The 57,671-nt window shown below is 48.3% G+C and carries 48 protein-coding genes (2 of these 48 running past the window's edge); 34 read left to right on the top strand and 14 right to left on the bottom strand.

Annotation, left to right across the window (positions count from 1 at the left end):
- Nucleotides 1-6,102 carry the 3' portion of a CHAT domain-containing protein gene (locus tag G3M70_00990; GenBank protein ID QPJ60538.1) on the top strand. The gene continues 1,968 nt to the left of window position 1, outside the view, so 6,102 of the gene's 8,070 nt are visible here — the last part of the coding sequence; the start codon falls outside the window, past its left edge; it ends in the stop codon at nucleotides 6,100-6,102.
- Between the two features lie 24 nt (nucleotides 6,103-6,126).
- The gene (locus G3M70_00985; GenBank protein QPJ60537.1) at nucleotides 6,127-6,648 is read left to right on the top strand and encodes a septal ring lytic transglycosylase RlpA family protein; all 522 of its coding nucleotides are present in this window, start codon (nucleotides 6,127-6,129) and stop codon (nucleotides 6,646-6,648) included.
- Nucleotides 6,649-6,745: 97 nt separating this feature from the next.
- Here the strand turns inward: G3M70_00985 and G3M70_00980 are convergent, their stop codons facing one another.
- A complete protein-coding gene (locus G3M70_00980) occupies nucleotides 6,746-7,417 on the bottom strand; it encodes a hypothetical protein (GenBank protein ID QPJ60536.1) in 672 nt (223 codons plus the stop codon).
- A gap of 4 nt (nucleotides 7,418-7,421) precedes the next feature.
- On the bottom strand, nucleotides 7,422-8,516 hold the full coding sequence (locus tag G3M70_00975; GenBank protein ID QPJ60535.1) for an aminotransferase class V-fold PLP-dependent enzyme: 1,095 nt from the start codon (nucleotides 8,514-8,516) through the stop codon (nucleotides 7,422-7,424).
- 200 nt (nucleotides 8,517-8,716) lie between these two features.
- Between G3M70_00975 and G3M70_00970 the strand changes: the two genes are divergently transcribed.
- The 17 genes from G3M70_00970 (at nucleotide 8,717) to sfsA (ending at nucleotide 27,207) form a co-directional block, all read left to right on the top strand.
- On the top strand, nucleotides 8,717-9,472 hold the full coding sequence (locus G3M70_00970) for a DUF4159 domain-containing protein (protein ID QPJ63663.1): 756 nt from the start codon (nucleotides 8,717-8,719) through the stop codon (nucleotides 9,470-9,472).
- On the top strand, nucleotides 9,469-11,766 hold the full coding sequence (locus G3M70_00965) for a hypothetical protein (protein ID QPJ60534.1): 2,298 nt from the start codon (nucleotides 9,469-9,471) through the stop codon (nucleotides 11,764-11,766). Before G3M70_00970 ends, G3M70_00965 begins: the two co-directional genes overlap by 4 nt.
- 133 nt (nucleotides 11,767-11,899) lie before the next feature.
- Nucleotides 11,900-13,246, top strand: coding sequence for a hypothetical protein (locus G3M70_00960; GenBank protein QPJ60533.1), 1,347 nt, complete (start codon nucleotides 11,900-11,902; stop codon nucleotides 13,244-13,246).
- 364 nt (nucleotides 13,247-13,610) lie between these two features.
- Nucleotides 13,611-13,964 carry an NADH-quinone oxidoreductase subunit A gene (locus G3M70_00955; protein ID QPJ60532.1) on the top strand — a complete coding sequence of 118 codons (354 nt, stop codon included), beginning with the start codon at nucleotides 13,611-13,613 and terminating at the stop codon, nucleotides 13,962-13,964.
- Entirely contained in the window at nucleotides 13,955-14,539 is a 585-nt protein-coding gene (locus G3M70_00950) for an NADH-quinone oxidoreductase subunit B (GenBank protein QPJ60531.1), read from the top strand. The genes G3M70_00955 and G3M70_00950 overlap by 10 nt, the downstream gene beginning before the upstream one ends.
- A gap of 12 nt (nucleotides 14,540-14,551) precedes the next feature.
- The gene (locus G3M70_00945; GenBank protein ID QPJ60530.1) at nucleotides 14,552-15,091 is read left to right on the top strand and encodes an NADH-quinone oxidoreductase subunit C; all 540 of its coding nucleotides are present in this window, start codon (nucleotides 14,552-14,554) and stop codon (nucleotides 15,089-15,091) included.
- Nucleotides 15,091-16,293 (top strand): NADH dehydrogenase (quinone) subunit D, encoded by a 1,203-nt coding sequence (nuoD, locus tag G3M70_00940; GenBank protein ID QPJ60529.1) that lies wholly within the window; start codon nucleotides 15,091-15,093, stop codon nucleotides 16,291-16,293. Before G3M70_00945 ends, nuoD begins: the two co-directional genes overlap by 1 nt.
- Nucleotides 16,293-16,763 carry an NADH-quinone oxidoreductase subunit NuoE gene (gene nuoE / locus G3M70_00935; protein QPJ60528.1) on the top strand — a complete coding sequence of 157 codons (471 nt, stop codon included), beginning with the start codon at nucleotides 16,293-16,295 and terminating at the stop codon, nucleotides 16,761-16,763. Before nuoD ends, nuoE begins: the two co-directional genes overlap by 1 nt.
- A 7-nt stretch (nucleotides 16,764-16,770) precedes the next feature.
- The gene (gene nuoF, locus G3M70_00930) at nucleotides 16,771-18,024 is read left to right on the top strand and encodes an NADH-quinone oxidoreductase subunit NuoF (GenBank protein ID QPJ60527.1); all 1,254 of its coding nucleotides are present in this window, start codon (nucleotides 16,771-16,773) and stop codon (nucleotides 18,022-18,024) included.
- Nucleotides 18,025-18,029: 5 nt separating this feature from the next.
- On the top strand, nucleotides 18,030-20,498 hold the full coding sequence (locus G3M70_00925) for a molybdopterin-dependent oxidoreductase (protein ID QPJ60526.1): 2,469 nt from the start codon (nucleotides 18,030-18,032) through the stop codon (nucleotides 20,496-20,498).
- An 85-nt stretch (nucleotides 20,499-20,583) separates the two neighbouring features.
- Nucleotides 20,584-21,603, top strand: a complete 1,020-nt coding sequence (gene nuoH / locus G3M70_00920; protein QPJ60525.1) for an NADH-quinone oxidoreductase subunit NuoH — start codon at nucleotides 20,584-20,586, stop codon at nucleotides 21,601-21,603.
- A 24-nt stretch (nucleotides 21,604-21,627) separates the two neighbouring features.
- Nucleotides 21,628-22,107, top strand: coding sequence for an NADH-quinone oxidoreductase subunit I (locus tag G3M70_00915; protein QPJ63662.1), 480 nt, complete (start codon nucleotides 21,628-21,630; stop codon nucleotides 22,105-22,107).
- Nucleotides 22,108-22,210: 103 nt separating this feature from the next.
- Nucleotides 22,211-22,759 carry an NADH-quinone oxidoreductase subunit J gene (locus G3M70_00910; protein ID QPJ63661.1) on the top strand — a complete coding sequence of 183 codons (549 nt, stop codon included), beginning with the start codon at nucleotides 22,211-22,213 and terminating at the stop codon, nucleotides 22,757-22,759.
- Nucleotide 22,760: 1 nt separating this feature from the next.
- Entirely contained in the window at nucleotides 22,761-23,060 is a 300-nt protein-coding gene (nuoK, locus tag G3M70_00905) for an NADH-quinone oxidoreductase subunit NuoK (protein QPJ60524.1), read from the top strand.
- 3 nt (nucleotides 23,061-23,063) lie between these two features.
- Complete coding sequence (nuoL, locus tag G3M70_00900) at nucleotides 23,064-24,935, top strand: NADH-quinone oxidoreductase subunit L (GenBank protein QPJ60523.1); 1,872 nt, start codon at nucleotides 23,064-23,066, stop codon at nucleotides 24,933-24,935.
- A gap of 19 nt (nucleotides 24,936-24,954) precedes the next feature.
- On the top strand, nucleotides 24,955-26,475 hold the full coding sequence (locus G3M70_00895) for an NADH-quinone oxidoreductase subunit M (protein ID QPJ60522.1): 1,521 nt from the start codon (nucleotides 24,955-24,957) through the stop codon (nucleotides 26,473-26,475).
- Between the two features lie 42 nt (nucleotides 26,476-26,517).
- The gene (gene sfsA / locus G3M70_00890) at nucleotides 26,518-27,207 is read left to right on the top strand and encodes a DNA/RNA nuclease SfsA (protein ID QPJ60521.1); all 690 of its coding nucleotides are present in this window, start codon (nucleotides 26,518-26,520) and stop codon (nucleotides 27,205-27,207) included.
- 7 nt (nucleotides 27,208-27,214) lie between these two features.
- Here sfsA and G3M70_00885 read toward each other — a convergent pair whose 3' ends face one another.
- Entirely contained in the window at nucleotides 27,215-27,697 is a 483-nt protein-coding gene (locus tag G3M70_00885) for a hypothetical protein (protein ID QPJ60520.1), read from the bottom strand.
- Between the two features lie 351 nt (nucleotides 27,698-28,048).
- On the opposite strand from G3M70_00885, the gene G3M70_00880 reads away from it, so the two are divergent.
- From G3M70_00880 to G3M70_00870, 3 genes are read left to right on the top strand one after another with little or no spacing between them, the layout of a single operon-like run.
- Nucleotides 28,049-28,762 (top strand): class I SAM-dependent methyltransferase, encoded by a 714-nt coding sequence (locus G3M70_00880; GenBank protein QPJ63660.1) that lies wholly within the window; start codon nucleotides 28,049-28,051, stop codon nucleotides 28,760-28,762.
- A gap of 22 nt (nucleotides 28,763-28,784) precedes the next feature.
- On the top strand, nucleotides 28,785-29,183 hold the full coding sequence (locus G3M70_00875; GenBank protein ID QPJ60519.1) for a hypothetical protein: 399 nt from the start codon (nucleotides 28,785-28,787) through the stop codon (nucleotides 29,181-29,183).
- Between the two features lie 60 nt (nucleotides 29,184-29,243).
- Complete coding sequence (locus tag G3M70_00870) at nucleotides 29,244-30,506, top strand: tetratricopeptide repeat protein (protein QPJ60518.1); 1,263 nt, start codon at nucleotides 29,244-29,246, stop codon at nucleotides 30,504-30,506.
- Between the two features lie 68 nt (nucleotides 30,507-30,574).
- On the opposite strand, the gene G3M70_00865 is transcribed toward G3M70_00870, so the two are convergent.
- Nucleotides 30,575-32,611: a multicopper oxidase domain-containing protein gene (locus G3M70_00865; protein ID QPJ60517.1), complete on the bottom strand. Its 2,037-nt coding sequence runs from the start codon at nucleotides 32,609-32,611 to the stop codon at nucleotides 30,575-30,577.
- Nucleotides 32,612-32,634: 23 nt separating this feature from the next.
- Between G3M70_00865 and G3M70_00860 the strand changes: the two genes are divergently transcribed.
- Nucleotides 32,635-33,207, top strand: coding sequence for a hypothetical protein (locus G3M70_00860; protein QPJ60516.1), 573 nt, complete (start codon nucleotides 32,635-32,637; stop codon nucleotides 33,205-33,207).
- Here G3M70_00860 and tgt read toward each other — a convergent pair.
- The 3 genes from tgt to G3M70_00845 are packed head-to-tail and all read right to left on the bottom strand — an operon-like array spanning nucleotide 33,149 to nucleotide 37,238.
- Complete coding sequence (gene tgt / locus G3M70_00855) at nucleotides 33,149-34,255, bottom strand: tRNA guanosine(34) transglycosylase Tgt (protein ID QPJ60515.1); 1,107 nt, start codon at nucleotides 34,253-34,255, stop codon at nucleotides 33,149-33,151. The genes G3M70_00860 and tgt overlap by 59 nt on opposite strands.
- A gap of 5 nt (nucleotides 34,256-34,260) precedes the next feature.
- Nucleotides 34,261-36,009, bottom strand: coding sequence for a hypothetical protein (locus tag G3M70_00850; GenBank protein ID QPJ60514.1), 1,749 nt, complete (start codon nucleotides 36,007-36,009; stop codon nucleotides 34,261-34,263).
- Between the two features lie 14 nt (nucleotides 36,010-36,023).
- Nucleotides 36,024-37,238, bottom strand: a complete 1,215-nt coding sequence (locus G3M70_00845; GenBank protein ID QPJ60513.1) for an acetylornithine transaminase — start codon at nucleotides 37,236-37,238, stop codon at nucleotides 36,024-36,026.
- 70 nt (nucleotides 37,239-37,308) lie between these two features.
- Between G3M70_00845 and G3M70_00840 the strand changes: the two genes are divergently transcribed.
- On the top strand, nucleotides 37,309-38,076 hold the full coding sequence (locus G3M70_00840; GenBank protein QPJ60512.1) for a ComF family protein: 768 nt from the start codon (nucleotides 37,309-37,311) through the stop codon (nucleotides 38,074-38,076).
- Nucleotides 38,077-38,094: 18 nt separating this feature from the next.
- Here G3M70_00840 and G3M70_00835 read toward each other — a convergent pair whose 3' ends face one another.
- Nucleotides 38,095-39,420 (bottom strand): sodium:proton antiporter, encoded by a 1,326-nt coding sequence (locus G3M70_00835; GenBank protein ID QPJ60511.1) that lies wholly within the window; start codon nucleotides 39,418-39,420, stop codon nucleotides 38,095-38,097.
- 462 nt (nucleotides 39,421-39,882) lie between these two features.
- Here G3M70_00835 and G3M70_00830 point away from each other — a divergent pair, with 462 nt between their 5' ends.
- Genes G3M70_00830 through G3M70_00810 form a run of 5 tightly spaced genes read left to right on the top strand, consistent with a single transcriptional unit; the run spans nucleotide 39,883 to nucleotide 44,982 of the window.
- Entirely contained in the window at nucleotides 39,883-40,773 is an 891-nt protein-coding gene (locus G3M70_00830; GenBank protein QPJ60510.1) for a polyprenyl synthetase family protein, read from the top strand.
- Nucleotides 40,774-40,786: 13 nt separating this feature from the next.
- Nucleotides 40,787-42,793 (top strand): 1-deoxy-D-xylulose-5-phosphate synthase, encoded by a 2,007-nt coding sequence (gene dxs / locus G3M70_00825; protein QPJ60509.1) that lies wholly within the window; start codon nucleotides 40,787-40,789, stop codon nucleotides 42,791-42,793.
- An 11-nt stretch (nucleotides 42,794-42,804) separates the two neighbouring features.
- Nucleotides 42,805-43,392, top strand: coding sequence for an imidazoleglycerol-phosphate dehydratase HisB (gene hisB, locus G3M70_00820; GenBank protein ID QPJ60508.1), 588 nt, complete (start codon nucleotides 42,805-42,807; stop codon nucleotides 43,390-43,392).
- Nucleotides 43,393-44,019 carry an imidazole glycerol phosphate synthase subunit HisH gene (gene hisH, locus G3M70_00815; GenBank protein ID QPJ60507.1) on the top strand — a complete coding sequence of 209 codons (627 nt, stop codon included), beginning with the start codon at nucleotides 43,393-43,395 and terminating at the stop codon, nucleotides 44,017-44,019.
- A 27-nt stretch (nucleotides 44,020-44,046) separates the two neighbouring features.
- Complete coding sequence (locus G3M70_00810) at nucleotides 44,047-44,982, top strand: DMT family transporter (GenBank protein ID QPJ60506.1); 936 nt, start codon at nucleotides 44,047-44,049, stop codon at nucleotides 44,980-44,982.
- On the opposite strand, the gene smpB is transcribed toward G3M70_00810, so the two are convergent.
- The 5 genes from smpB to mtaB all read right to left on the bottom strand — a co-directional run bounded on the left by smpB (nucleotide 44,979) and on the right by mtaB (nucleotide 49,977).
- Entirely contained in the window at nucleotides 44,979-45,437 is a 459-nt protein-coding gene (smpB, locus tag G3M70_00805; GenBank protein QPJ60505.1) for an SsrA-binding protein SmpB, read from the bottom strand. The two genes, G3M70_00810 and smpB, sit on opposite strands and share 4 nt — an antisense overlap.
- Nucleotides 45,438-45,544: 107 nt before the next feature.
- On the bottom strand, nucleotides 45,545-46,555 hold the full coding sequence (locus G3M70_00800) for a cytochrome d ubiquinol oxidase subunit II (GenBank protein QPJ60504.1): 1,011 nt from the start codon (nucleotides 46,553-46,555) through the stop codon (nucleotides 45,545-45,547).
- Nucleotides 46,552-47,877, bottom strand: coding sequence for a cytochrome ubiquinol oxidase subunit I (locus G3M70_00795; protein ID QPJ60503.1), 1,326 nt, complete (start codon nucleotides 47,875-47,877; stop codon nucleotides 46,552-46,554). The genes G3M70_00800 and G3M70_00795 overlap by 4 nt, the downstream gene beginning before the upstream one ends.
- A gap of 7 nt (nucleotides 47,878-47,884) precedes the next feature.
- Nucleotides 47,885-48,667 carry an SAM-dependent chlorinase/fluorinase gene (locus tag G3M70_00790; GenBank protein QPJ60502.1) on the bottom strand — a complete coding sequence of 261 codons (783 nt, stop codon included), beginning with the start codon at nucleotides 48,665-48,667 and terminating at the stop codon, nucleotides 47,885-47,887.
- Nucleotides 48,655-49,977: a tRNA (N(6)-L-threonylcarbamoyladenosine(37)-C(2))-methylthiotransferase MtaB gene (mtaB, locus tag G3M70_00785; protein ID QPJ60501.1), complete on the bottom strand. Its 1,323-nt coding sequence runs from the start codon at nucleotides 49,975-49,977 to the stop codon at nucleotides 48,655-48,657. The genes G3M70_00790 and mtaB overlap by 13 nt, the downstream gene beginning before the upstream one ends.
- Nucleotides 49,978-50,254: 277 nt before the next feature.
- Between mtaB and G3M70_00780 the strand changes: the two genes are divergently transcribed.
- The 5 genes from G3M70_00780 (at nucleotide 50,255) to thiD (ending at nucleotide 55,838) form a co-directional block, all read left to right on the top strand.
- On the top strand, nucleotides 50,255-50,521 hold the full coding sequence (locus tag G3M70_00780; protein QPJ60500.1) for a Fis family transcriptional regulator: 267 nt from the start codon (nucleotides 50,255-50,257) through the stop codon (nucleotides 50,519-50,521).
- On the top strand, nucleotides 50,503-51,246 hold the full coding sequence (locus tag G3M70_00775; protein QPJ60499.1) for an NTP transferase domain-containing protein: 744 nt from the start codon (nucleotides 50,503-50,505) through the stop codon (nucleotides 51,244-51,246). The genes G3M70_00780 and G3M70_00775 overlap by 19 nt, the downstream gene beginning before the upstream one ends.
- A 35-nt stretch (nucleotides 51,247-51,281) precedes the next feature.
- Nucleotides 51,282-52,484: an NTP transferase domain-containing protein gene (locus G3M70_00770; protein ID QPJ60498.1), complete on the top strand. Its 1,203-nt coding sequence runs from the start codon at nucleotides 51,282-51,284 to the stop codon at nucleotides 52,482-52,484.
- A 17-nt stretch (nucleotides 52,485-52,501) separates the two neighbouring features.
- Complete coding sequence (gene glmS, locus G3M70_00765; GenBank protein ID QPJ60497.1) at nucleotides 52,502-54,319, top strand: glutamine--fructose-6-phosphate transaminase (isomerizing); 1,818 nt, start codon at nucleotides 52,502-52,504, stop codon at nucleotides 54,317-54,319.
- A gap of 130 nt (nucleotides 54,320-54,449) precedes the next feature.
- Nucleotides 54,450-55,838, top strand: a complete 1,389-nt coding sequence (thiD, locus tag G3M70_00760) for a bifunctional hydroxymethylpyrimidine kinase/phosphomethylpyrimidine kinase (protein ID QPJ60496.1) — start codon at nucleotides 54,450-54,452, stop codon at nucleotides 55,836-55,838.
- 1 nt (nucleotide 55,839) lies between these two features.
- On the opposite strand, the gene G3M70_00755 is transcribed toward thiD, so the two are convergent.
- A protein-coding gene (locus G3M70_00755; protein QPJ60495.1) for a hypothetical protein crosses the window boundary here: on the bottom strand, nucleotides 55,840-57,671 show its 3' portion. It continues 103 nt past the right edge of the window; the window shows 1,832 of its 1,935 coding nt (coding positions 104-1,935); its start codon lies off the right edge, out of view; its stop codon occupies nucleotides 55,840-55,842.

Below are 57,671 nucleotides of genomic sequence, written 5' to 3'. Positions count from 1 at the left end.
TTCATCCATAAGTCGGTCGAAAAAGGTGAATGGGAATTGCGTGTTGGCGAAATGAAACTGGCACGCAAGTCTTTTCTCAAGCTGATAGATTTTGAGCCCACAACGGTGGAGGCGCATCGCGGTTATGTCCAGGCCGAAGCTTCTTTGAAACGAATCCAGCACGCAATCGATTTTTATAATAAACGTATTGCGGTGGAGAATCCTGCGGCTGAAGATCAGTACGCTTTGGGATTAGCTCACACTTATCTTTCTCCACCTGATTTGGATACCGCTGAACAGTGGATTCGTAAAGCAATGCGGTTGAATTCCAATAATGTTTATTATCATCAGACCCTTGGTTGGGTATTCGAACAGAAGGAGCGCGCCAAACCAGACTCCGGATATCTGGAACGAACGGTCCAGGAGTATCAGGATGCGCTGGTGTTGAATGACCCGATCAGTCAACCTCGAAACGAAGCTAATCTGCTCCTGAACCTCGGCCACGGGAACTATCTGCTCTCCAACTATTTTTCAGCCTACCTGGTGTATGACCAGCGTTTAAACAGCGGTCATGATTTCCTCAACGCCGAGCGTGAAGCGATCTACTACCAGAGATTCGCGGAGAGTGCTTTCAAATCGGAACACACCGAGCATTCAGTAAAGTTGTACAAAAAAGCTCTGGAATTGGTCACCAAACTCGATAAACCCAAACGCATGGCGGAGCTCAATGACAGGATTGCGCTGGCGTATCAGGTACTGGGCTCACATGCCGAGGCGGTGGAACATTTTTCGCGTGCCTTGGCCCTGAATCAAAAAACCGGCAACACGGTTTCTATGTCGCGTACCCTGCGCAACATCGCCAACAATCTCTATGCCCTCAATGCGACAAACCCGGGACGCGATTCGAATTCTTTGAACAAGGCTTTGGGTCATTACTTCAAGGCAATCGATCAACTGGAAGAGAACGGAGTTGTTCAGCGGGGCAAAGTTAAAAAAAGTTCCGGTGGTGGCCTCGTGGATGTCAGTTTTGAAGCAGGTATTGACGAAAGTGCTTCACAGGCAGCGTTGGGATTTGACAAGAAGGGGGAACAGAAACTTATTTTCCATTATGTAGGAAAAATTTTCGGGGATTTTGGCGACTATCAGAAGGCAATCGACTATTTTGAAAAGAAACTGTCGCTAATCCCGAAAGAACTCGATCCAAAAAAACATATTCCGCTTCTTTTGGAAAAAGCCCTGCTGCTCAATCAGATTGGCCACTATCATTTCAAAGCGGGTCATATTGAAGCCAGTAAACCCTTTTTCAAGGAATCCTTTGACATCAGCCGTTTGATCAACAACCGTCAGGGAATTGGAGTCAACGCATCTAACCTGGGTCGATCCTTGATTTTGCAAACCCGTACCGAACCCTTCGCCAAAATAAATAATGAAATCGGGGAGATCACCGGGATTCTGGAAAGCGCCGAGCGTGCTCTGGATAAAGAGGTTGAATCACTGGCAAATCCGGAGTACCGCGTATATATCAAAAACGACCTCGGTATTTTGTATCATTACCAGGCTTTTCATCAGTCCGACATACCGGCAGGCAAGGCCAAGGATCCATTGCAGGCAGTCAAGGCTTCTTTGCAGAGTCTGGATGCAGTAGCGAGCAGTAATTCAAAATCGGCAATGTATTTTAAAAAAGCCATTGATGCGGCCGGGGCTTTGCCTGATTCAAAAAAATCGAATCTGCTGGCAGCGCTAAATAAGAACCTGGAACTGGCGCAGTACATTTCCGGAAAAGATAAGGCTGAAAAAGAAACCGGGACCCCCGAAGATTCAGGAGCACTGGTGTTTTCTGAATGGCAGCTCCGGTTTATGGAATCGCTGGAATCCTCGGGAGATGCCCGGTTCGCTCTTTTAAAAGAGGCCGATGCAGCGTTGTCCCAGCTTCCGTTTGGTGTGTCCCGTGGACCTGCTCACCTTTCCATGATTGAGGATTTATACCATCAACTGGCGGCATCTCACTTTGATCGGCGTGAATACAATGAAGCGTTGAATGCTTCAGAGTCGCTTGTGCAAAAAACCATGCAGGCGCGCCTGGGAGAACTTCCTCTGAATTTTAAAGGAGAGACCCGACAGGCGTTGTTCGAAGAGGTTCAGGGGTTTGCCCACGACTATAAAAAGCTGCGTGAGGATACAAACCTGGATGCTGAGGCCTTGCAGGCCGAGACGGAAGGCCTTCTCTCCGGGTACATCGATTTCGTTGAAGGGGTGATTGCTGAAGAAGATCCCGGATTGCGGGCTCTGGTGTTATCCGAAGTACCGGAGGTCGACTCCATTCAGGGGATGCTTCGGCCGGGCACTGTATTGGTCAAGTACGACTGGGTAGGTGATGGAATATTATTGTGGTGGCTTGATGGCAAAATGGTGAAGGGCAGCAAGATTAAGGTTGATGCAAACTTAAAGTCTGCACTTGAAAGGATCGGGAGAAAAAAAGAGGTTCCTGGAAAAAAGGATATTTTACTATTGTCCAAAGTGCTCCTCACTCCTGTTGCCTCAGCATTGAAAGATGCGAATTCACTTGTCCTGGTGGCTGGTGGACCTCTTGAGTTCCTCCCCTGGGCGGCCCTTCCTCTGGAGGGAGAGCCTCTCATCCAAAAGGTTAAACTATCTTATCAAACATCTTTGGGGCAGTTTGCGCTTTCGGAAACCACGAAGAACCTTTATAACTCGCGTCTGCTTGCTGTGGAGATGGATGGCTTTGATGGCATTCGTGAACGTTTTGTTTCTGCTGAAAACCTGCTGAAAGACGATGGCAGCGTTGAGCAATATTCCAAACGATTTCGCCATTTTGGCGTGGTGGCAATCGACAGCCCTGCATATCTTGCAGGACTGGATCTGGATCAGTCCTATATCAGCCTGACGCGGCGCGTTCGCCATTTTGAACGTTTGCAGTTTGAACAATTGTTAAGTCAATCGGTGGAATCGAATTTTATAGCATTGAATGAAATTGATTTCCGTTTTTCACCTGAAACTTCAGTTTCCCCAACCGCTCCTCTGATTCATTCGCTGACCTACGCTGGTTATCCCGGGGTATTGCTGCACCAGGGGGTTGTGGACCCAAAACGTCACGCGGCTTTTCTTGCAGCGTTTTTTGAAACGTTCAGGAAAGGTAATCCAGCAGAATCCCTGCGTCAGGCACAACTTGCTTTGGCCAAATCCTCTCCAGGTTCCGCGGACTGGGCGACCTACCGTTATTACGGGTTTCCGGGAATGAGTGAAAAGGAAAAGAATGAGTTTGCCGAAGGGCGGTATAAACAAAACGTGGATGCCGGTGTAGGCGCATTCAAGGATAAAAACTGGCTGGCAGCAATCAGCCGGTTTGAAAAAGCCCTGGTGTTGATCGACTTTCTGGAAGACCAGAGCCAGGCCGGACAACTCAATAAATTGCTGGCGCAGGCGGCTTATAACCTGGGAGACTATAAAAAAGGTGTCCACTACCAGAAACAGGTTCTCGCGCTTGCTGAAAAAGCGGAAGATCCGGAACAGGTAGCCGAAGCCCACTTTTTTCTGGGAATCCTGTATTCCCGTGATGAAGATTTTGCGCCTTCTGTTGAAAACCTGACCAAAGCCCTCAAGTTTTATGAGGAGTATGAAATTCTCGACAAGCTGGCGGAAAGTTACAGCACGCTTGGGATCGTAGAAGAGAATGCCTTGGATTATGACGATGCCCTGAAGGCGTTCAGCGCATCCATCCGCCTGAATGAAGAGATGGGGGAAGACCTCAATCGTGGCCGGGAATTGCGTCGCATAGGCCGCATCTACCTGTTACGTTTGAATAATTACCCGAAAGCAGAAGAATTTTTTACAGCCGCCAATACCCTGTTTCAGGAACTGGACGTGCCCGAGCAGACAGCGGAGTCCTGGTTGGAAATGGGACAGGTCGCGGAGAAGCAGAGCCGGTTCGATGATGCCACGGCGCTATATGTTAAAGCACAAACATTGGCCCAGGAAAAAGACCTGCCTCTCCAACTTTCCAAATCCTACCTTTACCAGGGCAATACGCAGTGGTTTCAGGGGAATTACCAAAACGCCTTCCGTTTACAAAAACAGGCTTTGGAGGTTGCCGAAAAAATAAACAACCGCCATCAGCAGATCTGGGTTTACAACACGTTGGGCCTGATCTACTGGACCCTCAACGATTCGACACGCGCCCTGTCGAATCTCGACAAGAGCCGGGAAATGGCGGAAGACCTGAAAGCTTATCTTGACGTCGCATCGGCCTATAACAATATGGGGCTGGTCTACCGCAAGGATAAAAAATATGAAAAGTCGATTGAGTTGTTTAACGAGGCGTTGAAACGTGACGAGAAATTAAAATCGAAGTGGGGTCAGGGTTATACGCATCGAAACCTTGGCATCAGTTATCTGCGTCTTAAAAAACTGGATGAAGCAGAAGGCCACATCCAGAAGGCCATCGCCTTGAGTAGCGAGATCGGAAATAACACCAACCTGATAAAAGCCAAACTGGAGCTTGGCAATCTGGCCCGCGAGCGCAAACAGTGTCAGAACGCCATTGGTACTTATAAGGAAACCGCACAGCTTGCCAAACGCTACAATATCAAGGAAGTTTTATGGCGGGCGTTGAGAGGGCAGGGGGCTTGCCTGAAGGAAGCTGGAAAGCAAGCTGAGGCCATTGCTGCTTACAAACAGGGCGTGGATGTGGTCGACAGCATGCGCGCCTCCATCAAGGTTGAAGAATTTCAGAACGGCTTCCTCACAGACAAACAGGATATCTATAAGGAACTCATCCTGCTGCTGCTGGATGCCGGGCAAACCCAGGCTTCATTTGAATATGCGGAAAGAGCCAAAGCGCGCAGTTTTATTGATCTCCTTGGAAACCAGAAGATGAGTCTCAAGGATGATGTCGGGCAGAAGATGTACGATTCCCTTACTGGGCAGAAACAGGTGATCCGTCAGGCAGAAGAGGAATTGGCCAATACCGAAGGGGAGGAAGAAGTCAAAAAAGCACAGACTAAACTTGTGGCTGCCCGGACACGGTATCAGGACCTTTTAATTGAGGTGAAAGAGAAGAGTCCGCAAATTTCAAACTTCGTTACTGTGGAGTCGATCACACTGGAGAAATTGACTTCCATGTTGGCTCCAGATGTGTCCCTGGTCGAGTACCTGGTCACCGAACGTGAATTGGTCGCATGGGTGATCACTACCAAAGGCATCAAGGTGGTGCGTACTCCAATCAAAGAAATAGAACTGGTTGAAGCCATCACGGATTACCGCAATCGTATGCAAAATGTGGCTCCGCTGGAAGAACAGTCCAAAAGTTTATACAAGCTTGTTGTTACCCCGGTGCTGCCCTATCTTGCTGGAACCAGGGTGGTAGGAATCGTTCCGCATTCCCACCTCCACTATCTTTCTTTCTCGTCCTTGTATGATGGGGAGTCGTATTTAATCGAAAAACATCCATTGTTCTTTTCGCCCAGTGCGTCCGTTTTGGAATACACGTTCAAGCGCAAACAGAAACATGAAGGTCCAATCAAAGTATTGGCTATGGGCAATCCTGATCTCGGTACGCTTAACTACGATCTGCCACTGGCAGAGCTGGAAGCCAATGCAATTCGTTGGGACTTTCCTGAGGTGACCATCCTTACCCGTGAAAAAGCCAGTGAAAGCTGGTTGCAAAAAAATATCTCGGATTACCAGATCATCCACATCGCTTCCCACGGAGAGTTTGATCCGGTCAATCCTTTGTTTTCTTCGCTCAAGCTGGCGCGGGATGATGAGGCTGATGGAAACTTTGAAGTCAACGAGGTATTCTCATTGGATATCAAGGCGGACCTCGTTACTCTCAGTGCCTGCCAGACCGGTCTTGGAGAAATCACCGGCGGTGATGAACTGGTCGGGCTCAACCGGGCTTTTATCTATGCCGGAACTCATGCTATTGTGTCGTCACTCTGGCGAGTCAGTGATATTTCGACCGCTGTTCTCATCAAACATTTTTACAGGAATTATATTAAAGAGAACAAAGGGGAAAGTTTAAGGAAGGCGCAATTGCAGGTGAAACGGTTGTATCCGCACCCCTCTTACTGGGCCGGATTTATTTTGACCGGAGATTACCGCTAATTTTTTTTATCAGGCGACCGGATCATGAATGAACGGATCATCAATTCGATTGGGGTTGGGCTCTGGCTCGTGTTTGGTGGCTTACTGTTTATTTTCTGGTTGAGCCCTTCTCCGGAATTAGAACCCTTGCGTGATGCCAGACCCAAGCCTGGTCCCTGGAACGGGAACTACAAGGTCAAAGGGGTCCGGTATTCACCCATGCAGGTTGAAAACGCAGAAGGCTACAGCGCGGAAGGCTGGGCCAGTTGGTATGGAGAAGAAACGTATCGTAGACCGGGCGGAAACACCACAGCCATGGGCGAATCGTTTCACCCGAGCCGGTTGTCCGCAGCACATAGAACCCTGCCGTTACCCACCAACGTTCGTGTCACAAACCTTGAAAACGGTCGTTCCTTGAACGTCAGAGTGAATGACCGCGGCCCATTCCCGAGCGACAGAAACCCGTCATCGGGTAAACGGCTGATCGACCTCAGCGCCGCCGCTGCAAAAAAGCTGGGGTTCTACAGGAATGGTCTCGCCTGGGTCAAAGTCGAAGTGATCGACTGACCACCTCCCGATAGTGGTAGTTGACTGCACTATTGACATGAAGGAATAAGTTTCCAAAGCGCATCGCTGAAGGCTTTTGTTAGCCAGGCGCCAACACCTATTTGTCGCTCTCGAATTCGGGGAAAACCTGCCCTGCTTCCAGTAACACCCATCTTTCCGATGTGTCGCCCAGAACCAGATCCATGTGATCGTGCGGTCGGACCCATTTGACGATTTCGCCCGGCAGTCCGATGCGAACGGTGTCTTCGTGATGGAGGCCTTTTAAAGTAACGAATTTTTCGTCTATATTGACCACCTGAAATACATCGGCCATGGTGTGGGTGATGGCTGGAGGGTCTTCGAGGATGCGTCCGCTTTCTTCATCCAGATAATGGCTCAGTTCAAGACAGCGTTTTTGTGCTTCAAGGAGTTCCCTGACTTTAAGCGAGAAATCGAGTTCAGCCCATCCGTGTGGAATATTTTTTTTGTCCAGCCAATTGATAAACGAATAGACATCAAATAAGACCTGGTTGGTTTCTTCAGGAGTGGAAACAGAATTAAACGGGAGAAAGCCAACTACAAAACGTGACAGGTGGTTGGGTTCCAGCTTGTCCGGAGAGGCGTTGACACTGGGCATTCCCGGAATTTCATCACGGGCAAGATCGGTTTCTAGCAGGCAGACGTGGAACAACCCAAGGCTTTTGCCAAGTTCCGGGTGCGGTAATTCTTCTGCCGGTGCCGGATGAACCTCGGCCGCGTATTCGCGCATCAGGTCGAATAATTCCTTCATCTTTTTAGGCCTTTCCTATGGTGTGAACACATTCCCGTAATACCACCAGCAGTCGCTCGAACTCTTCCTGTCGGATATCGCCCATGTTGGCGATACGAAAAATGGTGTCGCTTAAATTGCCTTGCCCGGCGTAAATAACAAACCCCTTTTCTCTTAGATAGTCGTGCAAAGGTTCGTAAGTCATCCCATCGGGAAGTTTGAGAGCTGTGATCGTGTTAGATAGCAGCTCTACAGGCAAAAGTAGATCAAGTCCTATTTCCTGATAACCCTGCCTTAAAAAATTCGCGGCTTTGTTGTAGCGCGTAATCCGTCCCTCGACGGTTTCTTCGATTAATTCATCCAGTGCCTGGTCGAGGGCATAGTGGACCTGGATTGCCGGAGTGAACAGGGTGTCGCCTTTGTCCTGCGCCTTGAGGTTTTGAAACAGATTGCAATAAAGAGAGCGAGCTGGCACCCGTTCCAGTCGGTCCCAGTCTGAAATTTTTGAGAGCACAAAAGAGACGCCGGGATAACCCTGAATGCATTTGTTTGCGGTGCCAATCACGATATCTGCGGGGGTATTGGAAAAATTAAAAGTTTCACCGCCAATGCTGCTGATGGCATCGATCAATAACCGTTTATCGTATTTCTGGCACAGCCCGTATACCGCGTCCAGCGGATTCATCAATCCGGTGGTCGTTTCATGATGCACCATGCCGACTACCTCAATGTCAGGATGGGCGGCCAGCTTTTTTTCAATTTCATCCAGGTCGGGCGGTGTTCCCCAGGGTGTATTGAGTGCAATCGTGTTGTGGCCGTACGCATCGGCCATTTTGCTGATGCGTTCGCCGTAAACACCGTTCTCAATCACCAGTAGGGTTTTGCCTTCACTGAGACAGGACGACACTCCCATTTCGAGCGCGGCTGTTCCCGACCCTGAGATCAGCGCAGCACGGTATTGTCCCTCGATATCGAAAGCGATGAGGAGTTTGCGACGAATATCCTGGATGAGGTCGGCGATCTCCTGTTCCCGGTGGCACATATCCCCGCGATGCAGGGAGTCTCGAACGGTGTCCGTGACATTGACGGGGCCAGGATTGAGAAGTACGATTCGGTTCATATGTAATAAAAACAAAGCAGTTAAGACATTGATGTTGCGGGTCAGTCTAACCCAGGCTTGGGAACGGAGCAAAACTTTTTAGCAGGCAGGCGGTGACAGGCAAGATTTGTTATCATGTAGTAAGGGGAGTGAACACTGTGATACAGAAAACAACAGAAAATAGAAATCTATTCCTATACCGGCCAGGTCACCAACCGGCGATAGCCTGTTGCCTTCTGCTAGCTTTTATAGCAGTTCTGCTGACATCAATTCCGGTGTTTGCGATCGGTGATTCCTCGAAACTGGCAATCCCGCAAATCCAGTATCGCGGGGGCGATTTTAAACCCCGGCCCAAGGCCCTCGAAAGTCTTCTGGCGCAGGTGGCAAAGCGTACGTCCGTAGAAGTTCGGCGTGACTCCCTGGAGTTTAAGCTCGACGATCCTCGACTGTTTCATCATCCTTTCCTATATATGGGGGGGACAGGTGGGTTCGAACCATTTAAAAAAGGTGAAATCAAAGCCCTGCGGGATTATCTCAACTACGGTGGATTTCTACTGATCGACGATAATTCTACGACCCCAAATTCAGGTTTTGACGGTTCGGTAAGGAAAATGATTAACGACCTGTTTCCTCACACGCCGTTTCAGAAAATTGGGCAGGACCATTCCATTTTCCGGTCCTTTTATTTGATCAATGAGGTGGCAGGTCGGGTTCAGGTTAATCCTTATCTTGAAGGCATTACAGTAAAAGGCAAAACAGTAATCGTCTATTCGCGAAATGATCTTGCCGGAGCCTGGTCCAAGAATAAACTGGGCCATTATAATTTTGACATGATCGGCAGTGGGCCTAAGCAAAGGACACAGAGTATTCGCCTCGGGGTCAATATCATCATGTATTCCCTTACCCTGGATTATAAAAAAGACCTCGTGCACCTTCCAACAATTCTGGAAAGGTTGAGGAGGTATAATTCCCGGTGAACCTCCCTTCCTGGCTGGGTACAGGAGAATACAATGCCTGGGAATTGCACTGGGGTGGCGATGGTGCACTTTGGGCTATCCTTATTCTCGCAGCTCTGATACCTCTGACTCTCTGGTTTTTCTGGTTCAGCCTGACCAATATTCCATCCCGACCCAAAAAATATTTTTTGTTTGGCCTGCGCATTGCCGCATTGCTTCTATTACTCATCGTGACCCTGCAGCCTCAACTGGAGTTAAAGCACGTTTTGCCAATGCGCAATACGGTTGCGGTATTAATTGATGACAGTAAAAGCCTGGGAGTGAAAACTTTTCCTCAAGGGGAGCCTCGGCTGGAACTGGTCAAGGAAGCGCTCAAGGGAAGCGCGGGTTTCTTTGAAGAACTGAAAGAAACGCATCAGGTTGATTTTTATTTTTTCTCGGACAGGCTCAGTCCGGTTTCTTTAGATGAATCGTTTTCCCGTTATAAAGCGCGTGGACTGAACACGGATTTCACAAACGTTCTCAATGAGCTGCATAAAAAATACAATGGCAAATCTCTTCAAGGTGTCATCCTATTATCTGATGGCGCAGACCTGTCTCAGATAGAGGGCGAAATTTCATCCGGGTTGACTGAGCTCGCGGGCAGGCTGGATGGGCCTGTTTTTACTTTTATGGCAGGGAGTGAAGAGGGGTTGAAGGACCTTGGAATTCCAAAGCTGGAAGCCAGCGATTTTGGTTTCGTTCACCAGCCTTTGAGACTGACCGCCACCATTACAGCCAGCAACATGGGCACTCGCAGTGTTCCGGTGGTGTTGAAAGAAGGCGACAAAATCCATGCTTCGCGTATTCTCAACATTAAGCCCGAACAGGAACGGTATCAGGTTGAGCTTGAGTTTACACCGGGAAATACCGGCAAACGCTTTTATACCTTGTCCATGCCGGTGTTTGCGGGGGAGGCCGTAGAGGTTAACAACCAGACCCATTTTCAAGTCAATGTCGTGCGGGACCGGATTCGTGTATTGCATTTAAATGGTCGGCCTTCTTGGGACTCCCGGTTTTTAAGGGAGGTGCTCGCTAACAATCCGAAAGTGGACTTGCTGTCGTTTTTCATTTTAAGAACGTTGACAGATGATGTGATGGCGACAACCCAGGAACTCAGTCTGATTCCATTTCCTTCCAATCTGTTGTTCACTGACTATCTCGATTCATTTGATCTTGTGATCTTTCATAATTTCCGCTTTAAACCGTTTATCGATCGAAAATACCTGGGTAATATTAAAAAGTTTGTGGAGCACGGGGGGGCTTTCCTGATGATAGGCGGTGACCTTTCATTTCAATCGGGTGAGTACATGAGAACTCCGGTTGAGGAGATCTTGCCGATCAAAATGGATCGCAACGCAAAGTGGTTTTCCGACGACGATTTCAAAGCGAAAATTGTTCCGGAGCTTTTACGTCATCCCATTCTCAGCCTGGAAAAGGATGAAACACGCAACAGGGAAATCTGGGAGTCCATGCCAGCCATCGGCGGGCGCAATGCAGGCCTGGTTCCGGTTGAAGGCGCTCAAGTGCTTGCTGCGCAGTCTTTAAAATCTGACACCCCCTCACCTGTTCTGGCAACACGACGCTTTGGGGAAGGTCGCAGTATGGTGATTGCGACCGACACCTTGTGGAACTGGAATTTTCTGCGGGTCGGGCAGGGGGGCAGCGGCCGTTACTATCAGAAGTTCTGGGAAAATGTGATCGCCTGGATGACGCGGGACCCGCAAACCAACCCGTTACAACTTGAAACAAGTAAAGAGCATTATTGGGAAGAAGAAAAAGTTCTGGTGCATTTCCAGGCGTTGGGCCAGGACTACAACCCACTTGATGAAAAAAAAGCAACCATTTCCATAAGGTCTATTTCGGAAAATAAAGAACTGATTAAACGCGAATTGAAGACCGACGAGTTAGGCGAGGGCCGATTTGAGTTCGAACCTCCCGAAGAGGGATTTTATGTGGCCGAGGTTGCTCTGAAAAATGGTGAGGAAGTAACCCGGGAAGAAGCCCGGTTTACTGTTTTCAGTCCCACAACTGAGTTTGAAAGGCCGCAGGTCAATCCGGTTTTGCTCAAAACATTGGCAGAGGTTTCCGGGGGAAAGCATCGTGAACTGAAGCCGGGCAGCTTTATTGAGGGGCTCACTTTTCCCAACCCGGATTATGAAGTTAAAACCAGTAGCCGCATGTTTTCCCTTTGGGATAGCTGGTGGTCGTACGGGTTGTTGCTGACTCTGCTGGTGACCGAATGGTGGGTTCGAAGGAAATCTGGCTTGAGTTGATTTTTTCAAAATAGATAAAAACATCATAAAGTGATGATTTTCTTATAGGTATCTCATAGTATCGTCTTGTTTGTTTTGATTGTTTCCGGTACCCTACAGGACCAAATTGAATTAACATTAAAGTATTGAAAATATGACTCAACCTGTTGGTGTGCAGCCCAAAAAAGGCCCGGCCCTTAGGACCTGGATTCGCGACCGTGTGGTATTTCTTGCGCTCATTATCTTCGGCGTGGGGATGGCGGGATACATTAGCGCAGACTTGTTGCTGGAAAAAGAAAGTATCTGGCTACACCCGGTAAAGGAATTTTCCCTGCTGATTTCCATGATCGGTGTGGTGTCTCTTGGTTACGAATTGTTTTTGCGTGAGCTGACTTTTAATGAATATAAGGAGGCTCTGCAGGAGATCGTTAACCCGGATGCGGTGCGTCTGGGAATTCGTGGTATTTACAAGAATCGATCGGAGTTGGCACACGCTCACAATTTTGAAGATTTGTTTCGTCATGTGAAAAAGGAAATTTTTATTGGTGGGTCTTCACTGCTTTCCATCTCTACTGGTAGCCGTGACCTTATACGGGAAAAGGTTCTGGCCGGTATCAGGGTCCGTTTGCTGGTTATGGACCCGGATTCAGAAGTGGTGGAGATCATTACTCGGCAGATTGGGGGTAAGGCCACATTCCTGAATGAAATCAAAACGTCGTTGCTTCTTTTTCAGAAACTTGAGGAGGAACTGGATGAAATAAAAGCTCCCGGTAAAGGGACGTTGGAAGTACATACTTATAAAACCATTCCGTCCCATTCGTTTATTTCTGTGGATGCCCACGACCCCGGGGGAATCATCATAGCTGACATTGGGCCCTATCTGGGCAAAAGCCATCAGCGTCCCAGTATGATGCTGGTGCGAAAACGGGGAGCCCTGTTTGACCAGTACGAGAACCTGGCCAATGCCATGTGGGAGGAAAGTCATCCGGTGATTACACAGCTCACCATTGGAACGACCAAGAAAACTAAAGCCTCTGTGTTTGCCAGTGGCATTGGAACGGAGGTTTTTGATAATCAGGCCAGCGAATGGATTCCTGCGGTTCTTTGTCAGCTCAATTCAAAATGGCGTGGAATCAAGGGTGCCCAGTGGGTTGCGTTCCGCGATAAGGTCACCTTGGAAGAAGCGAAAACCGGTGGCCGCTATCGTTTTCGGTTCAACTTTAACCTGCCAAACGGGAAAGCTACAGAGGTCAATCGTGCAGACCTGTTTGTAAGAGCAGACGACACCTGCCATATTTCGATCAATGGAAAATCCCTTCCTCAAGAGTTTGGTGGGGCAGATTTTGCCGACCCCTTCCTTTTGCATCTTGGACCGCATCTTAAAGAAGGGGAAAACTCAATCGAGTTTGAAGTCATTAACTATGCCCGACCCAATGCCCAGGTTCCTGAAGATAATCCGCTGGGTTTGATCTATCGCATGCACCTGGAATATCCTGGATAGACATTTCTTTCCCTGAATAGTGGCTCCTTCCCCTGTAATTTCAGTACAGAGACTTGAAATTGTTGGTCCTTTAGACCCTGTATCACGATTCCCTCATACCCGTTAATTCCAAAGGGAAATCCCACCCCCCGCCTCAAAATTTTTGGTCTAAACCAAGCTAAAATCAGGAATTGACAGGGGTTGAGGGGCCGCATATAATCGCCAATTCGATCACTGGATCGTGGTCAATTTGCCTTTAATGGTAAAATGAATTGATTTCCTGTGACTTGTTGTTTTTCAGGCATCAAGGGCAGGGAGTTGGCGATCCATCCGGCAACCCGGAAGGCGTTTAAACGTTTTCCTTCTCATTAGTAGGGACCGGCTCTTGAGTGAATACTTATTCATAGGCGTTTTTGCGCTTGTTGCCCTCGGTGTTATCGGCGGGATGTTGGTGTTATCCACCATCCTGGGGCCGCGCAAACCCACCGCCCAGAAAATGATTCCATACGAATGCGGCATGCTGCCCTCCGAGGAGGCGAAAGGCCGGTTTCCGGTTCGTTTTGCCACCATCGCGATGCTGTTCATCATCTTCGATATTGAAGTGGTGTTCATGTATCCCTGGGCGGTTGCTCTCGACCAGTTGCAATTGTTCGGCCTGGTTGAAATGCTGCTTTTTATTATCATTCTGGCCATCGCTTACGTCTACGTTTGGGGACGGGGAGGATTGGAATGGGATTGATAGAACATGCCGCACAGGTTTTCGATGAAAAAATCGATGATTTGAAAATGAATGTGCAGGACGAATTATCTGCCTTAAACGCCCAGTATGCAGGGGCGATGTACGATTCGATTTTAACCACCAAGCTCGGCAAGGTCGTTGGATGGGCTCAGAAAAATGCCCTTTGGCCTGCCACATTTGGTCTGGCCTGCTGTGCTATCGAAATGATGGCCATGGCAAACAGTCGCTGGGATGCGGCACGCTTTGGAGCGGAGGTTTTTCGCGCTTCTCCGAGGCAGGCGGATTTGATGATTGTCTCGGGACGTGTGTCACAGAAGATGGCACCGGTTCTGAAATTGATCTACGACCAGATGCCTGAGCCTAAATGGGTCATGGCAATGGGGGCCTGTTCCTCGTGCGGTGGCATATTCAATAACTACGCCATTGTCCAGGGAGTTGACCGCGTGGTGCCGGTAGATGTTTACGTGCCCGGGTGCCCTCCAGGTCCGGAGGCGTTGATCTACGGGATCATCAAGCTCCAGGAAAAAATAATGAACGAGGCCGGAACACCTCGCGCCCGAAAAAAAGTGGCTTGAGCTTAGACACGAATGACGCATCAGGAATTAATTGAAAAAGCCAAAGCAGACCTTGGGGATGCTCTGACTTCTGCGGAAGTCGTTCTCGGCGATGCCGTGCTCCATACGAGTCCGGAGCAGTTTCGTCGCGTTGCAGAATACCTGAAAAATGATCCTGCCATGGACTGCAATAACGTATCCCACATTACCGGTGTGGATTACCTTGAGCAGGATCGGGAACCCCGTTTTGAAGCGGTCTACGAAATTCATTCCCTCACCAAAAACCATACGGTTAGAGTGCGTGTCGGTCTGGATGAAGACGAGCCATCTGTTCCCAGTGTGACGGATCTTTGGAGTGGGGCGGATTTTGCCGAGCGTGAAATGTTCGATATGTATGGCTTTGATGTGCCGGGCCACCCCAATCTAAAGCGTCTGATCATGCCGGACGACTGGGAAGGGAATCCCATGCTTAAAGATTATCCTCTTGTCTGGGAAGACATTGCGTTTTCTCATAATGCCGATCACAAGTCCGAGTTGGTTCAGACCAAAGCGGAATACGAGACGGAGGATTAATGTCGATCACTGAACAGGGCCTCCTGGAACGCGATAAAGATACGATGACCCTGAACATGGGTCCGCAACACCCCAGTACGCACGGGGTGTTCCGCGTTGTGCTGGAGATGGATGGGGAAATCGTAAGGTCGGCTGAACCCGATATCGGTTTTCTTCACACGGGAATCGAGAAGACTGGCGAGAACAAGCGCTACGTGCACTGTATCCCGATGACAGACCGGCTCGATTATCTGAATCCACCTCAAAACAATCTTGCATTTTCGCTCACGGTTGAAAAGCTGTTGGAGTTGGATGAGTTGCCTCCCCGCGCTGATTACCTGCGGGTCATTATGTGTGAGCTTGGGCGAATTGGCTCGCACCTTGTCTGGCTTGGTACCCATGCGCTGGATATTGGAGCGATGACGGTATTCCTGTACTGCTGGCGCGAACGCGAAGAAATTCTTGATCTTAATGAGATGATCTCCGGTGTCCGGATGATGACGAGTTATATCCGGCCAGGTGGAGTGGCGTTCGATAGTTTTCCCGAGTGGCTTGCCAAGGTCCGAAAGTTCGTTAACGAATTTCCGGAAAAGGTTGATGAATACGAAAGCCTCCTGACCAATAACCCGATCTGGCTCGATCGAACAAAAGGCGTCGGGGTGATGACAGCTGAGGAAGCGATGAACTGGTCGATGAGTGGTCCTGTTCTGCGTGCTTCGGGAGTGAATTTCGATTGGCGTAAAAATCGCCCTTACAGCCGCTATGACGAATTCGATTTCAAGGTGCCAACCGGCGACAATGGCGACGTCTACGATCGGTACAAGGTTCGCGTCGAGGAAATGCGTCAGAGTCGCGAGATTGTTGTGCAGGCACTCGACAACCTGCCGACTGGGCACTACAAACTTCCTGACAACAAGGTGTCCCTGCCAGACCGCAAAAAACTGCATTCCAGTATGGAAGCACTGATTCACCATTTCAAACTGGTTTCAGATGGAATCAAGGTGCCGGCGGGTGAGACGTATGTGCCGACTGAAGGTGCCCGTGGAGAAGTCGGGTTTTACATCGTTTCCGACGGATCCAACATGCCGCTCCGGATGAAACTCAGGGCACCGTCTTTTATGGGGATACCCGGTATGTGCAAAATGATGGAAGGGGCCTATATTGCCGATGTGGTTGCCATCATCGGAAGTATCGACATCGTTATGGGAGAGGTGGACCGCTGATGTTTGTTTTCTCCGAGGAATCAGAAAAGGAAATCGAGAGAAACCTGGCCAAATACCCCTTCAAGAAATCCGCGTTATTGCCTTTGTTGCATGTGGCGCAGGATCAGGAGGGTTATGTTACCCCTGAGGCTATGGAGGAAATTGGGAAACGGCTCGATGTTTCTCCTGCCTACGTTGAATCGGTTGCTACTTTTTACACCATGTTCCACACCCGGCCAGTGGGGAAGTACGTCATTCTGTTTTGCCACAACATAAGCTGCAAGTTGTTGGGAGCTGACGACCTTCTGGATTACACGGCTAAGAAGCTGGGTATTGAGGTTGGAGGTACAACAACGGATAAAAAATTCACCCTGCTCAGGGAAGAGTGTCTGGCTGCCTGTTGCGGCGGACCCATGATGCGGGTCAATGAAGATTTTCACGAGTTTTTGACCAAAGATAAAATCGATAAAATCCTGGCATCGCTGCCGTGAGACAAATATGAAAATACTGACTAAAGAAATCGACACCCCGGGCCTGACCGGTATAGAGGTTTACGAAAAAACTCTGGACGGATACCAGTCTCTAAAAAAAGCATTTGAAAAAAAGCCGGAAGAGATTGTGGAAATGGTCAAAGCGTCAGGGCTGCGGGGTCGTGGTGGGGCAGGATTTCCTACCGGACTCAAGTGGAGTTTTCTGGCGAAGGATGTGTTCCCCCGATATCTGGCCTGCAATGCGGATGAAAGTGAACCGGGCACCTGTAAAGACCGCGAATTGATGGAGAAAAACCCACACCTTCTTATCGAAGGCATGATTCTCTGTTCCTATGCCTGTCGCATTAACACAGCTTACTGCTATCTGCGGGGAGAGTTTCGGCACATTCAACGGGTTTTTGACAAAGCCATCGAAGAGGCTTACGCCAAAGGGTATCTGGGTAAAAATATTTTAGGTTCAGGGTTCGATCTGGAGATGTATTCGCATCTCGGTGCAGGAGCCTATATATGTGGTGAGGAATCGGCTCTATTGTCTTCACTTGAAGGCTGTCGTGGAGAGCCGCGGCTAAAGCCTCCGTTCCCGGCAGTTGAAGGTTTGTACAGTAAGCCGACTATTGTCAATAACGTCGAAACTCTTTGTGTTGTTCCCTTTATAGTCAATGAAGGCGCAGAAGCTTATGCCGCAATTGGAACCGAAAAAAGTAAAGGCACGAAACTGATCAGTGTGTCCGGTCATGTAAACAAGCCGGGAAACTATGAAGTTCCCATGGGAACGCCGACCTCGGTCATCATCAACGAACACGCCGGTGGCATCCGAAATGGAAATAAATTGAAAGCATTTATTCCAGGTGGATCTTCTGTGCCCATGTTGCCTGCAGACAAGGTCGATGTGCCCTACGATTACGAATCAATTGCGGAAGCGGGCTCCATGCTCGGTTCCGGAGCACTCATCGTAATGGACGATACCACCAACGTGGTCGCCGAGACATTGCGATTGGCTTATTTTTACATGCACGAGTCTTGTGGCAAGTGCACGCCCTGTCGAGAAGGAACGCGGTGGATGTACCAACTGCTAAGCCAGATCGAGCAGGGGAATGGAAAGCCGGATCAGGTTGAGTTGCTGGATGACATTTGTGACAACATGAGTTTCAAATGTTTCTGTCCGCTGGGCGATGCCGCAGTGGGTCCTGTGGCCAGCAGCATCAAATATTTCCGTGAAGACTACGAAGAACTCATTGCCGATGCCAAGGCGGGAGTTTAAAAAATATGAGTACTGAAACTGAAGTGAAAACTGTCACGCTGACCATTGACGGCCAGTCCGTTACAGTTCCCAAGGGAACAGTGGTGGTGGATGCGGCAAAAAAGGTCGACATTGAAATACCGGTTTTTTGTTACCACGAAAAGCTCGGTCCATTCGGTTGCTGCCGCATGTGTCTTGTCGAAGTAGAGAAAATGCCCAAGATGATGACGGCCTGCACTCTGGAAGTGGGCGAGGGCATGGTGGTCAAAACCACAACGGAGAAGGTTGATAAAGCACAGAAGGGTGTGCTGGAATTCACTTTGCTCAACCATCCACTCGATTGTCCCGTGTGTGACAAGGGTGGCGAATGTCCCCTGCAGGACAACACGTTCAAGTTTGGTCCGCCGGAAACACGCATGGAGTACGACCGGTTCAACCGGGATAAGGCGACGCCGCTCAGTCCGGTCATCACTATCGACCGCGAACGCTGTATCGCCTGTCAACGCTGTACCCGCTACAGCGACATTATCGAAAAAGACCAGGCGCTGGTGATGCTCAACCGCGGATTCCGTAACACAGTTTCCACTTTTAATGACCGACCATACGATACGCGTTTTTCCGGCAACGTGATCGACATCTGTCCGGTGGGCGCTTTAACCAATACTGACTTTCGTTTCTCTGCACGGTCCTGGGATCTTAAAAATTCCGAAACCACCTGCGGTCATTGCGCGTGTAACTGCAATATGATCATAGGCACGCGGGTCAACGAAATGCGGCGTGTGACCAGTCAGCAGGATGCCAATAATGCCGTTGATGACGGCTGGATTTGTGACAAGGGTCGCTGGGGTTATGAGTTCACCCGTAGCAAGAACCGGATTGCAGAAGCCAGGAAAAGTGGCCAGTCGGATGCTCCCAAAGTGTTTGAGGCGGCGGATGAAATTGCGGAGTCTCTAAAAAAGATTGTAGAGGAGCACGGACCTCAGTCGGTGGGCTACATAGGTTCGCCTTATGCGCTCAACGAAGAGCTGTACCTGTACCAAAAATTGTTCCGACAGGGGCTCGGTACCAATAATATCGACCACAAAACCCATGCCGATACACCCGGACTGCCGGTGAAGCATGCAGATCTGCTCGACATTGAAACCGCTGGTCTGGTTTTGCTGGTGGCCAGTGATCCAACGGAAGAGCTTCCAATCCTTGAACTTCGGATCAAAAAAGCAGTGACGCGACTCGATGTTCCGTTGGCAATTGTCAACGATCAGAAAACGGTACTGGATCGATTCGCAACGACGCGAGTTCAATACAACGTGGGTTCCGATCCACAAGTGCTTCATGCACTGGGCCAGGCAGTTCAGGGGCAGGGTGGGAGTGATGTCGAAGGCTCAACCGGAGTCAGTTCGGATCAGCTTTCCGGTCTTGCTGAAAAAATAAAAGGAGCTGGCAAAGTAGTAGTGGTCTACAACCCTGCTGCATTGAGTAGCAATGGTGCTGCTGTGATGAAGGGTTTGCTTGCGACACTCGATGCGCAGGATGGAGTCGATTGTCTTGCTATGCCGGCATCACCCGCTACCAACGCTCTGGGTGCCATGGATATGGGTGTGTTGCCTGGTTTTTATCCGGGTGGACTCCCCTTAAGTGATGCGGCCACTATTAAAGAGCGGTTCGGTGAAGAGACTCCTCTGGAACCGGGACTCTCGGCGCAGGAGATGCTGGATCGCGCGGAATCGGGGCAGCTCAAAGCGCTTGTGATTCACCGTTGTAATCCGGTGATCAATTTTCCAGGTGGTGCCAGGGTGAAAGCGGCATTAAAGAAACTCGATCTGCTCGTGGTTCACGACATGATGAATACGGAAACCACTGAGCTGGCGGATTATGTACTGCCATCCAATGGGCCGGGTTCTGATGAAGGGACAACGACCAACATCGGGGGCCGGGTTCAATTGCGTGCGAAAAGTCTGCCTCGTGAAACTCCGCAGGATGTGCGCATCCTCAACCGCATGTTAAGGGCATTGGGCCAGGAGACAGATTACAAAGATGCGGCTGCCGTTCTGAAAGAAATTTCTGAAAAGGTACCCGCCTATGCCGGACTTGCCCGCAAGACTTTGCGCAAAACAGGTAAGGTGCGGGAGGGTATTGCCGATAGTGGGGGGCAAGCAACGGAACCGGCAACAATGGGTGCAACTGAAGACAATCTGGTGCTGCGTGTAGCGAACTATTTGTTCCGCCATGACAAGATTCTCGATGCAGAGTCATCCCTGGCCCATCATTTTCTTGCTTCTACTGTCCACATGCATCCGGATGATGCAGGAAAGCTGGGTTTTAAAGAAGGCGACCACGCCAATGTCTCTTCCAATGGGGTTGCGGTTGAGGTGCGGGTCGCAGTGTCTGGCAAATGTAATCCGGGGGCTGTGGTCATGCCCTGGGTTTCTGATGAGCAAAACCTTCAAAGCCTGGTCAATCCCGAGGGGCCGACCCTGGTGACTGTAAGCAGGTAGAAAGAATATTTAATGGCATGCGCCATCCTAGTCAGGATGGCGAGTTGTCTTGCTAAAAACCGTTGTATTACGAAAGCTTTGTTGAATGTTTGATTGGTTGGATCCTTACTGGTTCCTGATTATTGGAGTGGTCAAGGCAGCGGTTGTCGCGGTGGCCGTGATGTCTTGTGTGCCTCTGCTTGTCTGGTTGGAAAGACGTTTGCTTGGTCGGTTTCAGGTCAGGCTGGGTCCCAACCGCGTTGGGCCACTGGGTCTTGGTCAGTTGATCGCGGATTCTCTGAAACTGTTGTTCAAGGAATCAATCATTCAAAGTTCAGCCGATAAGTTTTTGTTTCATCTTGCTCCATCGATTGTGGTGTTCACCTCGATTGTGACCTTTTCCGTAATTCCTTTTGGGGAGGCTATTACGATTGGGGACCAGCAAATCGGGTTGTGGGGATCGAACACGAACATTGGAATTTTACTGTTTCTCGCCATGTCGTCGATGGGCACATACGGCATCGTGATGGCGGGGCTTTCCTCCAACAATAAATATTCGTTGATAGGTGGGCTGCGGTCATCCGCGCAGATGATCAGTTACGAATTGACTCTTGGTCTGGCAGCGCTCAGCGTTGTGATCATGACCGGGTCGCTTAACCTGGCTGAAATTGTCAGCCAGCAGGGCAATATTGAAGGCTGGAACATCTGGTATCAGCCTTTGACGTTTCTGTTGTTTTTTGTTGCCGGACTGGCGGAAACCAATCGGGCTCCCTTTGATTTACCCGAAGCGGAGCAGGAACTGGTCGCCGGGTTTTTTACTGAATATTCCGGCATGAAGTTTTCCATGTTTTTCATGGGCGAATACATCAACATGATCACCATGAGCGGATTGATCGCTGTGTTGTTTCTCGGCGGCTGGCACGCTCCGGTGGCGTTTCTGGATGTACCGATTATCTGGTTTGTCGGCAAGGTTTTTATCCTGCTTTGTGTATTCATCTGGATCAGGGCGACTTTTCCGCGCATTCGGTACGATCGCCTGATGACCTTCGGCTGGAAATTCATGCTGCCGTTGGCGCTGGCGAACATGCTTGTTTATGGAACTCTCAAGGCCATGGGCCTTATTTGAGGTGACAATATGATTAACGCCGTGATGAGTGGTGCCAAGAATCTGTTAAAGGGACTGGGCGTTACTTTCCGGAATATGGTGTCCAAGCCGGTCACCATTTGTTATCCGGAAGTGAAACGGGAAATGCCTACGCGTTATCGGGGTCGGCATTTTTTAAACCGCGACGAAAACGGGTTGGAACGCTGTATTGGGTGCAGCCTGTGTTCGGTGAATTGTCCGGTTGGCTGCATTCACGTTGTGGCTGCTGAAAACGATCCGAAAAACCCGACCTCCGCCGGAGAGCGTTATGCAGAGACTTACGAGATCAATCTGCTGCGTTGCATCTATTGCGGATATTGCGAGGAAGCCTGCCCGGTAGATGCGGTGGTTCTGCGCGAGCATTATGAACTGGCCGACTACGATCGAGGAAATTACATAGCAGAGAAGGATGATCTTCTGGTGTATCCGGAACCGAACCGGTTCCGTGTAAACTTTCTCGGCAACACGGAAGTGATGAAGTCCTGACTAAATGAAAACAACGGTGTGCTGTTAAAAAACTTTTTGGAGTGTTGGGCAATTAATGTTCGATTTATTTGAAAAATACTGGAACGCTGAGTGGGAACCTGGGATGGTTTTTGATCTGTTCAACCAGGGATTGACCCTCGGTGTGGGCATGACGGCGATCCTGGCTGCACTTGGAGTGGTGATGTGTTCTTCACCAATATACAGTGCCCTTTATCTGATCGGACACATGGTATGTCTTGCGCTTCTTTTTCTGCTTTATAACGCAGAGTTCATCGCTGCAGTGCAAGTGGTGGTTTATGCCGGAGCCGTGATGATCCTGTTCCTCTTTATCATCGCTTTGCTTGGCGCAAAAAAAGAAGACTTGAAACTGACCGATATCACCTTTGAAAAATTTCTTGCAGGGTCTTTTGTTGGAACCTTGTTTTGTGAATTGTTGATGACCCTGGCGGTTGGAGAGACCAGGCCGGTTCTGGGTGAAATGACCCCTGAAAAACTGGAACAGATTGGCAGTGCCAAGGCTATCGGCCTGACCCTGTTTTCAAAGCATTTGATTCCCTTCGAGCTGGCGTCGATTCTTCTGTTGGTCGCGACGGTGGGGGTTATCTGCCTTGCCAAATTTCAAGTAAAACCGATTCGTCGGAACACGAGGTAACATGGGCACAACGTTTATCCTGTTCGTGAGCGCTTCCATATTCTCCATCGGGGCGGTGGGCTTTCTTATCCGAAAGAACCCGCTCGTGATGTTCATGTGTGTTGAGTTGATGTTGAATGCTGTCAATCTGGTTTTGGTGGCGTATTCGAAATTTTTACAAGCCATGGACGGCCAGGTTTTTGCACTCATTATCATGACGGTCGCTGCGGCCGAAGTGGTGGTAGGGCTTGCGATCATCCTGACCATATTCCGGACCCGGCACGAACTCAACGTCGATCAGATCGACGTGTTGAAAGGATAATCTTTGTTCTCCCTCGCCTGGCTCATTCTAATCCTTCCCATGCTCGGGTTTATTTTCCTGTCCTGGTACGGGGATCGCTTGCCCAAAACCCTGGCAGGTCTTATCGGTTGCGCCACGGTTGGGGCGTCCTTCCTGGTAACGCTTTTAATGCTGGCGGGATTACTGGTTAAGAACCCGGCAGAACGAGTTGGCAACCTGCAGGTGGCCTATAACTGGCTTCATATGGAATCGTTCAAGCTGGATCTGGCCATTCTGGTGGACCCCCTTTCCGTGTTCATGTTGATTATCATTACGGGTGTCGGGTTTCTGATCCATGTGTATTCCATGGGCTATATGAAGGATGACCCGGAGTATGCGCGGTTCTTCTCATACCTGAATCTTTTTATTTTTTCGATGGCCCTGTTGGTACTGGCGGCGGATTTCTTTTTCCTGATTGTTGGCTGGGCAATGGTGGGACTGGCTTCCTACCTGTTGATCGGTTTCTGGACTCATAAAACAAGCGCTGTCCTTGCAGCCCGTAAGGCGTTCGTCATGAACGTGATCGGTGATGTGGGTATGGTGATCGCTGCCTTCATAATTTTCGAGAATTTTGGCAGCATTTCGTACCTGGAAGTTTTTGCCGCAGCTCCATCAAAATTCATGGAAAACGATGTGACCATTCTTTTGATCACATTTTTCCTGCTGGTCGGAGCTTTTGCCAAGTCGGCTCAGATTCCTCTGCATACCTGGCTGCCGGACGCGATGGAAGGTCCGACCCCTGTCAGTGCACTGATTCATGCGGCTACCATGGTTACCGCGGGAGTTTACCTCGTTGCCCGCTGTAATGTCCTTTACATGCTGGCACCTTATACCCTGTTTCTGATTGCGTCGGTTGGTGTTATCACCGCCCTGTTTGCCGGGGCCATGGGGATGGTGCAATACGACATTAAACGGGTCATCGCCTATTCCACGATGAGTCAGCTGGGTTATATGTTTCTCGCAGTGGGTGTCGGCGTATTTTCCGTTGGCATGTTCCACCTCATGACGCATGCATTTTTCAAAGCGTGCCTGTTTCTTGGAGCGGGAAGCGTGATCCATTCCATGCACGAAGAGCAGGACATCCGCAAAATGGGCGGCCTGGCACAACCCATGCCGATGACATTTGCGACATTCCTGATTGCCTCGCTGGCGCTCTCGGCTTTTCCGCTGACGGCAGGTTTCTATAGTAAAGATGCCATCATCATGCATTCCTACTTTTCCGACTATGGCAATTTTGTTTTCTGGGGACTTGCCATCCTGGGTGCAGGGATGACGGGCTTTTACACGTTTCGACTTTTCTTTTATACGTTCCTTGGCAAATCACGCACGCCCGATGCACATCCACATGAATCCCCAATGGTGATGGTGGGGCCTCTGATTATCCTAGCCGGTCTTTCACTTGTTGCGGGACCCATGGCAGGCTGGGTGGACGGGTTTCTGGCACCGGTGTTCGGTGGGGATGTGCCACACGCACCTCATGATGGCTTGATGGAAGCGGCTGCCATAACAATTTCCTTGCTTGGGATTGTTTCGGCTGTTGGTCTTTACCAGACGGGCAAAAATAATCTCGAATTCGCCAAGACGATGGGAGCACCCCTTTACGATCTGATGTACAACAAATTTTATGTGGACGAGTTGTATGACCTGCTCCTGGCCAAGCCGATGCGTGTGATCGGAAAATTTCTGGAACAGCGTGCTGAACGCGAAGGCATCGACATGGCAGTGGATATGGTTGGGGATCAGGTCCGCGAAGGTAGTCAGCAAATCAGTTTTCTGCAGTCGGGTAAGGTTCGCTGGTATGCCTTCAATACAGTTGCCGGGCTCATTCTGGTGCTGATTTTTGTGATTTTCCTATAACAGGAGCTCAAACAGTTTCATGTTGTCTCTGATAGTATTCATTCCATTGATCGCAGGTCTTGTGCTTATTTTTATGCGCGGTTTGGAGCACGATAAGGTCGTCCGTATAGCTTACGGTTCTGCGGGCACCGCTTTTGTGCTCTCGTTGATAGCGTTAGTGGGATACGACTTTCATCACGGCGACATGCAGTATGTAGCGTCCATTGTCTGGGTGCCCATGCTCGGCATCACCTACACGGTTGGTGCTGATGGTATCAGTCTGTGGCTGGTTGTACTGACGGCGTTCCTGGGAATCCTGGCCATCAACAGTGCCCGTAATCAGAAGCAGAATCCCCAGCAGTTTCTGGCATTGATCCTCATGCTGCTTGCCGGGACTCTGGGTGTATTCGTCGCTCTGGACACAATCCTGTTCTACGTTTTCTGGGAATTGATGCTGGTGCCTACCTACTTCCTGATCGGGTTGTGGGGAGAAGAAAACCGGGTGTACGCTACCACCAAATTTGTGATCTACACCCTGGTAGGTAGTCTTCTCATGCTGGTTGCAATTGTCTGGATCACAGTAATCCATTATGAAGCAACCCATGTGGTGACCTTTGACATCCAGACTCTGGTGCACACCCATATACCGACTGATATTCAATGGTACCTGTTCGGATTTTTCTTCCTGGCGTTTGCTATCAAGGTTCCTATCTTCCCGTTCCATAGCTGGCTGCCTCACACATACGTGGCGTGCCCCATCCCGGTACTGGTTTTATTGACCGGTGCGATGTCGAAGACGGGGGCCTATGGCCTGATCCGTTTCTGTCTTCCACTGTTTCCAGAAGCCGTACATGATTTCTCATTGTGGATCGGGGCCATGGCGGCTGGAGGTATTATTTACGGAGCCTGGATTGCAGTAGCGCAGCGTGATATCAAGGCGCTGGTAGCCTATTCAAGTATCAGTCATCTGGGTTTCATTGTGCTGGGTATTTTTTCCGGCAACGATCAGGGGATGAGTGGAAGTGTCCTGCAAATGGTCAACCACGGAATTATCGCATCAGCCCTGTTTCTGATTGTCGGAATGCTGGAAGAGCGGGTTGGAACACGCAACCTCGACCAGTTTTGCGGTCTCAAGAAACATATGCCCATGCTTTACGCCATGTTTATGTTGATCACGCTTGCAGCTCTTGGTCTGCCCGGGTTGAACGGTTTTGTTGGGGAGTTTTTAATCCTGATGGGAGTCTGGACTTCGCATGCCTTAAGCGATATGGCTGTCCTGTTCGTTCTTGGTGCTGGGCTCGCCATTGTCTTTGCTTCTGTTTATATGCTTTATATGTTTCAGGGAGCCATGCAGGAGTCCACTATCAAGCTGCCAAAAGACATGAAGGACATCGACCGTCGTGAGCAGGGTTTGCTGATTCCTGCCTGTATCCTGGTGGTGTTTCTTGGATTATTTCCCAGTGTGGTGGTGGACCGTGTCGAACCGGTTGCCAAGCACGTCCTTCATATCGAAAAAACTGAAAACCTGCCGACCCATTCCGATGGACACGGCGGGCACTGACTCCCTTTCTTTTGTTTCTTCTACCTTCCGCATAATTTCCCAATGAAATTCGGCGACACCATTGTGGACGGTGTGTTTCTAGAGCGTCCCAATCGATACCTGGCGCGGGTTGAAATCGATGGCGAGGAAACCCTCGCGCATGTCCCGGATCCGGGGCGCCTGCCGGGACTGATGATTCCCCAACGCAAAGTCCGTTTGATCCACAAACCAAGCGAAACCCGAAAAACACAATACACCCTGGCACTGGTGCGGCATGGTCGTATCTGGGTCAGTGTGTATCCTGTATTCGCAAACACTCTGGTTAAGGATGGATTGACACGAAATAAAATAGGCTGTTTTGGTGAATTCGATTCCTTTGCGTCCGAAGTCAAGCACGGAGGAAGCCGGTTCGACTTTTGCCTGGAACAGGGAGGGAAGGAAACTTACGTTGAAGTTAAGTCGGTGAGCCTTGTCGAGGAGACTGTTGGAAAGTTCCCCGATGCCCCGACCGAACGCGGCCGTAAACACGTTGAGGAATTGATTCAGCTGAAACAAAAGGGATTTGGAGCGGTGGTGTTGTTTGTGTCTCAGCGCAGCGATACCCGGTCGATTACCTCAAATGACCCGATAGACCCAAAATTCGGTGAGGCATTGAGACGTGCACAAAAAGCGGGTGTAAAACTATTCGGGATCAATTGTAAAGTGACCGCCTCTTCCATCTCACTGGACCAGAATATTCCGTTAGAAATTTAAAAATGGGTTATTCGCTGAACACACTCAGGTTGGGAATCAGGTTCCATACTCCATCCGATTTCATAACCCAGCGCTGTTTGACCACTTTTGTTTTCACTGAAACGCTGGGAGACATGACGTATTCGTAGCGGATGGCAACAATCGCCTCGTCAAAATCACCTGCAGGATTTCCACCGGTGTTCTGGACAAGGGCTCCGCTTTTTTTGAATACAACATTGAGCACCTGGCTGTCCACAAAACTAATCCGGTTGAAAATTTCTTTTACCTGAGTGAGGTATTCCGCTTTCATGTTGTGTTCCACCCACATGGCTCCAGCCCTGTCAGACCGGGATTCAAACTCGTTGTTGTAGAGTTTCATGATACGGTCCAGACTTTCAAAATCCTTTTCGTGGTCTTTCGGGAGCATACTGCAACCTGCGAAAAGCAGGATAAAAAGCAAAGCAAAAGTCGTTTGTCGGAACTTCCATGCAAAGGGGCGGGAACATTTCATGGTCTGACCTCGTGTGGTAAGATGAAGCCTCCCGTTATTGAGGGTTGAAAGGAACAGAGTTTCGGGTGGCTTGCTGGCCTCTGAATTTTGAGGAATGCTGGGTCTTGACGACTTTCAGGAAGCCGCAACATAGCGGCCAGCTATGATATTGGAATTATAAGCAATTTGTGAATCCGCCTCAAGGCCGAGACCAGAGCTCACTAAAAAAACTTGCCCAATTTAAAGAAAACATCCAAACGAAAAGAACACCGTAAATCTGGCCCGAAAAAAACAGTGCCCTCTGCAAACAAGGCGCGGGAGGGTAATGCGGCCTGGGATCAGGCTGCGCGCTGGTACGATGCGCTGGTCGGCATGCAGGGAAGCGAGTATCAGCAGTCGCTTGTTCTTCCGGGAGCCCTGAAACTTCTGGATCTCAAGAAAAATGAAAAGGTCCTGGATGTGGCTTGTGGACAAGGGGTTTTCTGCCGGTATCTCAATGATCGAGGACACAAGGTGGAAGGTCTGGATGTATCATCAGCCTTGATCGACGCTGCCCGGAGACGTTCCCCAAAATCGATTTCGTTCCATCATGCTGATGCAGGGGACCCGAAAGCCCTGAAAGGTGATTCTTTCGATGCGGTGTCCTGCCTCCTGGCGATGCAGAATATTGAGCATCTGGACCCGGTATTGAAAAACATCAAGCGTTGGCTCAAACCCTCGGGACGTTTTGTCATGGTTGCCACGCACCCATGTTTTCGTATACCCCGGCAATCCCATTGGGAGTTTGATGAAATAAAAAAAACACAGTACCGGCGTGTAGACCTTTATTCCTCGGAGACAGAAATTCCAATAGTGACGCCTCCGAAGAATGGTGCTCGGGGTCACACAACGACCTATCACCGACCTCTGCAATCTTATTTTGAGTCCCTGGCAAGTGCGGGCTTTGCAGTCGACAGGCTGGAAGAATGGACCTCGGGCAAAACCAGTGAACCGGGCAAACGTGCCAAAGCGGAAAACAGGGCGAGGCAGGAAATTCCTTTGTTTCTTGCTTTACGTGCAATTCCAGTAAACCAGGAACAGGATTGAAAATTTAAAAATAGAGAAATTAATGAACCAAAAACGCAGCTACACCTATGAATTAATGGATGGCCAGGCCCTGTTGTTTACCGTGAAACGATTGTTGGCAGAGGGAGGTGCCGGTTGGCAGGAGGTTGGCGACCTGATGCCCCAGGGCCATGTGGAGTACAAGCCGCAGCGGGTGGCTCCGTTGAAATCCGGTTACAATTTTCAATACCAAAAAGCGGGGCTGAATCTCACATTGTATTTTCCTGAAGAAGCGTTCAATCGTCTTTTGGATATTTTGGATAAAGAGCGTGTTCCTCAATTGAAGTCAGCATTCCAGAAGGCGCTTCCTGAACGATCAGGTTATGTAATTGCCGATTTCAAAATCCGCGGAATTCTCGAAGACCCGGGGCTGGAAGAAAATTCTTCTGCTCGGGAGGAGTAGGGGCTTACAATATATAGATATAGGCAGATATTTTTAGAATATAAACGCTAAGATCCTATAATGCCATTTTCCAAAATAAAAGAAGAGGTCTCCCAGTTTTATTCTAAGGCAACAAAGACCGGAGAAATCCCTGGCAGAGAATATCATGCCATTATTATGATGCGAGAAATTCAACCCTACGTTTCTGATATAGATGGTTATTGGTTTAATTACGGTTTTTATTTAAATAATGTTGGTCTAGTTCAAGAGGCGATCAATGCTTTTATTAAATCCTTAGAATTCAATTTTGCAGGAATTCACTGGCCTGCTTATGCAATACTAGGAAAGTTATACTCTGAAACCAACCAAAGGTTGGAAGCAGATCATTGGTATGATTTAACGATAAAAGAGAATTCCCCTGTTGCTGGTACTTGTTGGATTTTAAAAGGCTCCAATTTGTCAATGTTGGGGGATTTTGAACGAGCCAAAGAGTGTTATGAGAACTCATTAAAGGATATTTCCGGAGAATGTGATAAAGATGAAGCATTGTTTAATTTGGCAAATATTTGCTGCATTAAAGGAGATTATGAAAGGGGGCTGGAATTTATTAAAAGATCCTACTCTATAGATCCAGAGGTCAAAAGAACCAATAGGTTATTAAACGATGTTGAAAGTCTGATTAATTTTGAGTTAAAGAATCAGAAGTTTAAAACAAAGGATGCAGTTAAATCCAAATTTGATTTGGCCGACGAGTATATAAAGAAGGAATGGTATTTTTGTGCACTGGAAACCCTTAGGGAATATCAAAAACAAATTCCAAAAAACCCTAAAATATGGGAGCGAATGGGAGTTTGTATGATTAATGTCGGCATGGGAAGAGAAGGGAGAAAGGCTCTGAATATGGCATTGGAATATTCCGATGGCGCAGAACAAAAAACGATATATTCAACCATGGCTGAGCTATGTATGGATTTTGGCAGTCTCTCTGAAGCGGATAAATGGTTTGAGAAAACAATTTTATGTCAGGGTTTTGTTGAAGATTGGGTTTTTTTTAGACGGGGAGAATGCCTTGCTAAAATGGGTAAATATATAAAAGCCAGAGAATGTTTTGAACAGTCTATCGATTGCGAAGGTAGTTGGGTAAACCCAGATATGAAATACTTGAGTGTGGGTTTGATGTTTCGAAATGAAGAGAGATTTGAAGATGCAGTTTCAGCATTGAGGGAGGCTTTACGGCTGAACCCAAAAAATGAAAAGGCAAAGGAAGCATTAGATGGCCTTTCTGGAATCGATAAAACTATTGAATATGCGAAACAAGAATGTGAAAGAATAAAAAGTCTGTGATATGCGCATATTGATGATATCTGGTTAACAATGGGCCTTGATTGATGGTGACACATTGTGTTTGAGACTCAAAACCGAAAACGTAATCCCCCACCTCCGCCAAAGTCTGAGTGGTATTGCCCGACCAGAAACAGGTTTTTTCCCAGGCGAACATTTGTCCCAGCGACCCATTCCTCCTCTGTTTCTGTGTCGTATTCGAAATCTCCGAACAACTCGACTCTGGGGGTCAATTGAACCGATTGCTCCAGTGTGATTCGAAAATCACCTTTGTGGTCTATACGCAATGCACTCCAGAAATTAAAAGGTAGAAGATAGCGTAAACCAAGAAATCCCATTACATTGTCATCGGTCAGATTGACCCCGCTGAATATAGTGAAAAACCGGTTGAAGTATCGATCGTAAGTTAGTTCAATATCGAAATCGGTCCCAAGGGTGTTCTGCCAACCGGTTTCCCAGGTCACACTGAATATATTGTAGGTATTGCTGGCGACGGCTATTCCGTCTGTCATGTGCGATTGCGCCGTGGCATTGATCCAGAAAAACCACGGGTCTTTGAAAAGCTGGTGACGAATCGCTTCGATGTCGGCATCAAGAGGTTTGTCTTGATAACGAACCACCCGTGCCATGCCTGCCTTGGCGTGGTAAAGCACGTGGCAGTGGAAAAACCAGTCCTCGTATTCATCCCCTTCAAACTCGATGATTCGCGTTCCACCGGGTGGTACGTCGATGGTGTGTTTCAGAGGTGCCCTGTCACCTTTTCCGTTGATGACGCGGAAGAAATGACCGTGCAAGTGCATGGGATGGTGCATCATGGTTTTGTTGTGGATAATAAAGCGGATATTTTCTCCATGTCGGATGCGGATGTCGTTGTCAGCAGAAAGGATCTCTCCGTTCATGGACCAGACGAATCGGTCCATGTCCCCGGTCAGATTGAGAACCACTTTTCTCAGAGGCCTTTTGCGGGAAGGGGTTGTTGACGTTTTTGACTGAAGTTGGTCATAAGGTGCCATTGGACGCTTGTCCATTAAAGCATGTGACTTGTTCATTGGAGTGACCATTTTTGAATGGTTCATGTTTCCTCCCGACATCAGCACCCGGTAGAAGTCCGGTTTGGGGACATCCGTTGTCTGTTTACGCTTTCCATTTCCAATGAATACGGAGGCGAACCCGCTTCCATCCTGTGCTGTAGCCCGAAACTCGTAGGCACCGTTTTCGGGAACGGTCAGGATTACATCGTAGGTTTCGGCAATGGCCATCAGGAAGCGGTTGAGCTGAACGGGTTTGACTTCAATACCATCAGCGGCAACCACTTGCATGGGACCTCCCGCATACTGCAGGTAGAAATAGGAAGCCGCCGCCGCATTTACCAGTCGCAACCGGATGGTCTCACCGGGTTGCGCCGGAATCGTATACTCAGGTTTGCCATTCGCCAGAAACCGTTCGTAGGCCACATCAGAAAGGTCCATGGCAGGCATTCGACTCCAGCTTCGTTTGAGGAAGTTGCTCACAGCTCCCTTTTGCATGGCACCCCAAACAGACTGAAGTGTGTTTTTTTTAAAGCTGTAGTATTCGTTGCCGCTTTTCAGGGTACGCATTACTTCTTCCGGGTTTTCATTTGTCCAGTCAGACAATACGATGACCTGATCGTGATCCGTTTTCAATGTTTCACCTTCTTTAGGTGTGATCACAATAGAGCCATAGATTCCTTGCTGTTCCTGCAAACTGGAATGGGAGTGAAACCAGTAAGTGCCCGATTGTTTGATCGGAAATTTAAAATTTACCCTTTGCCCCGGCTCAATCGGTGGATTGTTCACAAACGGGACTCCGTCCTGACGGTTGGGAAGCAGAACACCATGCCAGTGAATAGAAGTGGATACTTTCATATTATTTTGGATGCTGATAATGGCAAAATCACCTTCCTTAAACCGTAGAGTGGGACCGGGAATTTTCTGATTGATGGACATGGCTTGAACCGGTTGTCCTGAGATATTTATTTTCTTGTAATCAATTGTGAGGTGGTAAGAGACAGTTCGGGCCTGTGTTGGGGAAATCAGTAAAAGGTAGCAAACCAGGCTCAAAACAGATGATCGTATAAAGAAATTCATAACTGACCTCATTAAAGGGCACATTGACAACAATGCGCACGACGTCACAGACCTTTCATAACGGCTGCTCCGTTTTTTTTGGATTTTGCAGGCAAAAAGATTCCACATCAAACAGCTTGGCTGTTACTTCTTATGCAAAAACCAATCGCTTAGAAGAGCATGCCAATAGTGCACTTGAATTTTTACCTGTGGGTGATGAAAAACAGGAAAGAGGTCAGGCTTTGGGAGGCGGGGAGGCGGGTTGGATGGGGAGTACTTCCATTTCCTGTACGACAATTTTCAGGGGAATCAGTTCAGGAAAGATTTTTTCTGTCCCCTGTATTTCTGGAATAACAGCGGCGACACAGATTTTGCACGAAACCTGTTGTTGGCAATCAGAGAAGTCCATTGAAGCCATCGCGGTAGAAACACCGGGCAGGAGAAGGCTTCCAATTACGACAATTGCCATTAAGGCAAAGGACAGGTTAATTTTTGAAAATTTCTGCTTCATTGAATTTCCTATTCTTTTTTCAGATTACCTCTGTTGGAAAAACAATGTCAAATCGGATTTTTTATTTCCTGCGGGTAACGCCAGTCTATGGGCCTGTCTTCTCTGATGGCCTCCCGAATACGTTCCATCCAGTTCAGGAAAAAGGCTACGTTGTGCAGAGTGTTGAGCCGATATGCCAGAATTTCATCGGCCATGAACAAATGACGCAGATAGGCCCGTGAATAATTCTGGCAGGTTTCGCAGGCGCATTCCGGATCCAGTGGGCTCGCGTCTTCCTTGTGGATGGCGTTTCTGATATTCACTTTCCCCTGCGAGGTGAACAAGGTTCCGTTTCTCGCGTTGCGTGTGGGCATCACGCAATCAAACATGTCGATGCCCATGAGAGTGCAGGCCATCAAATCGTCCGGTGGTCCTACTCCCATCAGGTAACGCGGGGCATTTTCTGGGAGGAGGGGAGCAGTGAATTCCGCCATTTCCAGCATGATTGACTTTTCTTCGCCAACGCTCAATCCACCGATTGCGTAACCGGGAAAACCGACTTCAACGGTTCGTTCCACACTTTCACGCCGGAGTTCAGGGTGCATACCACCCTGGACAATTCCGAACAAGGACTGGCCTTCCCGTTGAGGAACTTCTTTGCAGCGTTTTGCCCATCGCGCTGAACGTTCCAGCGAATCACGCGCGACTTTTAAGTCTGCATCGTGCGGTGCAGGTTCATCCAGCACCATGGCAATGTCTGACCCAAGAGATTGCTGGATTTCGATAGAGAGTTCCGGGGTTAACAGATGGGAAGACCCATCGAGGTGTGATTTGAAAGTGGCTCCCTCTTCATTAATCTTCGCAAGAGTGTTGAGGCTGAACACCTGGAATCCGCCACTGTCTGTAAGTATGGGACCTGCCCAGTTCATGAACTGATGAAGGCCGCCGAGTTTGCGAACCGTGTTGTGTCCCGGTCGTAAATACAGGTGATAGGTGTTGCCCAGGATGATCTGGGCACCACAGTCTTTGACTTCACGGGGAGTGAGTGCCTTAACGGTAGCCTGGGTTCCGACGGGCATAAAAATGGGTGTGTCAATCTCGCCGTGAGGCGTGATGAGCTTTCCCAGTCGCGCACGGGAGTGCTTGTGCTTTTTTATCAGTTCAAAACGAATCACGTTGTTTAGGAAATACCTGGAAGATTTTTGTCTGAATTTTCAGGAAGGTTTAATGCCAATTGAGAGACCGGAATCTTGAGATCGTTTTCGTTGCAGATGATGACCAGCGTGTTTTGAATTTTGTTGAGAATTTCTACGTATTGTCCGCCCAGCCGACCGTCCAGATCTATCAGGAACTTTAGGATGAGAGAGCTTCCGCTGGCGTGGTCAAAAGCGATTTCAATGTTTTTTATGTCGGGTTTGTCCGTTTCCAAATGCGAAGCCAAATGTTTGCGTAATCCATTTTGAAATATTTCAGGAATTTCGCTACAAATTTTTGATTGCAGGCTGTAGTCGAGTCCGAATTCTATTTCATACCGAAATCCTCGGGAAATATTTCGCGGGGTGAGGGATAGAAATTCCTGGGTCGTATAGGTTTTTCGGGTATCACCTTTGAGAGTCAGGATCACTTGTTCCATTGTCTGTGTTTCGATTTGTCCGTAGGTATTGTCTGCAAGTAAAACCCAGTCATCCGGTATTGTCGGGAACCAGGGTTCGTCGTCAACCACGGGGCGTGAATGCAGCCCAACAAGGTCTCCGACAGGAAGCTGCACCATGCCTCCCTGCAGGCTGTCATTGGTCAATGTTGCTTGCAGACCAATACTTTCCACCAGCCAGGGTACACCATTCCAGATCAGCCGTTCGTGCTCTTTTACAGTACCAAGGTTCATGGCAAGGCGTACTTCCTGGAACATTCTTGGAATGAGCTGGCGGGAAGCCCATGCGACCGCGATTAGAAAAAGAATGACGATACTAAGAAGCAGCCAGTCATTCAGGATGTAAAGCGTGACCATACTGGAGATGATGCAGAATAGCAAAACCAGAATGCTGTAAATGGTCATCAGGACCTTGTTCATCCAGGGTGGAATATTGAGAATATTTTTTTTCCCGGAGAACAAAACCCGGAAACGCATCAAAATCCACCAGAGCCCCAGGAAAACAGCGATGGTGATGAGAAGGTTCCGGCCTCGCGATTTAAAAAACTGCTGAATCGCTGTTGTGGCCGTGTCCATCAAGGGGGCGGTGTTGGCGGTTTCAATTCGGAGGGCGCGTTGGGTTTCTTTTAGGTTTAAACGCACCAACTCCGGGTCATACTTCTTTTTGAGCTTCTGGAGGTGTTGTTGATAAGCCTGGATTTGTTCAGGGGAGCGATCTTTATCATTTGCATTGGCGGCCAGAAGCGATTGGATGTTCTTGCGGGCGGCCTCTACCTGGTGCAGTCGGTTAGACAGCGTTTCTATTTTTTTCTTCAGGCGTTCGATCCTGCGGGGTTTGGCCGTGACATCGCTCAAGGCATCCAGCAAAGGTTTGGTTATGGCTTGAATCTGATCGAACCATTCCTTGTCGCCTTCTTTAGCGGCATTCAGATCGTCGGTCTGCATGCGTGTTGCAATGTTCTCAAAATTTTTATTGATACCATCGAGTCTTAAAAGAAGCTCTTCCTTTTTCTCCTGTATCCGTTTGGTGGCTGGCAATCGGCTTAATTCTTCCAGCTCTTTCCAGGTGGCTTCTGATTGATTAGACAGTAGCAATAGAATGGACTGGATATTTTTACTCGAACTTGAGGCCGAAGGCTCTTCCTGGGATGTGTCTGGCTGATCTTCCTGGGCGAAAGATGGAAGTGGAGAGAGCAAAGTAAGTGCAAACGCGAGCACTGCAGGGGCCAGGACCACAAAATTAACATTGAGTTTTTGGAGAATATTTTTCAATACCATACTGTTACCAATCGTTAACTGGAGCCGGTCTCTTTCATTACTTTTGAAATACTTTTTTCAAGGATAGTGATTAGTTTTGAAATATCCTGACGTGTAACAATCAAGGGGGGAATAAACCGTAAGGTGTTTGGTGCGATCGCATTGACAAGTGCTTTGTGTTTAAGGCATTCCCCGGCTATTGCAGGTGAGGGCAGTGTGAGATCCACGCCGATCATTAATCCCTCCCCCCTGATTTGTTTGATGACAGGATAGCGTTTCCCCAGTTTCTTTAGTTCGTCCTGAAAAAAGTCGCCTTTGCTGCTAACCTGTTTGAGAAATGTTTTGGAGGAAACAATTTTCGTGACGGCTAAAGCGGCGGCACAGGCCAAAGGGTTGCCTCCAAAAGTGGTTCCATGGGTTCCGGGTCCAAGAGAGGCCCCCAGTTCATCTGTCGTGAGCATGGCTCCAATCGGCATACCGCCACCAAGCCCCTTGGCTAATGTCATGATGTCGGGTTTTATTTTCATTCCCTGGTGAGCAAACAGTTGGCCTGTTCTCCCCATTCCAGTTTGCACCTCATCCAGGATAAGCAGCACCTTTTTTTTGTTGCAAAGTTTTCTCAGGTTCTGGAAATAACTTTTGCTGGCGGTGTTGACTCCAGTTTCGCCTTGTAACGGTTCGATCATCACGGCGCAGGTTTTCGAGGTGATGGCTTTTTCCATTGCCTTTATGTCAGCAAAAGGAACATGCTTGAAGCCGGGGAGCATGGGGCCGAAGCCAACTTTCATTTTTTCCTGCCCGGTAGCACTGAGAGCCCCGAGAGTTCTTCCATGAAAAGAAGCGAGAGTGGTGACGATTTCTATTCGTTTTTTCTGGCCCCGATCGAACATCACTTTGCGGGCGAGTTTGATAGCCGCTTCGTTCGCTTCTGTGCCGCTGTTACAGAAAAAAGCTTTGTCGGCAAAACATGAACGAGTGAGCTCCCGCGCCAGTTCAGCCTGGGGCGGGATATGATACAGGTTGGACACATGCATGAGTGTCCCGACTTGTTTTTTGATTGCCTTGACAACTTCGGGGTGGCAATGGCCCAGGCTGTCTACCGCGATGCCTGCCACAAAGTCGAGGTATTTGTTGCCGGACTCATCCCAGACGTACATGCCTTTCCCTTTGGAAATGGCAATGGGAAACCGCTTATAGTTTCCCAGCAGGTGTTGGTCGGATAATTTTTTTACTGAAAAATTCGTGGCCATGTTGGTCTTTAAAAACAGATGTTATTAAATTCGATATACTGCACCGGAATATTTTGCTCGGGAGAATCGAGTGGGATCCATTATAACCCGATTTGAAAACCTAAAAAGTTTGGCTTCTTTAAAAGAAGGCTTTTTAAACCTGTTGTTTCCTCGTCCTTGTGTGTTTTGCGGATTGGACCGACAGGGTGCTGGGGCCTGCCTTTGCGGTCCCTGCCAGGAAGCCCTTCATTTAATCCGGCAGCCCTGGTGCGGTGTTTGCGGCTTCCCTGCAGAAATTGATTACTCGGTTCCTGAAGACAACTTTATATGTGCCCGATGTCGATTGGAACAGCCGCCTTTTGACAGGGCTCGTTCCGTGGTTATGTATGAATCCGCTTTTAAAGGGCTGATGGCTTTCTATAAATATCAAAAGCAGCCTGGAGCCCTGGATGAAATACGCAATCTGTTAACGACCTTTTATTCTGATCATTCTGAAATCTACAATGACTTAATCGTTGTTCCCGTGCCACTTCATCAAAACAAATGCCGGTCCCGGGGATTTGACCAGGCGGTAATGTTGGCCCGGGAAGTGGCTGCTGTTTTCAATTTACCGTTAGACGCAGGTGTCGTAACACGAAATCGTGACACGGAGTCACAAACCAGAATGAGCCGGAACAAGAGAATAGAAAACATGCGCGGTGCGTTTGAAATACAGGATGCCAATTCGATCGAGGACCGCAGAGTATTATTAGTCGACGACGTGATGACAACTGGGGCAACTGTAAGCGAGGTGTCCCGGATACTCAAAAAAGGGGGAGCCCGGTGGGTGGAGGTACTCACCCTTGGCCGGGCCCCATGATGCAGATCATATTATTTTTTAAGTTCTTATGGACCCGGTCACCATCCACCAGGCGAAAATACTGGCGGCATAACCCAAAGCAATCGCCCAGGCCCATTTAAAATGCGACATAAAAGTGTAGTTTTTCTTATCCACACCCATTACGGCAACTCCGGCTGCAGAACCTACCGACAATAAACTACCCCCGACACCACAGGTCAGTGTTATGAGCAGCCATTGGTCGAGCCCCATGGTGGGGTCCATCTTGAGGACTGCGTACATGACAGGAATGTTATCCACTATGGCAGACAACACACCAACGATGATGTTGGCAGTCGTTGGACCCAGATCGACATAAAGTGTTTCACTGACCAGGGCCAGGTAACCCAGGTATTGCAAGGCACCTACTGCGCTAAGGACACCGAAGAAAAACAGCAACGTATCAAATTCGACTGTTTCAATGCTTTTAAAAATATCAAAGGTGTGACTGACCTCTTCCTGATGGTCTTTAGGAATTCCCAGGGAATCAAGATGTGATCTGTCACCCCAGCGTTTAAGGTAGTAACCGAAGAGCATGAGAACACCGAGTCCCAGCATCATCCCCATAAAGGGTGGTAGATGCAGAAACTGATGAAAACTGACAGCTGTCGCAATCGTCGAGATACCGAGCACAATCACTACCTTGGCTCCCGGTTTCATGGTGACTTTTTCTTTAGTCACTTCCGGGTGTTCGTCCGGTAGAAACATATACATTATGGATGCCGGCACCAGCCAGTTGACAATTGAAGGGATCATTAAATATGCGAATTGCATTGTCGGGACCTTTTCGGCCGTCCAGACCATCAGGGTTGTGATGTCGCCAAAGGGGCTCCAGGCTCCGCCGGCATTGGCTGCTACCACGATATTTGTGAAAGACATGGAAATGAATCTGCCATTACCTCCACTTACCGCCAAGGCAACGGTTGCAAGTAAAAGTGCTGTGGTCAAGTTGTCGGCTAGCGGAGAAAGGAAGAAGGCGATTGTTCCGGTTGCCCAGAACAGTTTTTTGAATCCCATCCCCCGTGACAACAGCCAGGTACGGAGAGTATTGAACACATTGCGTTCTGCAAGTGTGTTGATATAAGTCATGGCAGCAAGAAGAAAGAAAAATAACTCTCCAATTTCTGCTATCAATTCAACGATATACTCATGGGCATGTCCTCCACTGTGGCCGTGTTCATAAATCCCGATGAACATCCACATGAGGCAGCCTGCAACAATGACAGGTTTAGACTTCCGTAAATGAATATGCTCCTCTGCAATAACCAGTGAGTAACTGAAAATGAAAATAGCCAAACAGAGGAATCCGACCCAGGCTGTGGTCATTCTAAACTCCTTATCTCATTTCAAAACAATTAAATAGCTCTGAATAATCCCGATTATAAAGGTAATGAAAATCTGAAAAAACCGAAATTTCGGCATTCACACTCAATTTGAAAGCAAAACGCGGGGTTTGTCTATGAAAAGTTGCCTTAAATTAAGCCAGAATGAAGAATTAAAACTGGATTTTAAAAGATATAGACAGGTCAATCTTGCATAAGGTACTGGTTTTAGGGGTAAAAATGAGAAATGTTTTTTCGCACATAATTAGGGGCGTTTAACGGGGTTTCAGGGTAGGGGGCTCAGGGGCAAAGGCAGTCCAACCATTGAAAAAATAATAGCTTTGGGGTATTTGGGGACCCCGAATAAGGTTGACTGCCAAGGATTTTGTGCTACTATTTTTTCGTTAGGATGCTGACGGTTTTGACCGTGGTTTTCTCGGATTTCCATTAGGCAAAGGGAGTCAATTTGCCCGCCAAGCAATACCTATCCGAATGTAAAGAGTTTATTGACCAGTCTATTGGTCAATTTCTGCCCGGCCAGAAGACTTTCCCGGAAAGCATTCATGAGTCAATGCACTACAGCGTATTCGCTGGTGGGAAGCGGTTGCGCCCTGCGTTGTTGATTGCTGCAGCAGAGGCGGTTGGGGGTGACCGTAATGAGGTCTTGCCCTTTGCGGTGGCGGTGGAGTTCCTGCACACTTACACCCTGATTCATGACGATCTGCCCGCACTGGATAATGATAACCTTCGGCGCGGGAAACCCACCAATCATAAGGTTTTTGGCGAAGCCATCGCAATATTGTCCGGCGATGGGTTGTTGACTCAATCCTTCATACTCATGACCCAGGCGGTCATGATGGAGAACATCCCGCACAAAAACATCCTGCGGGCGGCCAATGAACTGGCCCGGGCTCTTGGCTCAACCGGTGTCATCGGCGGTCAGGTGGTGGATCTGGAATCCGAGGGGGAGGCCATTGATGCAGACACACTTGAGTACATCCACATCTACAAAACAGGGTTCTTTTTTAAAGCCTGTATAAGGGCCGGTGCGATACTGAGCCAGGCTTCAGAGGTTGAGTTGGGGGCTTTGTCCCGATTTGGAGCTCACATTGGACTGGCCTTCCAGATCATTGACGATATCCTGGATATCACGGGTGATCAGGAAAAATTAGGTAAGGATGTGGGGAGTGATCAAGACAAAGATAAAGCGACTTACCCGGCCATGTTTGGCCTGGAAGCTTCAAAGGCAAAGGCCGAGCAGTTAGTTGAAGAGGGAATAGCTTGTCTCGACACCTTTGACCATCGAGCCGACCCATTAAGGGGAATCGGACAATTTTTTGTAGAACGCACATTTTAACCAGGGTGATTGCATGACCCAATACCTCGATAAAATCGAGAGCCCAGCCGACATCAAGAAATTTGGTGAGAAAGAGTTGAAAGTTCTGGCTGGTGAAATCCGTGACCGGCTGCTTTCAACGATCTCCAAGACCGGTGGCCATCTGGGATCCAATATGGGTGTTGTGGAATTAACCCTTGCCATGCATTACGTTTTCAACACTCCTGCTGACAAGTTTGTCTGGGATGTTGGACATCAATCTTATGTCCATAAACTCCTGACGGGTAGAAATAAAAGGTTTGATACCTTGCGGCAATACCAAGGTTTGTCCGGCTTTACTAAACGTGAGGAATGCCAACATGACTGCTGGAATACCGGGCATGGCGGCACTTCAATTTCGGCTGCGCTGGGATTTGCAAAAGCCAATGAAATAAAAAAACAGGATAACAAGGTGGTTGCTGTCATCGGTGACGGTTCCCTTACTTCAGGTATGGCATTTGAAGCACTTAATCATGCCGGACATATCAAATCCAATATGATTGTTGTCCTCAACGATAATGAAATGTCGATCGCTCCCAATGTTGGCGGGCTTTCAGCACATCTCAGTCAGATCATGACCGGACAGTGGATGACCCGGATCAAAAAAGAAGTGGATGAAGTTCTTCTGGCTATACCGGGAATCGGAGAAGAAATTTCCAAGTATGCCCACAAACTGGACGAAACCATCAAGGGGATTTTTATTCCAGGCAGATTGTTTGAAGACCTCGGGCTCCGATATATAGGACCCATAGACGGCCATGACACGCAGGGACTGATTGAAACTTTCGAAAATATTAAGGATCTTGAGGGTCCCACCGTGATGCATGTGATCACTCGAAAAGGTAAGGGATACAAGGTCGCTGAGGAAAAGGCGGATATCTGGCACGGCGCCAAACCTTTTAATATCGAAACCGGAGAGTTTCATAAGAAGAAAGCGAACCCTGCGTATACCGCAATTTTTGCCGAAGCGCTCATTGAACTTGCGCGTGAGGATGAGGATATCGTTGCCATTACTGCGGCCATGCCGGATGGCACCGGGATTTCGAAATTTGGAAAAGTGTTTCCGGAGCGTACTTTTGATGTCGGGATGGCCGAGCAGCACGCGGTCGACTTTGCCAGTGCTTTGGCGCTGGAAGGTTTGCGCCCTGTGACAGCGATCTACTCGACTTTTCTCCAGCGAGCCTACGATCAGGTTGTGCACGATGTCTGTTTAATGGATATTCCCATGACCTTTGCTATGGATCGGGCTGGCATCGTTGGGGAAGATGGGGCTACGCATCAGGGGCTCTACGATATTGCCTATTTGCGAACCTTGCCCAACATGATCATTATGGGCCCGAAAGACGAAAACGAATTGCGCGATATGCTGAAGACCTCCATTTATCATGAAGGGCCTGCAGCGATCCGGTTTCCGAGAGATGCGTGTGAAGGACTGGACCTCAACCCTGAAATGAAAATAATGGAAATCGGGAAGGGTGAGGTGTTGCAGGATGGAACGGATATCGCCGTAGTGGCATTTGGTCATGTCGTTCCCCGGTGTCGTGAGGTTGTGAAAAACCTTGAAGCCGAGGGACACAGTGTCGCGTTTATCAACGCTAGGTTTGCAAAACCGATTGATGAAAAACTGATGATCGAGTATGCGCTCAAAACGAAATGTATGGTAACCGTCGAGGAACATTCGCGGCCCGGCGGGTTTGGCTCTGCTGTTCTCGAATCCCTGCATGATCATATTGTTGATCAACCCCTCAATGTAAAAACATTTGGAGTCGCCGATATCGTGGTCGAACACGGTGCGCCAAAAATTATCCGTAAGGATCTGGGCCTGGACGAAGAAACGCTCACTGTAGCGATACGGAGTTTTTACCAGAATGTAGTGAACCCTGAAGCGACAACTGCTACTCAGGATTCGAATGGGCAAGGGAATGGAAATGGAATCTCGGTCGACGCCAAAAGCGAATCGGGAACGGCCCCTGTCAAAAAGCCAACTAATATTGGAATATAAGTCATCATCTGATGGAACGCCAGGCACAAGTAAAACGCACTACTTCTGAAACGGATATCGAAGTTTCCATCAACCTGGACGGCACGGGTCAACAGGATATTGAAACTCCCATTCCCTTTTTAGATCACATGTTGTCGCAAATCGCCAAGCACGGCCATTTTGATCTGGTTGTGAGGGCCAAAGGTGACACGCATATTGACTTCCACCACACTGTTGAAGATATCGGGATCACGCTTGGAGAAGCTTTTCTGAAAGCGTTGGGTGACAAACGCGGTATTCGCCGGTTTTCCCAGGCTAAAATCCCGCTCAATGAAGCATTGGCCGAGGTGATTGTCGATATCAGTGGAAGAGCCTTTTTTGTCTTTAATCTTGACCTGCCAAAGTCAAAGCTCGGACAATTTGATGTTGAACTGGTCCCCGAATTTTTCCAGGCGTTCTCAGCCAACAGTGGTGTGACACTCCACATCAATTCCCCCTACTGGAGCAATCTCCATCACATTGTCGAGGCGTCATTCAAGGCATTTGCCCGTGCGCTCGACCAGGCCTGTTCCCTCGACCCACGTTCCCAGGATATTCCGTCCACTAAAGGGAAGCTCTGAATGATTGCCATTATTGATTATGGCATGGGCAATCTGCGGTCAGTTCAAAAGGCGTTCGAAGCAGTAGACGTCCCTGCCCAGGTGACGCGCAACCCGGATACAATTCTCAATGCCGATGCCATGGTTTTGCCCGGAGTCGGGGCCTTCAAGGATTGTATGCACAATCTTGAAGAACTCGATCTTATCCCTCAAATTCGCAAATTCATAGAATCCGGAAAGCCTTTTCTGGGGATCTGCCTGGGGTTGCAGCTTTTATTTGAACAAAGCTCAGAATTTGGCAATGTTCCTGGCCTTGGTATGTTGCCTGGCCGTGTGGTGCGGTTTGATGAGGGGCAGAAATCAGAGAATGGAGTTTCACTGAAAGTTCCTCATATGGGGTGGAATACGTTAAGGTTTCAAAACTCATGCCCGCTTCTTGAAGGAATCCCCCCTGAGTCTTATTTCTATTTTGTGCATTCTTTTCATGTCGTTCCGGACAATAAAGACATCATAGCTTCCACAACGCAATATGGGATTGATTTTGTCTCGGGAATTCATACCGAAAACCTTTTTGCTTTTCAGTTTCATCCTGAAAAAAGTCAAACGCTGGGTCTGGCCATTCTTAAAAACTTTTCTAAGTTAATTTAGAATACACAAGTGTCAGGCACGAGTGAAATGTCACCCCGATCCCGATTTGTCAAGGGAGTAGGGTTTGCCAGCGTCACTGCGTCCTTGTGGGGAATGTTGCCGATACTCATGGATGCCGCCCTTCATGAATTTAAATCGGGGACGGTCGTCTGGTTCCGATTCACTTTTGCGTTCCTTGTCTTGTTTGCGATTTTATGGGCGCGAAGTGTAAAGCCCTGGATTATTTTAAGGAAACCTCCGGTTATCGGATTGCTGTCTGCGGTATGTCTGGCAGCAAACTATTTTTTGTTTATGGAAGGGATTCGACTGAGCAGTCCATCCAATTCAGCCGTTGTGATTCAGAGTGCGCCGGTGATGCTGGTTTTAATTGGAGTCTATTATTTTAATGAAACTATCAATCGACTTCAGGTGACAGGATTGATACTGGCGGGGATCGGGTTCAGTTTTTTTTTCAATGAACAGGCGGGAAGCCTCAGTGGAAACGAATTTTATTTTAAAGCGAATATGGTTATCACGCTGGCTGCGTTAACCTGGGCAGTTTACATGGCCTTGCAGAAAAAATTGCAGGACCGCTATTCATCACAAGAACTCAATCTTTTGGTTTATGGTACTGCGGCGTTGGTGTTAGTAGGACTTGTTGATTGGAATGATTTTAACAGCGTCTCTAATACCGGTGGTGTCTTGATGGTTGTTCTTGGGATCAATACTCTGCTTGCATATGGTTGCTTGACCGAAGCAATCAAGTACATACCCCTATCACTGATCAGTGTTATCGTTGCCCTCAATCCCTTTATCACCATGTTCCTGATGCAGATGGCACCCGTGTTGTTTCCGGAATGGATTCGGCCTGAGTCAATCTCTATGTTGGGATACCTTGGTGCAGTCACTGCGATCGGGGGTGTTATTGTGGTCATCCGCTTTCATCAGCAACCAAAATTAGAGGAAACCCCCTCGACAACCTAACGGTTGAACGATTTTATCGCACGCGACATCTCTCTTTCTGCTTCTTTACGTTTAAGAGTTTCCCGCTTGTCGTGTAGCTTTTTACCGTGCGCCAGAGCGAGCTCTACTTTTACACGGCCTCGTAAAAAGTAAAGTTTAAGAGGGATCAGACTGGTGCCCCGTTCACGGGTTTTGCCAATTAAACGTGAAATCTCCGACTTGTGCATGAGCAGTTTCCGCTTTCGTGTCGGATTGTGATTGAACTGGTGAGCGGGTGAGTAATGGTTGATATGACAATTGTAAAGATAAGCTTCCCCGCCCTCAAATTCGGCAAAGCTGTCCACCAGATTGGCGCGTCCATCCCTGAGGGCCTTGACCTCAGTTCCCACTAATACAAGCCCAGCCTCAAAACGGTCTTCGAGATGGTATTCGTGCCGTGCTTTTTTATTCTGGCAGATGATTTTTATTCCTTCCATTGGAAGGGGACTCCTGAAATTAAGAAAATGTTTCCGGGTATTTTAACGCGCAGGTACCTGTAAACCCTGGTGTCAAAAAAAATGTCTGGAAGCCTTTTAGCTGCTAATCAGGTTCGGACCTTAAAAACTTTAAAAAGATAAAATATTGATGGAAAAATTAAAAGGGATCCAATAATTAGAGCGAGGGCCAGGCTATTGAGTACAGCCCCCGAGGCTGCTGCATCGTACAAGGTCAAACCCGGGTAACCGAATTGAGGTGACGGCGGGATGAGGTACGGATACTCGACATTATACCATCCCAGAACGATCAGTGTGAATTGTCCTGAAGCAATGACCCGGGGGATCCAGATGGCCCTTTCGTTTAAGGCGATCCAGCCAGGGATCAGCAGTAAGGTGGTCAAGCCCACACAAAACAGACTGACCGGGCTGGTCAGGAACCGTTGGAACAGGTCGGAATGCGAAAACCAGCCTGTGATAAAAACCGCGCCTCCCACCACTATGGAAGCGGTCATCCATCGTTTGGCTCGGAATATAAAAAAAGATTTTAACTTCTGGTCACTTGTTTCTCCCACAAGATATACGGAAGCTAAATAAGTAAACAGAATGCAAAGAAAGATGGCGAGAGTGAAAGAAAAAAGATTAAACCAGGGGGCGATATAGGCTGTATTGAAGCTGGTAGCTGCTGGGTTGATCCTCCCCAGAATGAGTCCGCCCGCTACCAGGCCCAGACTGAATGGAGTGAGCAGGCTGGACAAAGTAAAAAACCGGTTGTAATAAATCTGGGACTCATCTTTGTAGGCATCGTAGTGTCTAAAAGTAAATGCACAACCGCGACACACAATACCCATCAGCATGATGGTGAGGGGAATATGAAAGGTGATGGCAATCTGTGCCCAGACTTTCGGGAAAGCGTTGAAGCAAATCACCAGTGCCAGAATCAGCCAGATGTGGTTGACTTCCCAAACCGAGCTGAGGGCTTTGTTTACGACCTTGCGTTGTTCTTTTTGCATCGCTTTGGGTGTAAACAACTCCAGAATGCCTGCCCCAAAGTCTGCGCCACCGAGTAAACAATAAAGCCAGATGGAAATACCCATGAACAGGGCGATGAACTCAATCATAAACCGTCCTTTTCACTTTCTGGAGCAAGACCACGAACGGATTTGATCTGTCGTGCCATTAGCCAGGCCCCAACAGCCGTGAGAGCAACATACATTCCCGTGAATAATAGCAGGGGAATCCAAAGCCCTGGCATTGGCGTTACCGTATCCGCGACTCGCAATATTTTATACACCACCCAGGGTTGTCGCCCGACTTCTGTGACGACCCACCCTGCCTCGACTGCAATAAACCCTATTGGGGTGCAGACAATCAAAAGCAAAAGAAACCAGGGGTGGTCTAGCAGTTGTTGTTTTTTCCAGCGAATGAATAAATAGAGCAGCGAAAGACCTGCTAGAAGGAAGCCGATTCCTACCATGACCTGAAATGCAACGTGGACGACAATTACCGGGGGCCAATCTTCTTCAGGAAAAGCGTCCAACCCTGTCACCTCGGAATCAAAATCGCCATGGGCAAGAAAGCTCAACATGCCGGGAATGCGAAGGCCCAAAATGACACGCCGTTCATCTTCAAGGGGTATGCCGCCAATTAGTAATCCTGCGCCTTTTTCAGTTTTAAAATGAGATTCCATCGCGGCGAATTTTTCCGGTTGCGTGTCAGCGACCATCTTCGCGCTGAGATCTCCACTGATGGGTTGTAATAGAGCAGCCGTTGTTCCAAAAATCAGAGCGATTCTAATGGCTGCTGCGTGAAGCCTGTCCTGCCTTTCGCGAAACAGGAGGAAAGCATGAATGCCTGCGACTCCGAAACCTGTGGCAGCAAAAGCTGCGATGGACATATGGATGCCCTGTTGTAAAGCCGCCGGGTTAAACATGGCGGCGATGGGGTCAATGTTGGTCCATTTGTCGCCGACGATATCGAACCCGGTGGGGCTGTTCATCCATCCATTTGCACAGATAACAAAAAAAGCTGAGGCGATTCCAAAAACTCCCATAGCGAGTCCTGCTGCCCAGTGAACCCATTGATTGATTTTGTTCCAGCCATAGAGGTAAAACCCAAGTGCAATGGCCTCAAGGAAAAAGGCGGTGCCTTCCCAGGCAAAAGGAAGACCGATGACGGGTCCAGCTTTTTCCATGAAGCCTGGAAATAGCAAGCCGAGTTCGAAAGCGAGAACTGTTCCGGAAACTGCACCCATGGCGAAGAATATAGCGACCCCGCGCATCCAGACCTTGGTGAGGTTCAAATAAAGCTTGTCGCGGGTTTTGAGCCAGCGCCAATGGGCCATCGACATGAAGAATGGCATGGCCATTCCGATGCAGGCAAAGATGATATGAAAGCCAAGTGAGATGGCCATCTGTGATCGGGCGGCAAGAAGATCTATCATGTTTCTTTCAGGAAGACTGCAGTGTGACCTGGGTCCCCGGTTTTATTTTGAGCTGTTGTTGTGCATTGCCGTCGCGAACAAAAATTTCAATAGCGTTCCAGCTATTGAGAAGAAAACCGGCTTTGCCTTTAGAGCAATCCGCGTAAGAGCGAGAAATCTGTTTCAAAGTTCTTCTCCCGACTTTCAACACGAGAGGTTTGCTAGGGAGACACTGTTTCAAGTCATCTTCTGAAATATTTGTAGTGAGGTTGCCAAAATGATCGGCATAAATGACCTGACCACGTAGACAAGTTTTGTTTTGCTCCGGGCGTGGAAGGTCAAGTACGATGGGTTCGTCCAGTTTTTTGCCCATTCTCGATGGCCATACTCCAGTTGCTATATGGGCGGCTACTGGTGCGAAGATATCGCGTCCGTGAAATGTATTGGAAAATGATTCCAGGAAATATTCGGATTGTGTCAGCTGGTATGTGGTCGCATTGTTAGAAAATGCTGGAGAAAGAAGACCGTTATCGGGTCCAACAAAAATTGCTTCAGGCGTTTCCACTACGATGGGATGACGCGAAGTTCCCACACCCGGATCGACTACCGCAAGATGGATGGTTTTTCTGGGAAAGTAAGGGGCTGCGGACGAAAGCACCAATGCTCCTTGTTGAATATTCTGTGGCTCAATATCATGGGTCAAGTCTATCAATGTTGCTTTTGGAGCAATGCCGAAGATCACGCCTTTCATGATACCCACAAAGGGGTCGGATAGTCCAAAGTCGGTGGTGAGTGTGATCAGGCGAGACATCCGGCAGCTTCCTGTCCGGTTACGGATTGGAGCGTCACTGGAACAATCTGGTTCATCAGGTCGTCCGGGCCTTTCAGGGTGGTGGGAATATAGTGTTCCGTGTGACCTCGCAGTTCTCCTGTCTCTGGATGTCGATTGCTTTCTACCAAAACCGATACCTCATGCCCAACCATCCGCTCGCGAAAGGCAATCGCCCGCTCTTGTGCAATTTCAGAGAGCAATCTGTTACGGCGTTTTTTTTCCGTTTTGGGTATATCATTTTTAAAGGGATACGATTCGGTTCCTTTCCGTGGTGAATAGGAAAACACGTGCAGGTAAGTGAAAGGCAGTTCTTCCACCAAACGAAGAGTTTCTTCGAAATGTTGTTCGGTTTCTCCAGGGAACCCGACAATGATGTCCGCACCCAATCCAAGGTCTGGAATTTTTGATGCGGCCAGCTCAACCACTCGCCTGTAGTCTGCGGAACGATAGTTGCGGCGCATCCGTTCCAGAATAAAATCGCTTCCGCTTTGCAGGGGGATGTGAAGATGCGGGCATAGTCTTTCGTTTTTAGCCATCAGGTCGATTAATGAATCTTCTATTTCCATCGGATTGATGGAGCTCAATCGCACGCGGAAATCGCCTTGCAGGTCGAGAATTTCTTCAACCAGAGAAGAAAATGACTCCTGCCGTTCGAAATCGGCACCCCAGGTGCCCAGGTTGATACCGGTAAGAGTGATTTCGCGAAACCCGGTTTTTATTGAGTGGCTCACGTTATTCAGAATATTGGTTCGGCTGTCACTGATGGAGCGTCCACGTGCTCTGGCCACTGTGCAAAAGGAGCATTTTTCATCACACCCGGTCTGGACTTTGATAAATGCCTTGGTGCGTCCCTGGAACTCTGCAACTGGGATAGGCTTGAAATCCCATTGCTCGGTAATATCTGACATATGAACAAGAGGCAGCCCGAACTCATCTTCTTGCCGCATGGCGTTGAGGCGGTTTTTAATGGCATGGCCGATTTCCAGCTTGTTTGCGTTGCCGAGCAGAATGTCGAGTCCCGGAAGAGCTGCCACTTCCTCCGGCTGGTTTTGAGAATAACAACCAGTGAACACGACCATGGCATTTTCGTTAATAGCCAGGGATTTCTTGATCGCCTGCCGTGAGGTGGCATCACTTTTTGCCGTAACCGTACAGGAATTGATGACGTATATGTCTGCCTTTTCATCCGGGTTGATCACAGTGAACCCTTCCTGTTCCAGAACAGTTTGCATTTCTGCTGTGTCATTTTGGTTGGTACGGCAACCGAGCGTGGTAAAAGCGACTTTCATAAGTTATCCTTGAAACAGATTCTCTGGAGAAAATTCAAAGTTGTGAAATATTATTGCGGCATTTTGGTGCCTGCGAACGGATAATGCCAATCATCCTGCCCAAGCGTATTCCACCCCGTGTTTATTGAAAAAGCTGACCTTTATCATAGGCCAGGAGTGACAGGGGAATCAACCGCTTTTAAGCCCTCAAAGGACACCCGGTACAGGTTGACCCGCATGGAGTAGTTTGTTAGCATGAGCGACCGTTTCCAGTTCCTCCCCAAGCTCGCGACCCGTCATGAAAAAGGATCACAAGGAAGTCCATAATTTTCTCGACAAGTGGCTTCATAAAACAGTGAAGCAATATGTTGAGAAGATGGATTGCCAACAAAACGGGCACTTGCATGAATTAATCCTTACAGGCGTGGAAAAACCCCTGCTTAAAATCGTCCTGGAAGCTACTAATGGGAATCAGACACAGGCCGCAACCATTCTGGGCATCAACCGCAACACCCTCCGAAAAAAAATTCAGGATTACCGGATTAAATGCGAGACCAAAACCTAGCAGTTGTCATTCTTGCGGCAGGCAAGGGAACCCGGATGAAATCTGGTTTAGCCAAGGTTTTGCATCTTCTTGATGGGAAACCTCTTTTAGAGCATGTGCTAAATCAAGTGTCGAGTCTGGAGCCAATGCGGGTTATTCTGGTAGTTGGGTATCAGGCGGAGGAAGTCAAACGGGAAATAAACAGCCCGGATATTGAATACGTTTTGCAGGAGGAACAACTGGGGACGGGGCATGCTGTAATGCAAAGTGAAAAAGCCCTGGCCGGTTTTGAAGGGGATGTACTGGTTTTATGTGGGGATATGCCGCTCATCAAACCGGATACACTCAAATTCCTGCTGGAAGCTCATCGGGAAAAACAGACTGCCTGCACGTTTCTCAGTCTGAAAGCAGAAGAGAACAAAGATTTTGGCCGGGTGATTCGTGATGATGCAGGGAACGTACTAAAAATTGTGGAACACCGTGATGCCACAGCAATGGAAAAAACTGTTGACGAATATAATTCGGGGGTTTATTGTTTTCAAAAGGGTTTACTTTTCAAGGCTTTAACTGATATCAAGCCTGAAAATGTCCAGGGAGAATTTTACCTGACGGACACTGTCCAAATGCTTCTGAAGTCCGGGCATTTGGTTCAGGCGATACCAAAAAAAGATGCCAATGAAATTTTGGGCATCAACTCCATTGACGATCTAAACCGCGCCGAACAGCTGTTGTCTGAAAACTTCTAAGAAACAACTCACCCACCGGAAATCGGGGATACCGAATGAAAGCCGTAATATTGGCCGCAGGAAAGGGGCCAAACCTAAGTCCATTTTCAGATACGCGACCCAAGCCCATGCTGAATGTGGCCGGTCGCTGTCTGGTTGATCATACTCTGGATATGCTGCAGGCCTCAGGTATTAACGATGTTCTGGTAGTGGTCGGCCATAAAAAAGAAAAGTTGATCCAGCAAATCGGGGAGCACCGGTTTGATGGATTGAGTGTCCAGTTTGTTGAGCAAAAGCGTCATACCAGCATTGGGGATGCGGTAATGCAGGTACGCGATAAAATGATGCCCGGTGAATATTTCCTCCTGGTCTACGGCGATATCATTACTTCGGAAAATATTTTCAGCAAAACTCAGCAGTCGTTTCATTCGTTTAAATCACCTGTCGCATCTATCTGCCTTCCTCCCTCCAATGAAATGTTTGGCAATGTGTTTCTCAATGCCAACATGCGGATCACCCGGATTGTTGAAAAGCCAAAAGGAAATGAACTTGGCAATTATGTTCTGGCAGGGGTTTATGTATTGCCATCCAACTTTTTTGATGTATTGGGAAAACACAAGCGGTCTATGGAAAAGGCCATGCGGGAGATGGTCGACCAGGGACTCCGCGCATCCATGTGGGAAGATGAATGGCTTGATATTGTCAATCCCTGGGATATCCTGACGGCAAATAGTATTTTGATGGATTCCTGGGAACAGTCGACGATTGCGAAGACGGCTGTTTTGGAATCGAATGTGACTTTGTCCGGCCTGGTTCGGATCAATGAAGGGGCTGTAATCAAAGCGGGTGCTGTGCTGGAAGGCCCGTGTTCTATCGGTAAGAATTGCTTTATTGGAAACAATACACTGGTGCGTGGTTACACCGCGGTGGGAAATGATTGTTCCGTTGGTTATGGAGTAGAGTTGAAAAATTGTGTGGTGCAGGATCACTCCAGCATCGGTCGATTGTCTTTTATTGGGGACAGTGTTATTGGAGAGAATGTGGATATCGGGGCAGGTTGTGTGACAGTCAATCGAAACCTGGATTGGAAACCGGTATCAGTCCGACATAAAAAAAACAGGGTCGATACAGGCAAGCCAAAATTAGGAGCCTTTATTGGAGACGAAGCTGCGATTGGAGCGGGAAATGTGATTCAACCGGGTACCGTAGTTCCTCCTGGAAAAACTTTGCCGGCCAGATATACAGTCACGAGTCGCTAAACAGGAAAAAAGAACGTATGTGTGGAATCAGTGGTGCAGTAGGACATAAAGATATTTCTCAGGATCTGTTCGAGGGTATTCGCAATCTCGAGTACCGGGGGTACGACTCCTGTGGTGTCGCATTGATGAATTCGACCAAGCTCATCGTCAAGAAAAACGTGGGTGGAGTGGAAGAGGTTTATCAGAAAGACAATGTGCTTCGCTACAAAAGTCATCTGGGAATTGCCCATACCCGTTGGGCGACTCATGGAAAAGTCACCCGGGACAACACCCATCCCATGGTTTCAACAGATAAGGCGTTCGCCGTGGTCCATAACGGGATCATTTCAAACTACCGCACATTACGTTCTCAATTGCAAAAAGAAGGGATCAGGTTTGCTTCTGAGACAGACACCGAAGTGGTGCCACATCTCATGCAGAAACTATTTAAGCAGACCGGCAATGTTGAAAAAGCCTTCAAGAAAATGCTCAATATGCTCGAAGGCACCTACGCTGTGGTGCTCATTACAAAGTATCACCCTGATGTGATTTTTTGCGCGCGGCGGGAATCTCCTCTTATGCTGGGTATTGGTGATGAAGTGAAATATGTCGGCTCAGATTTCAACGCGTTTATCGAACACACAAAAAACGCGGTGATAATTGAGGATGATGAGTATGTCATTTTGACCCGGGACAGTTACACGGTGAAAAACTTTATTACCGGGGAAGAAATTCAGAAACCCATTACCAAAATTGAGTGGGACAGCGAGACGTCGAAAAAAGGTGGATACCCGCATTACATGCTCAAGGAAATTTATGAGCAGCCCCAGACTATCCTCAATGCGTTGGAAGTGGATGAAAAGGCGCTGGACGATGTGGTGGATTACATGAAAGAGCGCGACACCTATCTCGTGGGTGTCGGAACAACTTTCTACGTCGCGAATTACGCAAAATATATTTTCTCGCAACTGGCAGGGCGTTTTTTCCCGTCGATCAGTTCCGATGAGTTTGTCGCCTTGTCGCCGGTGGACCGGAATAGCCTGGTGTTGGCGATTTCTCAATCTGGCGAGACTTACGATACGATCACCGCATTGAAGCATGCCAAGGCGAGAGGAGCGAAAACGGCAGCGGTCGTCAATGTGATCGGTTCCACTTTGTCCCGCATGGTGGATCGTGTCATTCTCCAGGGGTCGGGTCCCGAGATCTGTGTTATCAGTACGAAAGCTGCCCTGGCGCAGATGGTAATCCTGACCAACCTTGCCATGCGCCTGGCGCTTAAAACCCGCAAGATGACAAAGAAAGAATACAACGAAGGCATTCGGGCTCTGAAAGAATTGCCGGAGATTATTGGCAACGTATTGAATGAACGGTCGGGTTTCATCCATCGTATTGCACACAGCTATAAAAATATTCGTCACTGGCTGTATTTAGGGCGGGGGATTTATTATCCGGTCGCATTGGAGTCTGCTCTTAAGATGAAAGAGGTGGCTTATGTGCATGCAGAGGGTATGCCGGGTGGCTTTTTAAAGCATGGGACCTTGGCGATGATTGATCCTGATATTTACTCTGTTATCTTTATGCCACCACCGGCAGATAAAGAATTATATGAGTCGACCTTGTCGAGCGTTGAAGAGATCCGGGCACGGGCAGGTTTTGTGCTTGGTATTCATTTTGACGAACGTGGAAAAAACCGAGACCTGTTCAGTGAAGAGCTGATCTTGCCAGCGGTTCCTCCTCTTGTGGCTCCCTTGTTACAGCTTGTTCTGGCCCAATTGTTCGCCTACTTCACAGCCACTTCCCTGAAACGTAATGTCGATAAGCCGCGTTCTCTTGCCAAATCCGTCACCGTGGGGTAGGGTGACCCCTTCATTGCTGAATCAAATGGCTGGAATATCTTGAAGTAAAAAATGCGTCTTTTTTTCGCGAACTTCATGTCTGTGGCCATCAAAATAAAATAACTTAAAAATGAATCGACAGGTTGTAACGATGAAAACCCTTTCCACTGTATTGACTGTGGCCGGTTCCGATCCTTCCGGGGGAGCTGGATTGCAGGCTGACTTGAAAACCATTGCGGCCCACGGATTGTTTGGGACATCGGTGGTTACCAGTTTGACCGTACAAAACACCCAGGGAGTTTCTGCTTCTCATGATATCGACCCGGAGGTGGTTGCAGCCCAAATTGATTCCTTGTTGGCTGATGAGAAACCCGCTGCAACTAAAACGGGAATGCTTGGGAACGAGGCTATTGTTGAGCGGATTGCCAAAATTTTTAAACGCAGAAAGTTGAAGCATCTTGTGGTGGATCCTGTGATTCAATCCACCAATGGCAAAGAATTGTTGTCCCGAAAAGGAGTGGCCGTGATGGTGCAATCATTATTTCCACTTGCTTCCCTGGTCACTCCAAACCTTAAAGAAGCAGAGGTGTTGTCCGGGGTTCCAATTCGGAGCAGGCAAGATCGTGTGAAATCTGCGCGGGCTATTTTAAAATTAGGTCCCAAAGCAGTGTTGATTAAAGGTGGGCATTCTAAAAAGGATGCAGACGACTTATTGATGACGGGTAAAACTCCGCACTGGTTTGAGTCGATCCGTTCTGAAAATGAAAACCTGCATGGAACAGGATGTGTGCTTTCCTCTGCAATTGCCTCAAACCTTGCGCTGGGGTTTTCAATGGAAGATTCTGTTGGACGGGCAAAGGAATTTACTTTTCGCGGGATTGAACTGGGTGTTCAAACGGGAAAAGGAGTAGGACAAGTGAACCCCATGGGCGATATGTTCCATCAATTGGAGCGTGGACCTCATCTGGAGAGGGTGGAGTGGGCCATTGAAGAGTTGAAGCGGCAGGAAATTGGTGAGTTGATCCCCGAGGTACAATCAAACCTGGGTTTCGGGCTGCAAGGTGCTAAAGAGCCAAATGAAGTGGTCGGTATTCCAGGGCGAATAATCCGAAATGGGTCGACCATTACTACGATCAACGCTCCCAGGTTTGGTGCATCCCAGCACGTTGCCAAAATTGTTTTGACCGCTATGAGTTTTGACCCTGAAAAACGAGCGGTCATGAATATCAAGTTTCAGCAGTATTTCCTTGATGCCTGCAAGCGTTTGAAGATGACCATCGGTTCCTTTGATCGTGCGAAGGAACCTAAAAATGTTAAGCAGCTTGAAGGGTCATCCCTGGAGTGGGGAACGCGTCAGGCGATCCTGGACAGGGGATATGTACCAGATATTATTTTTGATCTGGGTGGGCAGGGAAAAGAAGAGATGATCAGGGTGATCGCGAAAGATGTGGAAGAGCTGGTGGAGAAAATCAAAAAAATTCACCGTGCAATCCAGAAAAATAAAGCAAAAAAGGAGCAGGAAGCCTGGCGTAAAAAATAGCCTAAACCACTTCCATCATTTCCCTGTTGATTTTTATGTCAGCTTTTTCCCGGATTTTTTTGAGCCAATCCTTGAATAGTTGATCACCGCGCACTGTCTTCAAACGGTCATAAATGGCCCGTAGATCTTTATCGTCGGGCGATCCGGCCTTTTCAAAATCATTGACCAGTATCAGATAATAAGCAAAGTTGCTTTCGCCACTGGTTGCGTTCCCTTTTTTAGTCGCGAAGGCTTTGTCCTTGATTGGTTGAATATTGCCAATGCCGGGAATGGAATCCGTCAAGCTGAAAAACGGTGTTTCCTGAACTTCTAATTCCAGTTCCTTTGCCACTTTTTCCAGATCTTTTGATTTTTTCAATTGAGCGGCAAGTTCTTTGAAACGGGCTTTTGTGGCGTCTTTGGTCTTCTTTGCCATCAACTTTTCGACTACCTCTTCCCTGACATCTTCCAGCTTGGGTTCTTTGGGCGCCTGCCTTTCAATTACCTTAAGCAGGAAAGAAGCTTCCGGCGTGTTGAGTAATTCGCTCAACTCATTGTCGCGAAGCGTGAATGCCAGATTAAAGAAATCTGGAACGATGCCAATTTGTGGGACTGTGTGTTTCTTCCTGGAAATCAATCCTGTTGTTCCGACTTCATAGCCGGCTGCGGAAGCGGCAGCAGCCAGATCATTTTTTTCTTCAGCGGCCACTCTCATCTTTTTTAATGCGCGCTGGATTCTTAGTTTTCCTTTTCGAAGTTTTAAGTCTTTGATGACTTGATCTTTTACTTCATCAAGTGGTTTGACTCGTGCTTCGTTAACCTCTTCAAGCTTGATGAGGTGATAACCAAATGTGGTTTTCACCGGACCACCGACTTCGCCTGCTTTCATATTATCCAAAGCCGCTTCAAACTCTGGAACCATGGTGCCCTTGCTGAATTGCCCCAAATCGCCGCCATTGGTTCCTGAAGCCTTGTCGTCTGAGTGTTCCTTAGCCATCTCGGCAAAGTCTGCGCCTTCCTTTATTTTCTTGAGAAGGTTTTCGGCCTTTTTCTTTGCTTCTTCTTCAGCCTCTTTGTTTTTCTTTTTTGCTTCATCACCTGTTTCTGTTGATTGGTTGGTCCTGTATAAAATATGTCGAGCCTTGTAGTTTTTCTTGACGTGGAACTTGCCCTTGTTGGACTCATAGAAATCCGCTACATCCTCGTCCCGGATGGTGATGCTGTCCTCAAGCATTTTGGGAGTAAGGCGGACATACTGAACGTTGATCTGTTCCGGAATCATGAAGTCTTTGACCTGTTTTTTGAAAAAGGCTTTAACTTCCTCCTCCGAGGGTTCCGAAGGTTCTTCAAAATGATCTTTGGGAAAGGTGATGTAAGAAAATTTGACCTTTTCGTTTTCACGGCGATACATTTCCATCACTTCATTGTGAGAGACCTGCGTATTTTCGGTTATCAGGTTTTGGACTTTTTCGCGTTGAATATTGTCCCGTATATCCTGCTCAAATTGTTTTGCCGTGGTCCTGTTGAAATTAAGGTAGTTTTGATATGCTCTGGAATTAAACTTATTGTCCTGTTGAAACACAGGCAGGGTTTTAATTCGATGAGACAGTTCATCGTCGCTCACCTTTATTTCCTGCTCTTCTGCGATCGTTTCAAGAATTCGTGCGAGAATTAACTGGTCCAATGCTGAATTTTTGAGGTCGAGTCTTTCAATCAATTGTTCGGAAAATTGTCCTCGAAACTGCTGGCGGTAGATTTCGATGAGATTCCTGTAAGCCCGGTCATATTCTTTTAAAAATATTTCCTTCCCATTGACAACGGCCACTACGCTGCCGGAAGATCCGGTACTGCCTC

Source organism: Candidatus Nitronauta litoralis (assembly GCA_015698285.1).
Classification (GTDB): Bacteria; Nitrospinota; Nitrospinia; order Nitrospinales; family Nitrospinaceae; genus Nitronauta; species Nitronauta litoralis.
The sequence above is the reverse complement of the archived record's forward strand: the minus strand, read 5'-3'. Positions and strand labels throughout refer to the sequence as shown.

Excerpts from the sequence above, each read along its gene's own strand:
- dxs (QPJ60509.1), top strand. The coding sequence starts at position 40,787 with ATGACCCAATACCTCGATAAAATCGAGAGCCCAGCCGACATCAAGAAA.
- G3M70_00810 (QPJ60506.1), top strand. The coding sequence starts at position 44,047 with ATGTCACCCCGATCCCGATTTGTCAAGGGAGTAGGGTTTGCCAGCGTC.
- G3M70_00980 (QPJ60536.1), bottom strand. The coding sequence starts at position 7,417 with ATGAAGGAATTATTCGACCTGATGCGCGAATACGCGGCCGAGGTTCAT.
- G3M70_00950 (QPJ60531.1), top strand. The coding sequence starts at position 13,955 with ATGGGATTGATAGAACATGCCGCACAGGTTTTCGATGAAAAAATCGAT.
- G3M70_00945 (QPJ60530.1), top strand. The coding sequence starts at position 14,552 with ATGACGCATCAGGAATTAATTGAAAAAGCCAAAGCAGACCTTGGGGAT.
- G3M70_00795 (QPJ60503.1), bottom strand. The coding sequence starts at position 47,877 with ATGATAGATCTTCTTGCCGCCCGATCACAGATGGCCATCTCACTTGGC.
- G3M70_00770 (QPJ60498.1), top strand. The coding sequence starts at position 51,282 with ATGAAAGCCGTAATATTGGCCGCAGGAAAGGGGCCAAACCTAAGTCCA.
- nuoF (QPJ60527.1), top strand. The coding sequence starts at position 16,771 with ATGAAAATACTGACTAAAGAAATCGACACCCCGGGCCTGACCGGTATA.
- nuoE (QPJ60528.1), top strand. The coding sequence starts at position 16,293 with ATGTTTGTTTTCTCCGAGGAATCAGAAAAGGAAATCGAGAGAAACCTG.
- G3M70_00910 (QPJ63661.1), top strand. The coding sequence starts at position 22,211 with ATGGTTTTTGATCTGTTCAACCAGGGATTGACCCTCGGTGTGGGCATG.
- smpB (QPJ60505.1), bottom strand. The coding sequence starts at position 45,437 with ATGGAAGGAATAAAAATCATCTGCCAGAATAAAAAAGCACGGCACGAA.
- nuoK (QPJ60524.1), top strand. The coding sequence starts at position 22,761 with ATGGGCACAACGTTTATCCTGTTCGTGAGCGCTTCCATATTCTCCATC.
- G3M70_00870 (QPJ60518.1), top strand. The coding sequence starts at position 29,244 with ATGCCATTTTCCAAAATAAAAGAAGAGGTCTCCCAGTTTTATTCTAAG.
- thiD (QPJ60496.1), top strand. The coding sequence starts at position 54,450 with ATGAAAACCCTTTCCACTGTATTGACTGTGGCCGGTTCCGATCCTTCC.
- G3M70_00885 (QPJ60520.1), bottom strand. The coding sequence starts at position 27,697 with ATGAAATGTTCCCGCCCCTTTGCATGGAAGTTCCGACAAACGACTTTT.
- glmS (QPJ60497.1), top strand. The coding sequence starts at position 52,502 with ATGTGTGGAATCAGTGGTGCAGTAGGACATAAAGATATTTCTCAGGAT.
- G3M70_00875 (QPJ60519.1), top strand. The coding sequence starts at position 28,785 with ATGAACCAAAAACGCAGCTACACCTATGAATTAATGGATGGCCAGGCC.
- hisH (QPJ60507.1), top strand. The coding sequence starts at position 43,393 with ATGATTGCCATTATTGATTATGGCATGGGCAATCTGCGGTCAGTTCAA.
- G3M70_00850 (QPJ60514.1), bottom strand. The coding sequence starts at position 36,009 with ATGGTATTGAAAAATATTCTCCAAAAACTCAATGTTAATTTTGTGGTC.
- G3M70_00800 (QPJ60504.1), bottom strand. The coding sequence starts at position 46,555 with ATGATTGAGTTCATCGCCCTGTTCATGGGTATTTCCATCTGGCTTTAT.
- G3M70_00915 (QPJ63662.1), top strand. The coding sequence starts at position 21,628 with ATGAGTGGTGCCAAGAATCTGTTAAAGGGACTGGGCGTTACTTTCCGG.
- hisB (QPJ60508.1), top strand. The coding sequence starts at position 42,805 with ATGGAACGCCAGGCACAAGTAAAACGCACTACTTCTGAAACGGATATC.
- G3M70_00865 (QPJ60517.1), bottom strand. The coding sequence starts at position 32,611 with ATGAATTTCTTTATACGATCATCTGTTTTGAGCCTGGTTTGCTACCTT.
- G3M70_00895 (QPJ60522.1), top strand. The coding sequence starts at position 24,955 with ATGTTGTCTCTGATAGTATTCATTCCATTGATCGCAGGTCTTGTGCTT.
- G3M70_00845 (QPJ60513.1), bottom strand. The coding sequence starts at position 37,238 with ATGGCCACGAATTTTTCAGTAAAAAAATTATCCGACCAACACCTGCTG.
- G3M70_00790 (QPJ60502.1), bottom strand. The coding sequence starts at position 48,667 with ATGTCTCGCCTGATCACACTCACCACCGACTTTGGACTATCCGACCCC.
- sfsA (QPJ60521.1), top strand. The coding sequence starts at position 26,518 with ATGAAATTCGGCGACACCATTGTGGACGGTGTGTTTCTAGAGCGTCCC.
- mtaB (QPJ60501.1), bottom strand. The coding sequence starts at position 49,977 with ATGAAAGTCGCTTTTACCACGCTCGGTTGCCGTACCAACCAAAATGAC.
- G3M70_00880 (QPJ63660.1), top strand. The coding sequence starts at position 28,049 with ATGCAGGGAAGCGAGTATCAGCAGTCGCTTGTTCTTCCGGGAGCCCTG.
- G3M70_00975 (QPJ60535.1), bottom strand. The coding sequence starts at position 8,516 with ATGAACCGAATCGTACTTCTCAATCCTGGCCCCGTCAATGTCACGGAC.
- nuoD (QPJ60529.1), top strand. The coding sequence starts at position 15,091 with ATGTCGATCACTGAACAGGGCCTCCTGGAACGCGATAAAGATACGATG.
- G3M70_00775 (QPJ60499.1), top strand. The coding sequence starts at position 50,503 with ATGCGAGACCAAAACCTAGCAGTTGTCATTCTTGCGGCAGGCAAGGGA.
- G3M70_00985 (QPJ60537.1), top strand. The coding sequence starts at position 6,127 with ATGAATGAACGGATCATCAATTCGATTGGGGTTGGGCTCTGGCTCGTG.
- nuoH (QPJ60525.1), top strand. The coding sequence starts at position 20,584 with ATGTTTGATTGGTTGGATCCTTACTGGTTCCTGATTATTGGAGTGGTC.
- G3M70_00780 (QPJ60500.1), top strand. The coding sequence starts at position 50,255 with ATGAAAAAGGATCACAAGGAAGTCCATAATTTTCTCGACAAGTGGCTT.
- G3M70_00835 (QPJ60511.1), bottom strand. The coding sequence starts at position 39,420 with ATGACCACAGCCTGGGTCGGATTCCTCTGTTTGGCTATTTTCATTTTC.
- G3M70_00925 (QPJ60526.1), top strand. The coding sequence starts at position 18,030 with ATGAGTACTGAAACTGAAGTGAAAACTGTCACGCTGACCATTGACGGC.
- G3M70_00960 (QPJ60533.1), top strand. The coding sequence starts at position 11,900 with ATGACTCAACCTGTTGGTGTGCAGCCCAAAAAAGGCCCGGCCCTTAGG.